A 56570-nucleotide genomic window follows, 5' to 3' on the forward strand; every position below is an offset into this window, starting at 1 on the left:
TCATAACAACGACGACCCGGTGACCTTGAACGGCCTTAACGTCAACGGTGGCGAGTTGACGGTCTATGAGAAAAACCTCAGCGATGGCAGCAGCCCGAATACCCCTGCGTTGACTCAGAGCGGCACGTTTACCGTGACCGCGCTGGACGGTCTGCAAACCCTGACCGTGGGCGGTATCAATGTGGTCAGCGGCGGTGTGGCCGCGGGTTTCCCGCAAAGCGTCACCACTGCTTTGGGCAACACCCTGACGATCACTGGCTATAACGCCGGCACCGGAGTCATCAGCTACAGCTACACCTTGCTGGACAACGAAGCCCATCCAACGGCGCTGGGCGCCAATAGCATTGCTGAACAATTCAATGTGGTGGCCACCGATGGCGACGGCAGTACCGCGTCCGGGGTGATAGACGTCAACATCGTCGATGACCTGCCCGGCGCCGTGGCGGATACGGCCAGCGGCACGGAAGGCGCCACCATCAATGTCAGTGTGCTGGGCAATGATGTGCTGGGCGCCGATGGTGCAGCCGTTGGTGGCGCGGTGGTCGGCGTGCGCGCCGGCAGTAATACCGCCACCTCGGCCATCGGCGGGCTGGGTAGCAGCATCGCCGGCACCTACGGCACCCTGACCCTGGATGCCGCCGGCAACGCGGTGTACCACAGTAATCCGAACTCGGTGAGCCCGCCCGGGGCCAGTGATGTCTTCACCTACACCATCCGCGACAGAGATGGTGATGAGAGCACCACCACCCTGACCATCAATGTCGCTGACAGCGGCCTCAAGGCAGTGACCGATCAGGACGTCACTGTCTATGAAAAGGCCCTGGACCTGAATAAGGATGGTCAGGACCTGGCTGCTGGCACCGTGGCTGGTAGCGATCCGGGCTCCACCGCGGAAACCGCCAGCGGTACCTTGGTGGGCTCGGTCACCGGCGGCTCTGGAGGTATCACCTTCAGTCTGGTGGGCAGTGCCACGGGCAGCTACGGGCAGATTCTGCTCAACCCCAATGGCACCTACACCTACACCCTGACCTCGGCGCCGAAAACCACCCCCAACGCCAACGATGGCGCCAATACCTTGAGTGAGAGCTTCACCTACAAGGCCACCGATGCCCTGGGCAACAGCACCACCGGCAGCATCCTGGTGAGCATTGTCGATGATGTGCCCAAGGCAGTGGCCAGCGAGCGTTCGGTCACGGCGGTGGAGGTGGACTCCAACCTGCTGCTGGTGATCGATGTGTCGGGGAGCATGGCTGATCCTTCAGGTGTTTCCGGGCTGACGCGGCTGGGCCTGGCCAAGCAGGCCATCAGCGCCTTGCTCGACAAGTACGACGACATGGGGGATGTCAAAGTCCAGCTTGTCACTTTCAGCAGCTCCGCTACCGCCCAGACTCCGGTGTGGGTAGACGTGGCCACGGCCAAGGCAATTGTCGCCACGCTGGTGGCAGGAGGCGGGACCAACTACGACGCGGCGGTGGCGGCGGCGAAGCTGGCCTTTGTCACCAGTGGCCAGCTCAGTGGCGCGCAGAATGTCGGCTACTTCTTCTCCGACGGCGCACCGACCTCGGGTCAGGAAATCGGCACCGCGGACGAGACAGCCTGGAAAGCCTTCCTCGATGCCAATGGCATCAAGAACTATGCGATCGGCCTGGGCAGCGGGGTCAGCAATGGCAACCTCGATCCGCTGGCCTATGACGGCAGTACTCACGTCAACACCAATGCGGTGGTGGTCACCGACCTGAACCAGCTCAATTCGGTGCTGGCCGGTACGGTGCAAGGCTCTCCGGTCACCGGCAGTTTGCTGGGGGATGGCGGCAGCTTTGGTGCCGATGGCGGGTTCATCAAGTCGATCGTGGTGGATGGCGGAACCTACACCTACGACCCCAAAGGCAACAGCAACCAGGGCTCGCTGACCTTCAGCGGCACCACCAACAACGGTACCTTCAATACCGTCAACAACAGCATCAGCATTGCCACCAGCAATGGCGGCACCCTGGTGGTGAACCTCGATACCGGGGACTTCAGCTACAGCTCGCAAAAGGTCACAAACTCCGTAATCACCGAGACCTTCGGCTATACGGTGAGCGACAACGACGGTGACCTGGCGAGCTCGACTCTGGTGGTCAAGGTCAATCCCAATGCGCCACCGGTCGCCGGGGATGACCACATCATCACCAACGTGCTGTCCAGCAGTGTGGCGATTCCCGAGGATGTACTGCTGGCCAACGACAGTGACGTCAATGGTGATCCTCTGAATGCGGCGCCCACCACTTTTAACACCGGCTGGGCGGCCAAGGGCGCGGCGTTCACGGCGGCGAGTCAGCAGACCATCGGTTTTGCCGGGAATGGCAACAATGGCGCCAACCAGGCCATCACCGTCGATCGCGCCTCGTTCAATGCCAACGCCGCGACCATGACCGCGGTGGTGCTGGTCAGCGGTTACCTGGGAGCTGTCACCAACGCCAATGCCAACGATGAGGACGTGATCACCGTCAATCTCAAACAGGGGGAAACCCTGAATCTGAATCACAATCTGGCCGCCGGCCGCGTCTCCATGGAATATGCCTTTAACGGTGGAGCCTATACGTCGATCGCTGATGGCGGCACCTTCACGGCGGCGGCGGATGGGCCTTACCAGATCCATATCGTCAACATCACCAACACCAGCGGCGGCAACACCACGGCAGCGGAAAACTATCAGCTGACCATGACCGTGAATTACTCCGGAGCGCAGAACGTCACCCCGGATTACCACGGCACCTACACCGCCAGTGATGGTCACGGTGGCAGCGATGTGGCGGCGGTGAGCATCTCCTACCAGGATGGCAACACCCTGACCGGCACTTCCGGTGACGATGTGCTGGTGGCGGGCAGTGGTAACAACATCCTCAATGGCGGCGATGGCAACGATGTGCTCACCGCAGGCTCGGGCAACAACACCCTGAATGGTGGCAGCGGCAATGACCTGCTGTTCAGCGGGCCGGGCAATGATCTGCTGGATGGTGGTGCGGGTGTCGATACCGCCAGTTACGCCCATGCCACGGCGGCAGTGACGGTCAACCTCGGCCTGGTGGGGGCGCAGAACACCCTGGGCGCGGGCACCGACACCCTGACTGGCATCGAGAACCTGGTGGGGTCCAACTACAACGACACCTTGACCGGCGATGGCAACGCCAACGTCATTACCGGCGGGCTGGGGAACGATGTGCTCAATGGCGGTGGTGGCGATGACCTGCTGATCGGCGGGATGGGCAACAACACCCTGACCGGAGGCGGCGGCAGCGATACCTTCCAGTGGCTGCAGGGTAACAATGGGCACGATGTGGTGACCGACTTTACGCCGGGCACCGACAAGCTGGACCTGTCGCAGTTGTTACAGGGAGAGAATGCGACTTCCGCTTCCCTGGATGACTACCTGCACTTCAAGGTCACTGGCAGTGGCGCGACCTTGGTCACCAGCATTGATGTCAGCGCGGTGGCAGGGGCGACGCCGACCCAGACCATTGACCTGGCAGGGGTCGACCTGGCCAGCCATTACGGAGTCACGCCAGGGGCGGGTGGGGTGATTGCCGGAGGGGCGGACACGGCCACCATCATCAACGGCATGCTCAACGATCACTCGTTGAAGGTGGATACCGTCTGATGGTCGTCATGGTCCTTGAGGCCGCTGCCCAGGCAGCGGCTGCTGGGGTTGCTCAAGGGCGCCGCAAGGTTTTCTGGCGCAGGATGTAAATGCTGACCAGCACCGCGCTGGTCAGCATGAAGCCTCGCGCCCAGGGCAGTGGCACCAGGTAGCACGAGAGCCCAATGCTTAGCCACATCAGGCCGATCGCATACACCTTGCCCTTGAGCGGAATGCCATTGCCATCCAGGTAGTCGCGTATCCACGGACCCAGGCGCGGGTGTTGCACCAGCCATTGGTAGAAGCGTGGAGAGCTGCGGGCGAAACAGGCGGCCGCCAGCAGTAGGAAAGGGGTGGTGGGCAATACCGGAAGGAAGATGCCGAGTACCCCCAGCGCTACGCTCAGCCAGCCGATGGCCAGCAGAACGTAACGCAACACCAGGGGGCGTTGGCCTATGGGCTTGGCCATAGGCGCCGACTCAGTGGTGGCGAGGCTTGAGCAGCGCCGGTTTTTCGTCGGGTGCGTTGCACAGCAGGTACAGCGCGGTCAGTGCTTCGGGGATCTGCACGATCATGTCGTCCATCAGGTTGGCATCGCTGGCGATGTCGGAGAATTCCGGCTGCTCGTCGAACAGGCCGGAACCCACCATGATCGGCAGCAGCATCTCGCTGACTTCTTCCTCTGCGGTTTCGAACCAGGCTGCTTCACGCAGGAACACGCCTTCCATGAAACCGATGCACCAGCCGCGCAGGTCGGAGTCGTCCGGGTCGTCGCCGAGGTCGAGTTCGCAAGGCAGCTCGAACTCTTCATCGGAAGCCAGTTGGCGCGCGATGTGCGCCTTGAGGGCCAGTAGCGTGGATTCGATGGCTTCGCGTTCGGCGTCGTCGCTGTAATGCGGCTCTTCGGCGAACAGGGCGTCGATCCATTCACGGTCGGGAACACTTTCCGAGCAGATCGACAGCGCGGTCAAGTAGCCGTGAGCGGCCACGTAGTCCAGCGCCTCGTCGTGCAGATCATCTGCGTCGAGGAAGACTTGCAGGCGGGTTAGTTGCTCAGCGAAGGACATTGACGGCTACCTTGGGGAATAAACGATGCTGAATTCTAGGCTTTCTTGAGCGCTCAAGCCAGCCACGGGGCAGATTTGAGCGGTTCTAAAGGTTACCAGCGGTCCATTGTCGGCGCCCTCTGCCGGGAAGGGCTCGGGTATACTCGCGCGTTTTGTGATGCCCTGCAGGCCCGACGGCAAGTGCGGACAAGTCCGCTAACGCATTTGTCGGTGAACCACGCCGACTTTTCGGCCAGTCTGCATCCAGGGAAATCGGCGATTTTTGGAGTTTTTCATGCTCGAACAGGCTCAACGCGTCCTCAAGGACATCTTCGGCTACGACAGTTTCCGTGGTCGCCAAGGTGCGATCATTGAGCGCGTGGCCAGCGGCGGCGATGCCTTGGTATTGATGCCCACCGGCGGTGGCAAGTCGCTGTGCTTCCAGGTTCCGGCCCTGCTTCGCGAAGGCCTGGCGGTGGTGGTCTCGCCTTTGATCGCGTTGATGGACGATCAGGTGGCCACCCTTGAGGAACTCGGTGTTGCGGCCGCCGCCTTGAACTCGACCTTGAGCGCCGAGCAGCAGCGTGACCTGGCGGCGCGTATTCGTCGCGGCGAGGTGAAAATGCTCTACCTGGCCCCGGAGCGCCTGGTTCAGCCACGTATGCTGGCGTTTCTGCAGAACCTCGATATTGCTCTGTTCGCCATTGACGAAGCTCACTGCGTGTCCCAGTGGGGGCATGACTTCCGTCCTGAATACCTGCAGTTGGGGCAGTTGGCGGAAATGTTCCCGAACGTGCCGCGCATTGCCCTGACCGCCACCGCCGACAAGCGTACCCGGGAAGAGATCGTCAATCGCCTGCACTTGCAGGACGCCGAGCGTTTTCTTTCCAGCTTCGACCGACCGAACATCTTCTATCGCATCGTGCCCAAGGAACAGCCGCGCAAGCAGTTGCAGGCCTTCCTCAACGAGCGGCGCAGCGATGCCGGGATCGTCTATTGCCTGTCGCGCAAGAAGGTTGACGAAGTGGCGGCCTTCCTCTGTGAACAGGGCTTTACCGCGCTGCCGTATCACGCTGGCCTGCCCAACGAGTTGCGCGCCTATCACCAGAAACGCTTCCTCAATGAGGAAGGCCTGATCATGGTGGCAACCATTGCCTTCGGCATGGGCATCGACAAACCCAACGTGAGGTTTGTGGCCCACATGGACCTGCCCAAGTCCCTGGAGGCGTACTACCAGGAGACCGGTCGTGCCGGTCGTGACGGCCTGCCGGCGGACGCCTGGATGGCCTACGGACTGCAAGATGTGCTGATGCTCAAGCAGATGCTGCAGAACTCCGAAGGCGACGAACGCCACAAGCGTCTTGAACAGCACAAGCTCGATGCGATGCTGGCCCTGTGCGAGGAAACCCGCTGCCGGCGCCAGACGTTGCTGGCCTATTTCGATGAGGACATGCCCCAGCCTTGTGGCCATTGCGACAACTGCGTCGATGGCGTGCAAACCTGGGACGCCACCGAGCCGGCGCGCCAGGCACTGTCGGCCATCTATCGCACTGGTCAGCGTTATGGTGTCGGTCACCTGGTGGACGTGTTGCTGGGCAAGGACACCGAAAAGGTCCGCAGCTTCGGTCATCAGCACTTGTCGGTGTTCGGGGTCGGCAAGGCTCGTAGCGAAGGCGAATGGCGTTCTCTGTTCCGCCAACTGGTGGCTCGCGGGCTGGCGGACATCGACCTTGAAGGTTATGGCGGTCTGCGTTTGAGCGACACGTGCCGGCCCTTGCTCAAGGGCGAGGTAACCCTGGAGCTGCGACGCGATCTCAAGCCGCAAAGCACCCCCAAGAGCAGCACCAGCCAGGCCAGCCAACTGGTACGTGGCGAGGAGCGCGAGCAATGGGAGGCGCTGCGAGCCCTGCGGCGCAAGCTGGCGGAAGAGCATGGGGTGCCGCCCTATGTCATTTTCCCCGACTCAACCTTGCTGGAGATGCTTCGCAGCCAGCCCGGCTCCATGGCGGAAATGGCCGAGGTCAGTGGTGTCGGTGCGCGCAAGCTGGAGCGTTATGGCGCGGCGTTCCTCGAAGTGCTAGGCGGCGGTGTCGAGGCGCCGAAGGTGGTCGCCGATATCCGCCACGAGCTGATTACCCTGGCCCGTGCCGGGATGACCCCGGTGCAGATTGCCGGGCAACTGCAGTGCACGGAAAAGAACGTCTACACCTTGCTGGCCGAAGCCATTGGCAAGCAGCAACTGTCCCTGGAACAGGCGCTGGATCTTCCGGAGGACTTGCTGGGGGAAATCCAGGACGCCTTCCTCGACGGCGAGGGCGAACTGCCGCCCGTGGTCGAGATCAGCCAAGTGTTTGCCGGACGAGTCCCCGAAGGTGTTTTGTACTGCGTGCGTGCCGCGCTGCAGTCGGAGTTTGAAATGTGAAGGGGTGCGTCAATGTTGTAACGATTCAGTCCCTTAGAGGCCTTGCCTCCTGGCAAGGGTCATGCTTAGCTGACTAATAATTAGTTTTTCTTTATTTTCAGTCTGATCATGAGTGTTTTATGCCGTTAACCGATGAACACCGTTTTGGTATGCAGCTGGCGCATATGTCTCGCGGCTGGCGTGCCGAACTGGACCGCCGCCTGGCCGGGCTTGGCCTGTCCCAGGCCCGCTGGCTGGTGCTGCTGCATCTGGCCCGTTTTGAAGACGCGCCAACCCAGCGTGAGCTGGCGCAAAGCGTTGGCGTAGAAGGGCCAACCCTGGCTCGGTTGTTGGATAGCCTGGAAACCCAGGGCTTGGTCCAGCGCCAATCGGTGGTGGAAGATCGCCGGGCGAAGAAGATCGTCCTCTGTCCTTCCGCGCGGCCCTTGATTGAGCAGATCGAGACCATCGCCACTGCCTTGCGCCATGAATTGTTCATTGGCGTCGACGACGAAGACCTGCGGGTCTGCATGCGCGTTCATGGGCGCATCCTGGCTAATCTGGAAAAATCCTGATGCCTTCAGCCGGGGTTGCCTGACCCCGGTTCGTCCTATTTTCGTGTCCCCTGAATCCTACTGATTGCGCCGTCCGGTGCGGCATTTGTGCGCCTGTCAGAAGGTTTGGCCAAGGTTCAGCGACAGGGCCTTCTGGTTGTCGTCGTTGAAGCCGTAACTGAAGTTCAATGGGCCCAGCGGGGTGTCGAAGCCCAGGAAGATGCTCGCGGCATTGATATAGCCGCTGTCGAAGGCGTTGTCGTTGTTCCACACCCGCCCGCGTTCCAGTGAGCCGCCCAGGTAGAGCGGGAAATCCAGTGGCAGGTAGGAGCGTGGTGTGAGTCGGCGAAAGTACACGGCGCGGGCCAGGGTGATGTTCTGCCCGGACAGGGCATCCTGACGGAAGCCGGACAACTGTCGTGCGCCTCCCAGGAGGAAGCTGGAGGTCACGACATCGGCATTGTCCAGGGTTCGGCCATAGCGCCCTCCCAGTACGAAGGTATTGGGGCCGCTGCTCAAGGCCTTGTCGAGCTTGAATTCCCACTGTCGGTAGCGATTGTCCGAACCCAGGCTCGGTTCAAACTGGCGCAGGGTCAGGCCGATGTCTTCACCGGAGTGGGGGAAGTAGACGTTGTCCAGGGAGTCGAAGGAGTACTGCAGCTGGTAATAACCCTCATTGAAGTTCTCGCTGGGCAGGTCGTGATCGCCGATCCGCACATCGGCCTTGCCCCAGGCCTCGCCCACACCGAAACGCACTTCGCCGCTGTTGCCGATCTGCCGCCCCAGATTCAGGCCCAGGCCGTAGCGTTCCAGGCGGTATTCGGCGATCGGATCGTTATCCAGCACTGCCTCGACATTCTGTGCTTGGGCAGCGATAAACGGCGCAATGAAATAGCGTGAACCGGCATCCAAGGGTTGATAGAACTCGCTGTAGATTTCCTGCCGGTCGCCGATCTGCACCCGGGTCAGCCATTCTGCGCCGAGGCTGTTGATACCGTTCATGCGATAGCTGGCGCCGATGTTGAAGGCGCTGTCGCCGCGCATGTCATCGGACAGGTTCAGGCCCAGGCGCAAGTAGTCAGTGCCGCTGCGCTTGCCCCGCGCGCTGATCACCAGGGTGTTGTCCTGGCCTTTGTGCACCACGCGGTATTGCACCTGTTCGAAGAAGTCCAGGCCGTACAGGGTGCCCATGTCGGTTTCCAGGCGGCCCAGGTCCAGGGGTTCGCCGATGTGTTGGCGGATGTAGTAGCGAATGACCTCATCGCTGACCTTGGAGTCGTTCTCCACCTTGATTGCGCTGATGATCGGCGTGCGCTGGCTGGGCAGGCGCGCGGCGGCCAGTTGCGCATCCTGTGGTTGGGTCGCACGCAAGCGCGCTAGGCGGGCGTCGAGGATACGGGTGGCGCGATAACCGGCGTCGATCACCTCCTGGGCTCGACCGAAGTCGGTGACGCCGAAGCTCGACAACGACGGCTGGATCAGTACGTCGTCCTTGTGCAGCGTCGCCAATTGTTCCTCGGAATTGCGCCGGGTCATCAGGGTGATGGACTGGTTGAGCACGTCGACCACGGTGTTGAGTTGCTTGCGCGAGCGCAGCGGCGTGCCGATGTCCACCACAATGGCGATGTCGACTCCCATGCCTCGGGCGACGTCCAGGGGAATGTTGTCGGTCATGCCGCCGTCCACCAGTAGCCGACCATCGAGCTCCACCGGCGCAAACACTGCCGGAATCGACATGCTGGCGCGGATCACCTGGGGCAGGTGGCCCTTGCGGAACACCACCTTTTCGCCGCTGGCGATGTCGGTGGCCACGGCCCGGAAGGGAATGGGCAGCTTGTCGAAATCCCGGGTATCGCTGGCGTGCGCCAGCTTGCTTTCCAGCAGTAACGCCAGGTTCTGGCCCTGGATCACCCCCAGTGGCAGGCCCAGGCTACCGTCGTCACGGAAGCTGAGTTTCTGCTTGACCAGGAAATCCCGATCGTCCTGCTTGCGCCGGAAGGGCACGTCTTCCCGGGGCGGAGCGTCGGACAGCGCTTGCCTCCAGTCGATGTTCAGGGCCAGTTTTTCCAGCTCGTCGATCTTGTAGCCCGAGGCATAGAGCCCGCCGATCACCGCGCCCATGCTGGTGCCGGCAATCGCGTCGATGCGGATGCCTTGCTCTTCCAGGGCCTTGAGCACGCCGATATGCGCCATGCCACGGGCAGCACCTCCGGACAGCACCAGACCGATTTTCGGTCGCGGCGCTTCACTGGATTGAGCGAGCAGGGGTAGCAGGCAGAGGAACAGGCAGGACAGCAGGCGGCGCATCGTGGTTCTCGGGGACGGACGATAAAGCCGGCTATTATAGCGACGCCCTTGAACTCAGGAGTCGGCCGTACCATGACTGAACGTAAACCCGAAGTGGTCATCACCTATTGCACCCAATGCCAGTGGCTGTTGCGAGCCGCCTGGCTGGCCCAGGAGTTGCTGAGCACGTTCAGCGATGACTTGGGCAAAGTGTCTCTGGAGCCTGCTACCGGTGGCACGTTCCGCATTTCCTGCGATGGCGTGCAGATCTGGGAGCGCAAGGCCGATGGCGGTTTTCCCGAGGCCAAGGTACTCAAGCAACGGGTGCGCGACCAGATCGATCCGGAGCGCAACCTGGGCCACAACGATCGTACTCAGTGAGAGCCGGCTTCAGCCGTGGCAGCCTTGCTGCCTGAGCCCATCGACAGGCGACTTGAAACCACGATGGCAACGATGATCAAGGCTCCGCCCATCAGCATGCGCAGCGTCGGATTCTCGCCGAACAGCAGCCAGGCCACGGTGATCCCGTAGACCGGTTCCAGGGTGAAGACCACCGCCGCGGTGCGTGCCTTGATCACCGCCAGGCTGGCGACAAACAGGCTGTGGGCCAGGCCGGTGCAGAAAATCCCCAGCAGACTGATCCACAGCCAATCCATGGCCCGCACCTGGCCAAGCTCGGGGGCTGCCACCGGTAACAGGCACAGGGTGACCACCACGTTCTGGCAGAGGGCTGCCTGCACCGCAGGAATACGCCCGGAGCTGGTGCGGTTGTTCAAGGACAGCAGGGCAAACAGCAGGCCCGAACCCATGGCCCAGAGCAGGCCGGTGGTGGCCTGGCTGGCGAGGTCGAATTCCGGGGTTACCAGCACCAGGCCGATGCTCACCAGGATCACCAGCAGAATCTCGTTGACGCGGATCCGCTCGCGGAAAAGCAGGCCTTCGAGAATCACCGTAAAGGCCGGAAAGCTGGCAAAGCCCAGGGTCGCGATAGCCACCCCGGCGACCTTCACTGCCACGAAGAAGCTAACCCAGTGTCCGGCCAGCAGCAGGCCGCTGAGCAGCAGGCGTTGCCAATCGGTGGCGGCCAGTTTCTGCCAGGGGGTGTTGCTGGCCAGACGGGCGAAGACGCCCAGGGCGAGCACGGCAAAGGCTGCGCGGCCGAAGACGATGACCGCGGGCGAAGCGGCGGCGAGCTTACCGAATACACCGGTCAGGCCGAACATCAGGGCGCCGATATGCAGGGCGCCAAGGGCGGTACGCGGAGTCATCTCTATCCTTAGCCACAAGACGGGCAGTAATGGCCTTAGGCTTTGTACAAAAAGCCTTGATACTCGGTGATGCTGCGTTGAAAACGGTCTCGTGCGCGAGTCCGATCGGAATGCTCATTTACACCCCGTAAAGTCGAACGCGACCCCGGCCGTTCCTCGACCGTTTTCGCCGTGCCTGACCTTCGTCTCAACACTTTTCGTACAGAGCCTAGGCGGCAATGGGCTCAGTCTAGGGGCGGGCGACCTGTTGGTCTGTCGCGATCCTGGCGTTTTTTGTCGAGGGACTAGCGTCTGCTCCTTGGCGCAGTTGGCGCGGCGAGTGGCCGTACTGCCGCAGTATTGCTGCGGCAAAGGCACTCTGGGAGCTATAACCCACGCGGCTGGCGATTTCGCCCATGGGCAAGGCTGATCCGCGCAACAGTTCCAGGGCCATGTGCAGGCGCCGGCGTCGCACGTACTCCATGGGGCTGGCCCCGCACTCGGCGATGAACCGTGCATGCAGACGGGCAGCGGACAACCCGGCTATCTGGGCCAGGTCGGCCACCTGTAAGGGGTGGGCGGCGTGACGATCGATATGGGCATTCAGGGCGGCATAGGGCAGACGACGCTCGCCAGGCTGGCTGTCGGCGCAATGGTTGAGGCTGGCCAGTAGCAGGACTGCGCCTTGTTGGGCAATCAAGGGGTCGTCCACCGGGCTGTCCGCTAGCCAGTTGACCAGGCGGCTCTGGCTCGGCCCCAGGACCTGATGTCGAGGCGCATCGAGCAAACGCCGGCTGGCCTCGGCATGTTCGCCCAAAGACTGTTGCACCCAGCGTTCACCGGGTATGTCCAACACCAGGCAATGGCTTCCGCTGGGGCTGCCGCAGACATGTCGGGCGCCGGCCGGCACCACCACGAAGCTCTGCTGCTGCACTTGGCTGCCCTGGCCTTCGACTTCGAACTGGAGCTGGCCACGCAGGCCGAACACCAGTTGCGCATGCTCGTGGCTGTGGGCGATCAGGTCATGGGTGTAGTGGCGCAGGGTGAGGATAGATCCCATCACGGTCTCCTTGGCAGGCGGCCAGTGTACACCGGCGGTCGGAGGGCTCGCGTTGTCATCGCACTGCCGCATTTTTGTCATGGGCTATTAATCGCTGCGGCGCAAGCTCGCAAAAAATCCCGGAGAGCGTCCATGACCCATGCCGAACTCGCCAAGCCCAGCCGCAAGCAACGGGTACGGACTTTATGGATTTCCGATGTGCATCTGGGCACCCGGGATTGCCAGGCGCAACACCTGGCGCAGTTTCTCAAGGGGTATCAGGCCGACCGTATCTATCTGGTTGGCGACATCATCGATGGCTGGAAACTGCGGGGCGGCATGTACTGGCCCCAAGCCCATACCAACGTGATCCGCCGCTTGCTGACCATGAGCAAGCGCGGCACCGAGGTGATCTACGTCACCGGCAATCACGATGAGTTCCTGCGCCGTTACTCCAAGCTGATTCTGGGCAACATCCAACTGGTGGACGAAGCCGTGCACGTCACGGCTGACGGCCGCCATCTGCTGGTGATCCACGGTGACCAGTTCGACGTCATTACGCGATATCACCGCTGGCTGGCCTTTCTCGGCGACTCGGCCTATGAGTTCACCCTGACCCTCAATCGTTGGCTCAATCATTGGCGGGCGCGCTATGGCTACGGTTACTGGTCGCTGTCGGCCTACCTCAAGCACAAGGTCAAGACTGCGGTGAGTTTCATCAGTGACTTCGAGGAGGCCATTGCCCACGAGTGCGTCAAGCGTGAGTTGCACGGGGTGGTCTGTGGCCACATTCACCATGCCGAGATCCGTAAGGTGGGCGAGGTGGATTATCTCAATTGCGGCGATTGGGTGGAGTCCTGCACAGCCCTGATCGAGCACTGGGACGGCAGCATCGAACTCTATCGCCTGGCCGAGGCCCAGGCCCGGGAAGCCCAGCTCAAGGCCGAGCGCTTGAAGATGGCGGAGCCGGCCTGAGCGATGGCTTGTCGATCAGGCTTCAGGTGGGGCTGGCCTGTTCCATCGCCTTGTACAGCGACGCTCGGGGCTGGAGTCTATGCCGGCGTCCCGTCACCACAGTGGCTGTAGGGGGCGGCTTGCTGTCCGGCCGGGCCTAGAAAGGGACCTTGCCGAGAATCATGTCGCGGTACATGACGAAGTCCCCCAGCAGGCTGTAAAGCGGATGCTGGAAGGTGGCCGGGCGGTTTTTCTCGAAGAAGAAATGCCCGACCCAAGCAAAGCCATAGCCGGCAACCGGCAAGGCCAGCAGTAGCAGCCAGGCGCCTTTGCCGATGGCAAAGGCCAGGAGGAAGATCACCAGGCTGGTGCCGATGAAGTGCAAGCGACGGCAGGTGCTGTCGCTGTGTTCGCTCAGGTAATAGGGGTAGAACTCGGCGAAGCTGTTGAACTGTCGGATGTTTTCCATGGCCGCGATCTCTGTGCTTGTTGTTCGTGAGCGGATGTTCTGCGGGGAGCTTATTTGAGTCTAGAGTCCTTGGCAGCGCTGGCCAGTGACAATAGGCGCCACTTTAGTATCCTTGTGAAATTGGCCGTAGCATGCGGCTCATCATGTAAGAAATCCTCATGAGCGAACGAACGACTTCTGCAAGCTGGGTCTTGGGAATAGTCAAGGCCCTGGAGATGGACGGCCTGGATTGCCGCGCTTTGTTCCTGCAGTTAGGGCTCGACTATGGCGCCCTCGACGACCCCGACGCGCGTTTCACCCAAGACTCGATGACACGGCTCTGGCAGCGTGCGGTCGAGTTGTCCGGCAACCCTGCGATCGGCCTGAACATGGGCAAGTTGGTTCGTCCGGCGTCCTTCCATGTGGCCGGTTATGCACTGATGTCGAGTCGCACCCTGGTAGAGGGCTTTCAGCGCCTGGTGCGTTATCAACGGATCATTGCTGAAAGTGCTGACCTGAGTTTCCGTCTTTTACCTGAGGGTTATGCGCTGATTCTGACGGTGCATGGCGATCATCTGCCCCCTACCCGGCAAAGCTCCGAAGCCTCGCTGGCTTGCGCCCTGGCCTTGTGTGGCTGGTTGACGGGGCGCGCCCTGCAGCCGCGCAAAGTGCTGTTGCAAGGGCCGCAACCGCAGGATGTGCAGCCTTACAAGGACATGTTTCATGCGCCGCTGGTGTTCGCTGCGCCTTTTGATGCGCTGATTTTCGAGCGGGCCGACATGGAAGCGCCACTGCCGACTGCCAACGAGGCCATGGCCTTGTTGCACGATCGTTTCGCCGGCGAATACCTGGCGCGTTTCTCCGAGAGCCGGGTGACCCACAAGGCGCGGCAGGTGCTGTGCCGTCTGCTGCCGCAGGGCGAGCCCAAGCGCGAGATGGTGGCGCAGACCCTGCACTTGTCCCAGCGTACGTTGCAACGCCGCTTGCAGGAGGAGGGCACCAGCTTCCAGACCCTGCTCGATGACACCCGCCGCGAACTGGCCGAACAGTACCTGGCACAGCCGCGCATGACCTTGCTGGAAATTGCCTACCTGTTGGGGTTTGCCGATCCGAGCAATTTTTTCCGGGCGTTCCGTCGCTGGTTCGATGTCACGCCCGGAGAGTACCGGGCGCGGTTGCTGGCGCTGCCGGGCTCGATCAATGACGCCAGAACGCCGGAATGCACAGCACGAACACCGTGATGATTTCCAACCGGCCCAGGAGCATGCCCAGGGACAGGATCCACTTGGCAGCGTCGGGCAGGGTGGAGAAGTTGCCTGCCGGGCCAATGGTTTCTCCCAGGCCCGGGCCCACCCCGGACACGGTGCTGGCGGCGCCGGTCAGGGCGGTCATCCAGTCCAGGCCCAGCAGCGACAGGGCGAGGGCGATCATGCAGATGGTGATCGCGAAGAAGAACGAGAAGGTCAGGATCGAGCGGACGATTTCTTCGTCCAGGCGATGGCCGTTGTACTTCTGCTTGATCACTGCCCGGGGGTGGATCAGCTGATTGAGGTTGGCCTTGAGCAGAATGTACGCGACCTGGAAGCGGAAGATCTTGATCCCGCCCGCCGTGGACCCCGAACACCCGCCGACGAACCCCAGGTAAAAGAACAGCATCAGTGAGAAGTTGCCCCACAGGCTGTAGTCACCCAAGGCAAACCCGGTGGTGGTGACCACCGAGGTCACGTTCAGAGCTACGTGACGCAGGGCCTCCAGCCAGTGCAGGTTGGTGGTCCACCAGTACCAGGTGCCGAGCACCAGCCAGGTCACCAGGAGCATGCCCAGCAAGCCCTGGACCTGCTGATCCTTGATCAACGCTTTGCGGTTGCCCCGCAGGGTTGCCACATAGAGGGCGAAGGGCAGGCTGCCGAGGATCATCACCACCACCGCCACCCAGTGCACCGCCGGTTGCTGCCAGTTGGCCAGGGATTGGTCAGAGGTAGAGAAGCCCCCAGTGGAGATCGCCGACATGGCGTGGTTGATGGCATCGAAGATGTTCATCCCGGCCCACCAGAAGGCCAGGCTGCCGAAGATGGTGATGCCCACGTAGGTGGCGACAATCAGGCGCGCCACCATGTGCGAGCGCGGCATGACCTTTTCCGAGCGGTCCGAAGATTCGGTCTGGAACAGGCGCATGCCACCGATGCGCAGCAACGGCAGGATCGCCACCGCCATGCCGATAAAGCCGATCCCCCCCAGCCAGTGCAGCATCGAGCGCCAGATCAGGATGCCCGGGGACATGCTGTCCAGGCCGCTGAGCACGGTGGCGCCGGTGGCGGTGATGCCGGACATGCTTTCAAAGAACGAGTCGGTGTAACTGATGTGCTGGGTCAGCAGGAACGGCAGGGCGGCGAAGATACACACCACCACCCAGCTGGAGACCGTCAGCAGGTACATGTCCCGGGGGCGCAGGTGAATATGTTCGGGACGGCCAGGAATCACCAGAGCCAGGCCGGCGATGAAGGTGATCATGCTGGCCCAGAGGAAGGACGGCAGGTCGCCGGTGCGTTCGAAGATCACCAGTGTCGCCATCGGCACCACCATGGCGATGGCCAGGGTGATGAGGAAGATGCCGATAATGAAACCAATGATCCTTAAGGTCGGCAACGCCATGTGTTCCGCTCGGGCTGGTATGAGAAGGGCGCCCATTCTACCTGCGGTGCAGGGCATGTAAACCGGCACCCGGCCGGCAGATACCGCTAGAATAGGCGGACATTTTTTTCAGGAGGTGGCCGATGGAGGCTCTCGACGCTTTGCTCAACCGTGTTTCCGTGCCGCGCCTGGTGGAGCCAGCCCCCACAGCGCAGCAACGCGAAGCACTGTTTGCTGCCGCCTTGCGGGCGCCGGATCACGGGCAACTGCGCCCTTGGCGCTTTCTCACCGTTGAAGGCGAAGCCCGTGACCAGTTGGGCGAACTGCTGGTCGAAGCGGTACAACTGCAAGGCGGCGAAGTGACTCAGGCCGCGTTGGACAAGGCTCGGGCCATGCCGCTGCGTGCACCGCTGGTGGTCGTGGTCGTGGCACGGCTGCAGGAGCATTTCAAGGTGCCCAAGTCCGAGCAATTGCTGGCGGCGGGCTGCGCAGCCCACGGTATTTTGCTGGCAGCCTATGCCCAGGGTATCGGCGCGGTATGGCGCACGGGCGAGTTGTCCTATTCGCCCCATGTGGCCAAGGGGCTCGGCCTGGCAGACGGCGAAGAGATCATCGCCTTCCTTTACCTGGGCACGCCGCTGAACGAACCGCGGGTCGCACCGAAAGTCGACACCGCCGAGTTCGTCAGCGCCTGGACCGCCAGGGCCTGATTATCCCCTTCGAAAGCTGAGTACCTTGCGGGCAAGCCCGCTGCTGTCGAACCTCGCAGCGGCGGCTTGCCCGCGTTGCATTCAGGCCTGCACCACGGCTCCCGGGACCAGGGGCAGCTCCAGCGTGGCGACGAATCCGCCCAGGGGATGGTTGCCCAGTATCAGGCTGCCGCCGTGGCGTTCCGCTGCGCGGCGGGCGATGGCCAGCCCCAGGCCATGGCCTGGAGCACTCTGCCCTGGGGCGCGGAAGAACGGCTCTCCCAGTTGTCGCAAGTGCTCGGCATCCACGCCAGGACCATGGTCGCGCACGCTGATCTGGATCTTCTCGCCCTGGCGCAGGGCCGTGACTTCGATCGGTTGCCCGGCAGGATTGAAGCGCTGGGCGTTGCGCAGCAGGTTGTCCACCGCCCGTTCAAGCATGGTCGGCCAGCCCCGCAGGCTCAGTTGCGCTTGGGCAGTGATCTGGACCTGCTGCTCGGGACAGGCCAGTTGCGCGTCTTTTTGCAGGGCCTGCAGCAAGGCGTTGAGGTCGACCTCTTCGGCGCTGGCGTTGTCCGCATCGACCCGAGCCAGCACCAGGATCTCGCTGATCAGCGCCTCCAGACGATCACATTCCCGTGTCAGGCGTGGCCAGAGTCTCTCCCGTTCTTCGGGGGCGGCGCGCTCCGCCAGTGCCAGGGCAATACGCAGGCGCGCCAGGGGCGAACGCAGTTCGTGGGAGACATCCCTGAGCAGTTGGCGCTGGCTGCCGATCAGGCTCTGCAGGCGTGAACCCATGCGGTTGAAGTCTCGGGCCAGCACGCCGAACTCGTCACGGCGATTGGCCAGGCGCGCCAGGCTGTTCTGCTGATAGGTGGCCTGGCCAAGGTCGTGAACCGCGCCGCGCAGGCGGCTCAAGGGGCGAGTGATGGACAGGGTCACCAGCAGGCTGAACAGGGTCAGCACCACCAGGGCAATGGCCAGGGCGCTGAGGGGCCAGGTCAGGCTGTCGCGATGCCAGGCATCCAGTTCCGGATGGGGGATGCGGTAGATGAACAGGTAGGTGTCGCCGGTGGTCGGGCTGGTGTATTCCGCTGTCAGGCGGCGCCAGGGTAGGTGGCGGTCATCGTTGTTCTGCCGGGCTTCGAAGGCAGCCGCGCGGCGCGGGAAAGTCCCGCGTACCACCGGGTCGCCGCTCTCGTTGAGTACCTGAACATCGATGTGGTACTGGCGCTTGCGCTGCTGGAGGATGTCCTGGGCGGCGTCTTCGCCTTGGGTCTCGTAGGTTTGCGTCCACTGTGCGGTGAGGCTGTTGAGCCCCGGATGGCGGCTGAGAATCCAGGCGTCCTGGTTGAGCATGTGCCCAAGCAGGATCGACAGTCCTGCAACCAGGGTGATGGCCAGCCAGAAACTGGCCAGGATGCGCCAGAACAATGAACGCACAGGAACTCCTCGAACGCGAAAGCCCAGTGGGGGAGGCCACTGGGCTATTAGGGTGAACGCTAACGCATTATTGCGCTTTTTGCGGTTGTTGCGCTTTCCAGGCCTTGAACTGGGCCCATTCGGCGCGACGTTCCTCTTGTTTCTTGACGATGGCGTCGAACTCTTTCTGTTGTTCGGGCTTGAGCAGTGCGCGGATGTCGGTCTGGGTTTTCTGCTGTTTGGCGGCCAGTTCATCCTTCATGGCTTTCTGGTCGGCCGGCGAGAGTTTCTCCAGGTACTTTTCCACCACGGCCTTGCGGTCGTGCATTTGCTCACCCATCAGTTTGCCGATCTGCTGACGCTGTTCACGGCTCAGGTCCAGTTCGCTGAAGGGGCCTTTGCCGCGCATGTGTTCGCTGTGCCGAGGGCCGTCCATCGGACCCATCGGGCAGTTGCCTTCAGGCATGGCCATGGCCACGGTTGGCAGGGCGGCGGCGAACATCAGGGCGATCAGGGTCTTGCGCATGGTGTGTCTCCTTGTCTCATTCCCGGTAAGTTCCGGATGAGTTCAGGTTACCCAGATCAAGGTCAGCGGCAGTCAGCGGAGGGTAAAGCTTGGGTAAAGAAGGTATTTCCGGGCCCTGACAAATGCGTCAGGGCACATTGCAATCACAGACTGTAGTAATAGCCGCGGCTGCGCAGGGCGACGATTCGTGGGCGGCCGTCGGGGTGGGGGCCGATCTTCTTGCGCAGGTTGCTGACGTGCATGTCCAGGCTGCGGTCGTACAGGGTCAGCTTGCGGCCCAGAGCGATCTGCGCCAGCTCCTGCTTGTCCAGGGGCTCGCCAGGCTGCTTGAGCAGGGCTTCCAGCAGGCGGCTTTCGGAAACCGTCAGGGTGATGTCCTGTTCGTCGATGTTGACCACGCCGCGCACTGGGCTGAAGCACAGATCGCCCAGCTCCATCTGGCTGGAGGTGGCCACCGGGTGGCTGCGGCGCAGCACGGCGCGCAAGCGGGCAGTGAGTTCGCGAGGGTCGCAAGGCTTGGCCAGGTAGTCGTCGGCGCCCAGTTCCAGGCCGAGGATTCGGTCCAGGGGCTCGCCCCGGGCCGAGAGCATCAGTACCGGCAGGTCGGGGTGGTCGTTGCGCAGTTGCTTGAGCAGCTCCAGGCCGCTGCCGTCGGGCAGCATCACGTCCAGGACTACGGCAGCCGGGGCCATTTCCGACAAGGCCCGGCGTGCGCTCAGGCCATCGTGGCAGGCCCGCACTTGAAAGCCTTCCTGGCCGAGCCAGCTGCTCAGGAGCTCGCACAGCTCCTGGTCGTCATCAATCAGTAACAGGTCGCTCATGAATCACTCAATTTAGCCATTGTCGACGCTTGCGATGTCCGCCACTGGCAAAGATACCGCAGAGCAGGGCGATGAGGGCCACGCCGCCGCCGGTGACGAACCATTGCTGCTGGTCGGTCAGCAGGCGTGGCGCCGGGTTGGCCTGGGCCTCTTTGAGTTGCAGCTTGAGGCGCTGGTTCTCCTGGCGCAAGCGGGTCAGCTGCGGGCTTTCCCGTTCGGCATCGGCACTCTGCAGTTGTTTGCTCAGCTCTTCACGCAGGCGTTCGCTTTCTTTCAAGCGTTGCTGCAACTCGGTGATCTGACTGCCGGCGCTCAGGGACAGCGGCGTCGAATGGCCGGTTTCCTGGGTTTCCTCGGCAAGGGCCGGAGCCCCGATCGACAACATGACCAACAGCAGGCACAGCGGACCTTGGCGCATCGAAACTCCTGATTCCAATCGAGTGTTGGGCAGGTTGTCGGCCGTCAAACGAGAATAATGAGCGATTGAGAACGCGATGAACCGTGAAGGTTCATCGCGTCAGGGAGGATTTACGGCATCGATTGCCTGAACGGCTTGACCTGCACATGGGCATAGACGCCGGAGGTCACGAAGGGGTCGGCGTCGGCCCAGGCTTGGGCGGCGCTCAGGGAGTCGAACTCGGCGACGATCAGGCTGCCGGTGAAGCCGGCGGCGCCAGGGTCATTGCTGTCGATCGCCGGGTGTGGGCCGGCCAGCACCACACGCCCTTGGTCCTTGAGCACTTGCAGCCGTTCCAGGTGCGCCGGCCGGTTGGCCAGGCGTTTTTCCAGGGAGTTGGCGACGTCTGTGGCAATGATTGCGTAAAGCATGTCAGTCCTCGGTTTTCGGGGTGGTGGGATCAGCGTCATGCAGGTGGCGCGACAGGTAGACGCCCTGGCCCACCAGGAACAATACAGTCATGCCCAGGCTGCCGAAGACCTTGAAGTCGACCCAGATGCTCTGGAAGGTGAAGGCGACGAACAGGTTGGCGGCGCCGCAGAACAGGAAGAAGGCGATCCAGGCGATGTTCAGGCGGGTCCACACCGGGTCCGGCAGGGTCAGGGCATGGCCCATGATGCGCTTGATCAACAGGCGATCGCCGATGAAGTGGCTGCCGGCAAAGGCCAGGGCGAATAGCCAGTTGACCACCGGCGCCTTCCATTTAAGGAAGGTTTCGCTATGGAAGGCCAGGGTCAGGCTGCCAAAGACCAGGCAGGCGATCAGGGTCAGCCATTGGCTTTTTTCCAGTTTGCGCTGGGAAATGAACAGTGCGCCGTAAACCACCAGGGAGCTGATGATCAGTACTGCGGTGGCGCTGTAGATACCGCCCACGCTGACTTCGTGACCGGCAAGGTCGACGATCCGGGGATCGATTTTGTAGACGATGAAAAACAGGAACAGCGGGATGAAGTCGATGAATTGTTTCACAGTGGCAGCCAGAAGCAGGATGTGGCGGCATAATAACAAACATCCTTGGTAGCGAAAGCGCCAGCTGACTTGAGGTTTTATCGTCCTGTGAATGTTGATTTGCACTGCCATAGCACGGCCTCCGACGGCGCCCTGGCGCCTGCGGTTCTGGTTGCGCGTGCGTACGAGAGAGGCGTGCGAATCCTGTCCTTGACCGACCACGACACCCTCGAAGGCCTGGCGGAGGCCCGTCAGGCAGCGGCGCAACTGGGCATGCAGTTGGTCAACGGCGTCGAGCTGTCCTGCACCTGGGGCGGTGCCACTATTCATGTGCTGGGCTACGGATTCGATACCCAGGCCCCGGCTCTGGTGGCGGCCATCGACAAACTGCACGAGGGGCGCTGGCTGCGCTCCGAGGAGATCAGCCGCAAGCTGGCCCTCAAGGGCATGCCCGGGGCGCTGGAAGGCGCCAGGGCGATCCAACAGGAGTTGGGGGACAGTGGCAATGCCCCGGCGCGGCCGCACTTTGCCGACTATCTGGTACGTGCCGGTTTTGTGAAGGATCGTGCCGAAGCTTTTCGCAAATGGCTGGGGGCGGGAAAGCTGGGAGACGTCAAACAGCATTGGCCGACACTGGAAGACACCGTCGGCACCCTTCGCGAGGCGGGGGCCTGGGTCAGTCTGGCCCATCCCTGGCATTACGATTTCACCCGCAGCAAGCGCCGTCGCTTGATTGCCGACTATATTCAAGCCGGCGGCCATGCAATCGAAGTAGTCAATGGCCACCAACCTGCAGAGCAAGTGGGCAGTTTGGCTATCCTTGCTCGTGAATTCGGACTGCTGGTCAGCGCTGGCAGTGACTTTCATGGCCCAGGAGGCTGGTCCGAGATCGGCGAGTATCGTCCGGTTCCGGAGGACCTGCCGCCACTTTGGTGTCGGTTCAAACATGAGCCAATTATTGCCGCCTGAACAGGTAGAGACAGTGAGTCAATTTTTCCAGATCCACCCGGAAAACCCACAGCCACGTCTGATCAAACAGGCCGTCGAGATCATTCGCGGCGGTGGCGTGGTGATTTATCCCACGGATTCGTCCTACGCCGTTGCCTGCCAGATGGGTGACAAGGGCGCGATCGAACGAGTGCGGCGCTTGCGTCAGCTGGACGACAAGCACAACTTTGCGCTGATCTGCAGTGACCTGTCGCAGTTGGGGCTGTTCGCCAAGATCGATACTGGCACTTTCCGCCTGCTCAAGGCTCATGTGCCGGGGCCTTACACCTTCATTCTCAACGCCACCCGGGAAGTCCCGCGCCTGCTGCTGCATCCCAAGCGCCGCACCATCGGCCTGCGGGTGCCGAGCAATCCTATTGCCCTGGCGCTGCTGGCCGAGCTGGGTGAGCCACTGATGAGCGTCAGCCTGATCATGCCCGGCGATACCGAGGCTCTGAGCGACCCCTATGAGATGCGCCAGCTGCTGGAGCATCAGGTGGACCTGATCATCGACGGCGGCTTTGGCAGCACCGAGTCCTCCACGGTGATCAGCCTGGCCGATGGTGAGCCGGAAGTGATTCGCGTCGGTTGCGGCGACCCTGCGCCGTTCATGGCCGAGGCCTAGATGTCCGTACTGGAAACCGTCGACGAGCAGGCCGGCGCCCAACAGGAGCTGCCATTCGCCATGGTCTACGGCCAGGCGGTCATGGAAATGCCCCTGGACCTGTACATCCCCCCGGATGCACTGGAGGTCTTCCTTGAGGCCTTCGAAGGCCCGTTGGACCTGCTGCTGTACCTGATCCGCAAACAGAACATCAACATCCTCGACATCCCGGTGGCGGAAATCACCCGCCAGTACATGGGCTATGTGGAGCTGATGCAGTCGGTGCGCCTGGAGCTGGCCGCCGAGTACCTGGTGATGGCGGCGATGCTGGCCGAGATCAAATCGCGGATGCTGCTGCCGCGCTCTGCTGAGATCGAGGAAGAAGAGGATGATCCCCGGGCCGAGCTGATTCGCCGCCTGCAGGAGTACGAACGCTTCAAGGCGGCCGCCGAAGGCATCGACGGCCTGAGCCGGGTCGGCCGCGACGTGGTGGTGCCCAAGCTCGATGCCCCGGAGGCCCGGGCGCGCAAGCTGCTGCCGGATGTGGCCCTGGAAGAGTTGCTGATGTCCATGGCCGAGGTGCTGCGCCGTGGCGACATGTTCGAAAGCCATCAGGTCAGCCGCGAGGCCTTGTCCACTCGCGAACGCATGAGTGATGTGCTGGAGCGGCTCAAAGGCGGTGGCTTCGTGCCCTTTGTCGAGCTGTTCACCGCAGAAGAGGGGCGCCTGGGAGTGGTGGTGACCTTTATGGCGATCCTCGAACTGGTCAAGGAATCCCTGGTCGAGCTGGTGCAGAATGAGCCCTTTGCGGCCATCCACGTACGGGCGCGAGCCGAATAACGAGCTTAAATCATGAACCTGAATGAACCCCGCGAGCTGGCGCCCCTGCTCGAAGCCTTTCTGTTGGCCTCGGGAAAACCCCAGTCCCTGGAACGCCTGTTCGAGCTCTTCGAAGAAGCCGAGCGACCGGACCCGGCCGTCTTCAAGAAGGCCCTGACCCTGCTGGGCAAATCCTGCGAAGGTCGGGCTTTCGAGCTCAAGGAAGTGGCTTCCGGCTATCGCCTGCAGATCCGTGAAAAGTTCGCGCCCTGGGTCGGCCGCCTGTGGGAGGAGCGCCCGCAGCGCTACTCCCGTGCCCTGCTGGAAACCATGGCCCTGATCGCTTACCGCCAGCCCATCACCCGCGGCGAGATCGAGGATGTGCGCGGCGTGGCGGTCAACAGCAACATCGTCAAGACCCTGCTCGAACGCGAGTGGATTCGGGTGGTGGGTTACCGCGATGTGCCGGGCAAACCGGCGATGTTCGCCACCACCAAGGCGTTTCTCGACCATTTCAACCTGAAGAACCTCGATGACCTGCCGCCCCTGGCCGAATTGCGGGAGATCGAGGCCGAGCCGGTGCTGGAGTTCGACGATGCGCCGGTGCCCGAGCACCTGCAGCAGTTGGCCGATGCCAGCGCCGAGCCTGAGGAACCCAAGGAAGAAACCAGCTTCCATAGCCTGTTGCTGGAGCTGGACTCCATGGAGGAGGGAATCAAGACCGACTTCGACGACCTGCATCGTGATGGCGCGGTTGAGCCAGAGAACCCGGAGCCGGTGTTCGATCAGCCTGAGGGGCAAACCGAGGCTGCCGTCCCTGATGACAACTCTGATGACACCGATGAACTGGCGGTCGAGCCCGAAGAGGAGCCGCTGCTTGACGCCGAGGACGATGTGCTCGGCGTTGCCGAGGCCCGAGCCAAGTTGCTGGCTGCCGTTGCGGCCCTGGAACCTTCGGCGCCGGACTTGAGTGAAGAAGAGGCCGAAGCCCTGGCCCTGGCCGAAGCGATCGAAAACGAACGCCGTCTGCTGGACGACTGACCGTAGCTGGCTGGCCAATGAAGGTGTCGGCCGCTTAGGTGCAAGGCGTGTGGGCCTCTTCGCCGGCAAGCCGGCTTGCGCAGAAGGGGCGCCGGCGGGCGGAAAAAAGCCCGGGCGGCGACTTATCAACTAGTCTGTGATGCGCAATCGCCGCCATGAGCGTATGATTCGCGACCCTTTGGCGATCCCTTCGCCACAGAACCTGTTTTCACGTCTTCAGGCCGCTCTAGCCTGAAGCGCTACACCGGGAGGTGCCCAGATGAGCGATACCGATCAGAACGACCAGGAAATCCGTCCAGCCGGCGAGAAACTGCAGAAAGTCCTCGCCCGCATCGGCGTCGGCTCGCGCCGCGACGTCGAGGCCTGGATCAGCCAGGGCCGGATCAAGGTCAACGGCAAAGAGGCCACCCTCGGCCTGCGCGTCGACCTGCATGACGCCATTTCCATCGATGGCAAGGTGATCAAGCGCGAAGAGGCCGCCGAATCGGTGCGCCGCGTGATCATGTACAACAAGCCCGACGGCGAAATCTGCACCCGTGACGACCCGGAAGGCCGACCGACCGTGTTCGACAAGCTGCCGCGTCCGCGGGAAGGCCGCTGGATCAACATCGGCCGCCTGGACATCAACACCACTGGCTTGCTGATGTTCACCACCGACGGTGAGCTGGCCAACCGCTTGATGCACCCGTCCTACGAAATGGACCGCGAGTACGCGGTGCGTGTGCGTGGTGAAGTCGACGACGAGATGATCGAGCGCCTGAAGGCGGGCGTCATGCTCGAAGACGGCCCGGCCAAGTTCACCGATATCCAGCAGGCGCCCGGCGGCGAAGGATTCAACCACTGGTACCACTGCGTGGTGATGGAAGGCCGCAACCGTGAAGTGCGTCGCTTGTGGGAGTCCCAAGGCCTGGTGGTGAGCCGACTGAAGCGCGTGCGTTTCGGCCCGGTGTTCCTCAACTCCGACCTGCCCATGGGCCGCTGGCGCGAAATGAGCCAGTACGAAGTCGACGTGCTCAGCGCCGAAGTCGGCCTGACCCCGGTGGCGCTGCCACAGCTCAACGCCAAGTCCAAGGACAAGCTGGAGCGCATGCAGCGTAAATCCTCGCGTCCGGTGGGCAAAAGCGAGCGTGTACGCACGCTGCGTCCGGCCAATGGCGCACCGGCCAATCCGCGGGTGTCCCGCGAGCCGCAGATCGAGGGCGAGCGTCCAGGGCGCAAGCCGGCGCCCCGTCAGGATGGCGAGCGCGCGCCACGTGCACCGCGTCCGGCAAGCGGTCGTGGTACGCCAGTAGCCGAGCGTCCGGCGGACACCAAGCGTCCAGCCAAGCCAGCACCGAAGTCCAAGCGCCCAAGCCTGGTGCTGGACAAGGACGCACCGTCCGGCAAGCGCCGTGGCGCCCCGGCCGGTAGCGGCCAGCGTCCTGGCTTCGGTCGTCGCAAGCCGGAATAAGCCTCGGCCCGCAGACAAAAAAACGCCAACCTTCGGGTTGGCGTTTTTTTTGCCCGGTGCTTCGTCGGAGCTTGTCGGCGAATAGGCTCTCAAGCCTTGGGCAAGGCTCATGATCGCCTTCGCCGCGGCAAGCCGGTTCCTGCATCAAGGAGGGTTAAAAGGCGAACTGGCCGTCGAACACTGGTTTGTTGTCCACCGTCAGCACGCCGGCGCTGAAGATCAGGTCCAGGTGGTGGCTGCCCTTGGCTCCGCCTCCCAGCCCCAGATGCAGGCCGCAATGACGCTCTTCAAAGCCGGAGTTGCGTCCGTACAAGGACTTGATGCCTTCGTTGGTGCCGATCCCCAGCTCCTCGATGCGTCGGTTCGACGGGTTGGCGTCCAGGTACTTGTTGAAGTCATTGGCCAGCCCGGGCACCTGGGTGGCGACCTGGCGGATGCTGGAGTTCTCGATCCACAGCTCCAGCGGAGTCTGCAGCACCCCGTATTTGCGAGCAAAGGGGATGGTGCTGAGGAAGGTGCCGAGGAATTTCACATGGCCATTGATTGCATCGCTGTGGGTGGCGATCTCACCCGGTGCCAGGTCGTAATTGCCCACGCCGTTGATGTCGGTCCACTTCTTCACGCTGTTCAGGGGCGCCTCGAAATACGAGCCCTGGGGATCGCTGAAACTCAGGGTGCTGGCGTGGGACAGGCGCCGGATCAAGGTGGCGTTGAGGTCGGCGATACGTTGTGGCTCGACGCTGAAGGTGTCGTAGAAATAGTCGCCGTAATCCTTGAACAGCAGGGACTTCTTCCAGTGTTCGGCCATCAGGCCATGCAGGGGGCGGAGGAATTCCGGGCCATCGGGGCGTGGCTGGGGCAGGGTCGAGGAGTCGTAGAAGAAGATGTACAGGTCACAGTCGATGATCGCCTGGGCGAGGCGTTCGGCCGGCTCCAGGTCCAGGCGCAGGGCGCTGACAGTCAGGGGTGTGGCCTGGCGCGATTGTTCGATGATGGCGTTGGCCATGGCCTGGTAGTCGGCGGTATGGCCGATCACCACATTCGATGCCTGGGCACCGCTCAAGGCCGGATGGCGTTCGAGGTAGTACAGGAAATGGCGGATGGCGCGGGTCTGGTCCATAAAACCTCCCTGGAGGACAAAGGTGACCGGGGCAGGCGCGAGGCCTGCTCCGGTCCGGGCGCCTTACATCGGCCACATCGCCGTGCCGAACGGCACCACCGCCTCGGCCTGCATCATTTCCACGGCCGCATCGTGGGTTGCCGCTTCGAACCAATCGTCCAGTTGCAGTTCGGTTTCCAGGTCTTGTTCCAGTGTTTGCATGGTGACTCTCCTAGATGACATAGGGCACAGCAGTCCATTGGCGGAACGGATCAACAGCGGCGAACGGGATGGTTGCGAGGGCTGCTCATCCACTCCTCGTACTTGTCGGATGAGGCATCCGGCAAGTGGCTGGAAACCTAGTTCAGGGGATTTTGAAGTGCAAAAAAATAATTAGATTATTTTCTGCTGAACTTTATTTTCTATTTTAAGGACGGAAATTTATCACCTGAAAACAAAAAGCTAAGGCTTTTTCCGATGTGGGATGGCGTGCGCGTCAATTTGCAGTCGCCGCGCTGGTTGATCTGGTTTGGCAAATTCACGTTACGCACTGTAAAGAAAATATTACGAAATCCTCCGTGTTTCGCCCTGAATCGGCGAAGGCCCGGACGCTGTAAGGAAAAGCTGCCGCCGGGCATCGGTTAATCCGCTTGCCAGAGCTCTGGCCCGCTTGTTCCAGGGCGCCAAGGCAGGTGAGATGCACACCTGCCTGCGTACAGGTGCATAACAAGAAGGAGGCGCAATGAACGCCGTAACCGACTTTCACCGACACCCTTCGAAGGGCGATGGTCATCGCACCTTCATCGACGACCCCACTCGGTCCGTCCAACGTTGCGCCGCCGATGCCGAGCATCGAGCTGGCCCCTCAGGATCCCGGTTACCGGCACGCTGATACAGCGGTGTCTGGCGGCTGGGGGTCAGGGGTGTACAATGCGCGGCGTTTTAACTGTGACCCAACTGCGTACCCGCGCACTTTGCGTCTGCGCCGCGTGTTTCAGCCTGCTCCCAGGGCGCTGAAGACACTGCTGCCGGGCCAATAAACTCAAGGTTATCCACCTTGTTCACTCCGCCGCGTCACGAGCGTGGTGGGTTCGATTTCGTCACAGATAAAAACAAACAGGTGACGCATGACCGTTAGAAAAACGCTGAACTTCGGGTGCCTGCGCTGGGGTTTGCTCCGCGCCGCTTAAGCCTTCACCGGGCGGCAACGTCTTGCAAACATCATCAAACCTTGCGTGAGAACCTTTTCATGAGTGGACAAAACTCGCATTCGGGCGAGCTGAAACGCGGCCTGAAAAATCGCCATATTCAACTGATCGCCCTGGGTGGCGCGATCGGTACCGGTTTGTTCCTGGGGTCGGCCGGGGTGCTCAAATCCGCCGGTCCGTCGATGATCCTCGGTTACGCCATCTGCGGTTTCATCGCCTTCATGATCATGCGCCAGCTGGGCGAGATGATCGTTGAAGAGCCGGTGGCCGGTTCTTTCAGTCACTTCGCCCATAAGTACTGGGGCGGCTTTGCCGGTTTCCTTTCCGGCTGGAACTGCTGGATTCTCTACATCCTGGTGGGCATGTCGGAACTGACTGCGGTCGGCAAGTATGTGCATTACTGGTGGCCGGAGGTGCCGACCTGGGCCTCGGCGGCGGTGTTCTTCGTGATGATCAACGTCATCAACCTGGCCAACGTCAAGGTGTTCGGCGAGGCCGAGTTCTGGTTCGCCATCATCAAGGTGGTGGCCATCGTCGGCATGATCGCCCTGGGCAGCTACCTGCTGGTCAGCGGGAACGGCGGCCCGCAGGCATCGGTGAGCAACCTCTGGTCCCATGGCGGCTTCTTCCCCAACGGCGTCAGCGGACTGGTGATGGCCATGGCGATCATCATGTTCTCCTTCGGCGGCCTGGAAATGCTCGGCTTCACTGCAGCCGAGGCCGACAAGCCGAAAACCGTGATCCCCAAGGCCATCAACCAGGTGATCTACCGCATCCTGATTTTCTACATCGGCGCCCTGGTGGTGCTGCTGTCGCTGACCCCGTGGGACACCCTGCTGGTGACCCTGAATGCCTCTGGCGATGCCTACAGCGGCAGTCCGTTCGTCCAGGTGTTCTCGATGCTGGGCAGCAACACGGCAGCGCACATCCTCAACTTCGTGGTCCTGACCGCGGCGTTGTCGGTGTACAACAGCGGCACCTACTGCAACAGCCGCATGCTGTTGGGCATGGCCGAGCAGGGCGATGCGCCGAAAGTCCTGGCCAAGATCGACAAGCGCGGCGTGCCGGTGCTGTCGATCCTCGCCTCGGCGGTGGTGACCTTCGTTGCCGTGGTGCTCAACTACCTGATTCCCCAGCACGCCCTTGAGCTGCTGATGTCCCTGGTGGTGGCGACCCTGGTGATCAACTGGGCCATGATCAGCTACTCGCACTTCAAGTTCCGCCAGCACATGAACCGTACCGGCCAGACCTCGCTGTTCAAGGCGCTGTGGTACCCCTACGGCAACTATGTCTGCCTGGCGTTCGTGGTGTTCATCCTCGGCATCATGCTGATGATTCCAGGCATTCAGATCTCGGTGTACGCGATCCCGGTGTGGGTGGTGTTCATGTGGGTCTGCTACCTGATCAAGAACAAGCGCAGTGCTCAGCACTCGCTGCAAGCAGCCAGTACTGCGCTGAAGTAAGCGCGGCCTTGGCAATGACTAACCCGGCTCCGGCCGGGTTTTTCATGCCTGTGATCTTTGTGGGAGCGAGACCGCTTTCGTCGGCCAGTCGGCTCCTGCGTGGGAGCTGCCTGTCGCAGGCGCTGGCTTGCCAGCGAACAGGTCCGCAAGAGCGTGGGGAATGGGGGTATCCTGTGCGCCCTGAAGACGGATTCCTGTTCCATGCTGGTGATTTCCAACAACGTGCATCTGCCGGATGCCGAGATCGAGCTGACCGCCATTCGCGCCCAGGGCGCCGGTGGTCAGAACGTCAACAAGGTGTCCAGTGCAGTGCATTTGCGCTTCGACATTCCGGCCTCGTCCCTGCCACCTTTCTACAAGGAGCGCCTGCTGGCGCTGCGCGACAGTCGCATCACCAGTGACGGCGTGATCATTCTCAAGGCCCAGCAGTACCGCACCCAGGAGCAGAATCGCGCCGATGCCCTGGAGCGTCTCATCGAGCTGATCCTCAGCGCCGTCAAGGTGGAAAAGAAGCGCCGCCCCACCAAGCCGACCCTGGGCTCGAAGAAGCGCCGCCTGGAGACCAAGGCCAAGCGCGGCAGCATCAAGGCTGGCCGCGGCAAAGTGGACTTCTAGCGGTTCGAGCGTTCCTTACGCTGCTTGGGGGCCTGGTGATACAGGTACAGGCTCAGCAGCAGGCCGCAGCACGCGGCGATGGCGGCAAACAGGAAGATCGAGGCAAAGCCGAAACCGCCGGCAATCGCCCCGGCCAGTGGTCCGGTGATGCCCAAAGACAGGTCGATGAACAGCGAGTAGGCGCCCACCGCCGCGCCACGGCTGGAGGCCGGCACCAGATTGACCGCCTCCACGCCCAGTGCCGGGAACACCAGGGAGAAGCCAAAGCCGCTCAAGGCCGCGCCGGCCAGGGCCCAGTGGGCATCGGGGGCCAGCCACAGCAAGAGCAGGCCGAGGGTTTCCACCGACAGGCAGGCTATGGCCACGCGAAAGCCGCCGAGGCGGTTGATCAGGTTGCCGAACAGCAGGCGTGCACCAATGAAACTGGCGCCGAACAGGCTCAGGCAAAGCACCGCGTTGGACCAGTGCTGGGTCGTGTAGTACAGGGTGATGAAGGTGGCGATGGTGCCAAAGCCGATGGAGCCCAGGGCCAGGCCGCAACCGTGAGGGAAGACTTTGCCCAGCACATGGATGAACGGCAGGCGTTCCCCGGCGACTATCGGCGCGGCGAGTTTTGGCCAGGTCAGTAGCAGGCCGAGCACCGCCAGCAGAATGATGCTTACCCCCATGCTCCACAGGCCCAGGCAATTGACCAGCCAAACCCCCAGGGGCGCGCCGATGGCCAGGGCGCCATAACTGGCGATGCCGTTCCAGGAAATCACCTTGGCGGTGTTCTGTGCGCCGACCCGGCCGATGCCCCAACCAATCGACCCCGAACCCACCAGGCTTTCCGCGCTGCCCAGGACCAGGCGGCCGATCAGCAGGCTGATCAAGCTCAGGGTCGGCTGACCCTGCAGCCAGGTGGAAAGCAGCATGAACACGCCGCTCAGGCCGCAGCCGGCCAGGCCGTACATGACAGCGCGCTTGCAGCCCAGGTTGTCGATGATGCGTCCGGCGTAGGGGCGGCTGAGGAGGGTGGCCAGGTATTGCACGCTGATCACCAGGCCGGCGATCACTGCGCCAAACCCCAGGTCGCTATGGACGTAGCCTGGCAGTACCGCCAGGGGAATGCCGATATTCAGGTAGCCAATAAAGGTGAACAGGACGATGGAGACGACTTGCAGCGTGACCGTCAAGGGGCGCTGGGTATCTGGCATGGGGATGGGTCCACTGCGACAGCTCAATAGATAGGCTGCTTATGATACCGATGTGGACGGGGATGCAGGGGCAGAAATCGACGCGTTGTTCAGGACGTCCCTGGTTGAGGGATTGAGTCAGGCGTCTTTGGCGCTCAGCAGCTGAGTGGTGACCAGAGCGGCCAGGGCATTTTCCTGGGTGCCGAAACGGGCCAGCAGGGCAGCCTGTTTTTCCGGGCTGAGGCGATTCCAGATCTCGATCATTTTTTCCGCAGTACCCAGCAGTACGCTGGCTTGGGTTTCGCTGAAGGAGTCGGTCATGGTTCGGCAGGGGCTCGGGGGGAAAGATTCAGGCGGTGTGGAAAGCGCTTGAGTAGCGCTTTCCACACGGTCTGGTTACAGCTCTTTTCAGTCTTCGCTGTCGGCCTTGCGGCTGTCGGCGGCTTCTTGCACTACAGGCTTTTCGGCACTGGCTTGTGGCGTGGTTGTCTGCTCAGTTTCGTGCAGGCTTGGGAAGGGGAGATTCGGGATCTCATGCATGTCGTTGCTCCTCGCAAAGTCTGTTTTTTAAATCGCTGGGTAGGTCCGCGCTTTTAAAAAGCCTGGGCAGGATACAGCACTGGAAATGACAAAAAGATTTTTATCGCGATTTCGGGATGAAAGGACAAAGCGGCGGCAGGAACCGGCTTGCCGGCGAAGGCACCCTCAGGGCCTCCCGCGCCGGCAAGCACGCGCTCTGCTTTTAGACGACCCGAGCGATCGCCTCAGCCAGCAGGCTCAGGCGCGAAGCGTCGATCCCGGCCACGTTGGCCCGGCCGGAACTGACCATGTACACGCTGTGGTGTTCACGCAGTTCCTTGACCTGAGACGGGCTCAGGCCGGTGTAGGAGAACATGCCGCGTTGCACACCGATGTGGGCGAAGCGCTCGGCCAGTCCATAGGGCTGCAAGGCTTCCAGCAGGCCGGCGCGCAATTGGGCGATGCGCTGGCGCATGGCTTCCACTTCGTCGGCCCAGAGGCTTTTCAGCTCCGGGTCACCGAGGATGGTGGCGACTACTGCGGCCCCATGATCCGGTGGTGTGGACCACAGGTTACGGGCGATATGGGCCAGTTGACTGCGCACGTCGAGGAGTTTTTCGGCGTCCCGGGTGCAGACGATCAAGGCCCCGGTGCGATCGCGGTACAGGCCGAAGTTCTTCGAGCAGGAACTGGTGATCAGTACTTCCGGCACTTCGGCGGCGAACAACCGCACCGCCCAGGCATCCTGTTCCAGGCCGTCGCCAAAGCCCTGGTAGGCGAAGTCGATCAGCGGCAGCAGGTTGCGCTTGCGCACCACCTCCAGCACCCGTTGCCAGTCGGCCTGGCTCAGGTCGAAGCCGGTGGGGTTGTGGCAGCAGGCGTGCAGCAGCACCACGTCGCCTTCGGGCACCCGGTTCAGGGTGTCCAGCATGGCCTCGACGTCCAGGCGGTTGTCGCTGCCCACGTAGGGGTAGTGACTGACCTTGACCCCGGCTGCGGCGAAGATGGTTTCGTGGATCGGCCAGGTCGGGTTGCTCAACCAAACGCCGCGGCCCGGCAGGCACTGGGCGATGAAGTCGGCGCTCAGGCGCAGGGCGCCGGTACCGCCCGGGGTCTGGGTAGCACCGGCGCGCTGCGCGGCGATGAGTGGCGAATCACTGCCCAGTACCAGCTCATTGATCACCTTGCCGAAGGCCGCGTCGCCGTGGCCTCCGATGTAGGTCTTGGTGGTCTGGCGATCCACCAGGCGCTGCTCCGCCAGCTTCACCGATTGCGGGATCGGCGTCAGGCCCTGAGCATCCTTGTAGACCCCCACGCCGAGGTCGAATTTGCGCGGATTGGGATCGTTGGCGTAGGCCTCCATCAGGCCGAGAATCGGATCGCCGGGTACGCGACCGATGGCATCAAAATGCATTACTTGCGTCCTTCTGCGGTCTTGGCCACTTCGTCGGTGCGGGCGGCCATGATGAAGTCGTTGCGGTGCAGGCCCTTGATCGAGTGGCTCCACCAGGTCACGGTGACTTTGCCCCATTCGGTGAGCAGGCCCGGGTGGTGGCCTTCGGCCTCGGAGATCTCGCCCATGGCATTGGTGAAGGCCAGGGCGAATTTGAAATTCTTGAACAGGAAGACTTTTTCCAGCTGCATCACGCCGTCACGAACTTCGATGTTCCAGTCGGGGATCTGCTTGATCAGTACCGGCAGTTCTTCGTCGCTGACCTGAGGGGCATCGGCGCGGCAGGCTTCGCAATGGGCTTGGTTCAGAGCGGTCATGGTGTATTCCTGAGTTCGATTCTTGTTGGAAGTTACTATCTTTCGCAGCCGCCCGCGAGGGCGGGCTGCTCAGGCCGCCTTGGGTTTTGGCGGGAACTTGGGGGCGTGCAGGCCCAGCTGCATGCCTTGGTGGACCAGGGCCATGATGTCTTCATGGGCCAGGTCGAACAGGCGCTTGAGGTTGGGCAGGGCGAAGTAGATGGGTTGCAGGATGTCGATGCGATAAGGCGTGCGCATGGCTTCCAGCGGATCGAAGGCTTGGTGTTCCGGCTCTTCGGACAGGCTGTAGACGGTTTCCTTGGGCGAGGAGAGGATGCCGCCGCCGTAGATGCGTCGCCCGTCCGGGGTGTCCACCAGGCCGAACTCGATAGTCATCCAGTACAGACGCGCCAGGTAAACGCGCTCTTCCTTGGTGGCTTGCAGGCCGAGCTTGCCGTAGGTGTGGGTGAATTCGGCGAACCAGGGATTGGTCAGCAGCGGGCAGTGGCCGAAAATCTCGTGGAAGATGTCCGGTTCCTGCAGGTAGTCCAACTCTTCAGGAGTACGAATGAAGGTCGCCACCGGAAAGCGCTTGCTGGCCAGCAGTTCGAAAAAGGTCTGGAAAGGAATCAGTGCCGGCACCCGGGCCACTTGCCAGCCCGTGGTTTCGCCGAGGACCTTGTTGATTTCACTCAACTGCGGGATGCGGTCGTGGGGCAGTCCGAGCTTGTCGATGCCGTCCAGGTACTCCTGGCACGCGCGCCCCTCGATCACTTTCAACTGGCGCGTGATCAGGGTGTTCCACACCGCGTGTTCTTCGGGTGGATAGTCGATAAAACCTTGCGCGTCGGGCTCGCGGGCCACGTACTGCGTCTGCTTCATGCTGCTCTCCTGCCAGGGGATGCGTTCTTGTTATGGGTGACCCCAGTGATACCCCAGGGTGCGACGCTTTGCAGCAGCTGACAGGCGCTGATGGAGGGGGGTAGGACGCCAATTTGTAAACTAATCGTTACGGTTTTGCCCGGGGCGCCCAAGTATTGTGGCTTTTCAGGTTTGAAAAAGCCCTTTGCTGTCACATAATCTTGACGATTATCTGCGCCACCCAGCAGAAAGTTTGCAAATGCCGACGTCAAAAGCGTCGGTTTTCGGCGTTTATGCCCTCCATTATCCGCTTCGGGCCTTTCTTCATGCGTATCAAAGTTCACTGCCAGAACCGCATCGGCATCCTGCGGGACATCCTCAATCTGCTGGTGGAATACGGGATCAACGTGGCCCGGGGCGAGGTGGGGGGCGAACATGGCAACGCCATCTATCTGCACTGTCCGAACCTGATCAACCTGCAGTTCCAGGCATTGCGCCCCAAGTTCGAATCCATCGCCGGAGTGTTTGGCGTCAAAAGGGTCGGGCTGATGCCCAGCGAGCGTCGGCACATGGAGCTCAATGCGCTGCTGGGTGCCCTGGAGTTCCCGGTGCTGTCCATCGACATGGGCGGCTCCATCGTGGCCGCCAACCGAGCGGCAGCGCAGTTGCTGGGCGTGCGGGTGGATGAGGTGCCGGGGATTCCGCTGTCACGCTACGCCGAGGACTTTGATTTGCCGGAGTTGGTGCGGGCCAACCAGTCGCGGATCAACGGGCTGCGGGTCAAGGTCAAGGGCGACGTGTTTCTGGCGGACATCGCCCCGCTGCAATCCGAGCACGATGACAGCGAGGCCATGGCCGGTGCGGTATTGACTCTGCACCGGGCGGATCGGGTTGGTGAGCGTATCTACAATGTGCGCAAGCAGGAGTTGCGGGGCTTTGACAGTATTTTCCAGAGTTCGAAAGTCATGGCAGCGGTGGTGCGGGAAGCCCGGCGCATGGCGCCCCTGGATGCGCCCCTGTTGATTGAAGGCGAGACCGGCACCGGCAAGGAGTTGCTGGCCCGCGCCTGCCACCTGGCCAGCCCTCGGGGCCAGTCGCCGCTGATGGCTCTGAACTGCGCCGGGCTGCCGGAATCCATGGCCGAGACCGAGCTGTTCGGCTATGGCCCCGGGGCCTTTGAAGGGGCTCGCGCCGAGGGCAAGCTCGGGCTGCTGGAACTGACGGCCGGCGGCACGCTGTTTCTCGATGGTGTGGGGGAAATGAGCCCGCGCCTGCAGGTCAAGTTGCTGCGCTTCCTCCAGGATGGTTGCTTCCGCCGTGTCGGCAGTGACGAGGAGGTGTACCTGGATGTGCGGGTGATCTGTGCGACTCAGGTGGATCTGTCCGAACTCTGTGCCCGCGGCGAGTTTCGCCAGGACCTGTACCACCGACTCAACGTGCTGTCCCTGCATATTCCGCCGCTGCGCGAATGCCTCGACGGTTTGACGCCCCTGGTGGAGCACTTCCTCGATCAGGCCAGTCGCCAGATCGGTTGTGCGCTGCCACGGCTGGCTCCGGCGGCCATGGAGCGCCTCAGTCACTATCACTGGCCGGGCAATGTCCGGCAGTTGGAGAACGTGCTGTTCCAGGCGGTCTCGCTGTGTGATGGCGGCACGGTCAAGGCCGAGCATATCCGTCTGCCGGACTATGGCGCGCGCCAGCCCCTGGGGGACTTTTCCCTGGAAGGCGGCCTGGAGCAGATTGTCGGTCGCTTTGAAAAGGCGGTGCTGGAAAGTCTCTATGCCGAGCATCCCAGCAGTCGGCAACTGGGCAAGCGCCTGGGGGTTTCCCATACCACCATCGCCAACAAGTTGCGCCAGTACGAGGTTGGCAAGGAGTCGCCGGAATGAAAAAAGCCCCGCTTATGAAGCGGGGCTTTTCGTTTGGCTCGGGGCTGGCTGTCTTCAGATATGGAAGTAGCCGACACAGGAGTCAAAAGGCAGGCGCTTGAGTTCGATCTTGTTCATGTCGAACACTTCGCGCAGGGCCTTGGTTTCGCCCGGGAAGTTGCGGTAGGCGACTTCGTCGAGAACCACGATAGCGCCCTTGGGCATGTACGGCAGGAAGGTTTCCAGGGCGACCTTGGTGGGCTCGTACAGGTCGGTGTCGAGGATCAGCATGGCCACTACCAGGTCCGGACGCGACTTGACGAATTCCGGCGCGGTCTTGCAGATGTCGCCCTTGACCAGCTCGCAGCGCGGGATGCGGTTCACCGGACGCAGCAGGTCGTTGGCATCGATCATGTCCTGGATCAGCGACTGGTCGGTGTCGGAGAACATGCTTTCGTTGATGTCGGCCGGGTCCTCGTCCTTGTTGATGCTGGTGAAGCCTTCGAAGGTGTCGAAGCCGACGATGGAGCGGTTGATGGCATAAGGTTCGAGGATCATCGACAGGTGCATGTAGAGCATCAGCGAGTTGCCCTTGTACACGCCGCATTCGATGATCGCCCCGGGTACATCCATGACCTTCTTGAACAGCTCCATGCGCGACAGCGCGGCGGTGACGTTGATGCGGTTGGCGAAGACGAAGGGGGCGTCGGCAACGTACTCGGCGTCGACCCGCTTGAGTACGCCGGCGCGGGTTTCGTTGTATTGGGCTTCGGCGGGGGTAAGGCGGCGTTTGGTCATGGCTTGAATCCTTGGAAATTCGAGAAATCGTGGGCGTGGAAGTAGTCTTTGAAGCCGGAGCCGACGTCGGGGCAGGCGCTGTCGACGTTGGGGGCTCCGCGGTTGTGTTTCAGGTCTTCGAGGTGCATCAGGCGGAAGTCCACGCTGAAGCGGGTGCGGTCGGTACGGTTGGGGACAGTGCCGTGCAGGTGCGAGCCGGAGAACACCAGCATCTCGCCTGAGTTGCCGGCGATGCGCAGTTCAGAGCTGTCGTCGATCTCCCCCAGGGGCACCGGGTGGACCCGTACTTCTTCGGTCAGGTTGTCCTTGGCCTTGTGTCGCTGGTTGCTGATCCAGTCCTTCAGGCTCCAGTCCTTCGAGGTGTTGGCCACCGGCTTCTCGAAGTAGCTGGGGTTGATCATCATGGTCTGGTCCGGGGTGATGGTGTAGACCGGCATCCAGGTGTTGATCTGGCAATCCACGCTGCCGTACCAGCTGTCGCGATGAGGCTTGTAGGCGTAGCTGACGCCAGCGTGCAGGTAGTCGTAGTTGGGCACGACCCGCAGGCGCGGTACGTCGAAAATGTAGTCCCGAGGATCGATGCCGATCTCGTGAATGAAGCCAAGGATCAGATCCTTGACGCGCTGGCTGTTGGTGAACTGGCCCTTGAGTCGGGTAACCCGGCTGACGAACTCTTCCACCGGCATCATCGTGTGCAGGGCCTGGTGGTTGGTTTCGCCATCGAATGCCGCGGTGATGCTTTCCTTGGCGTACCCGCAGAGTTCTTTTGCGGTGGCCAGGTCAGTGTCCAGGAAGATATCCCCGGAATAGATGGCTTCCTTGAAGTCAGCTGTCTTGCGCAGCTGATTGAGGTACAGGTTCAAAGTGGTTCTCCTTGGCAGTCACTGGCTTAGGTGTCGGCCACCCCTGCGCAAACTGAAGTTGCGATAGCCAGTCACTGTGCCTAGCAAGATCCGTTCACAAAGTGTCCAGCCCGAGTGCGGAGCGGACCCGGGTCATGGGACCGAGACTTGCCGTTAGCGGCATAAGTCCGCCGTTTTTTCGTCTCTCATTCCGCCCAGAAAAACCCGTTGCTCGCGGCAAAGCCCCGGCCTGCATGGGGAGCGCTGCTGGAAGTTAAAGTTGGTGTAGAAATTGCTTACGCCATGCTCAGTACAGTGTGGGGCGGCAAACGTCCGGCAGATGAGGAACGATTGTGGACAAGTACCTTTATGTGGCAATGACCGGCGCCAGCCAGAATGCTCTGGCGCAAAAGGCTCATGCCAACAATCTGGCGAACATCTCCACCAACGGTTTTCAGCGCGACCTGGAGCAGGCGCGCGCGATGCCGGTGTTTGGTGACAGTTTTCCGGCGCGGGCCTTTGCCATGGGGGAGCGGCCGGCAACGGATTTTACTCCCGGCTCCATGGTGGAAACCGGTCGTGACCTGGACGTGGCCGTCAGCGGCAAGGGCTGGATCGCCGTGCAGAGCCCCGATGGCAGCGAAAGCTATGTGCGCACCGGCAGCTTGAATGTCGACGCTCTGGGCGTGTTGCGGGCAGGCAATGGCATGCCGGTCATGGGCAATGGCGGTCCTATCGCCGTGCCGCCAGAGCAGAAGATCGAAGTCGGCCAGGACGGCACCATCAGCATTCGTGCCATGGGTGAAGGTCCGCGGGTCATGGCCGAGGTCGATCGCATCAAGCTGGTCAATCCGGATATCAAGAACCTGACCAAGGGCCTGGATGGGTCGATCAAGACCAAGGACGGCCAGCCGGCCCCTGCCGATGCCAATGTGCAGTTGGTCTCGGGTTTCCTGGAGTCGAGCAACGTCAATGCCGTGGAAGAAATGACCGCGGTGCTGGCCTTGTCCCGCCAGTTCGAATTGCACGTCAAGATGATGAACAGCGCCAAAGAAGACGACCAGGCCATGGCTCGGGTCTTGCAGATCAGCTAATTACCAGTATCTAGCGCCGTAAAACAGGCGCGAGAGGAGAATCGAATGCTTCCGGCTCTATGGGTTGCCAAAACCGGTCTGTCCGCCCAGGACACCAACCTGAGTGTTATTTCCAACAACCTGGCGAACGTCTCGACCACGGGTTTCAAACGTGATCGCGCCGAGTTCCAGGACCTGCTGTATCAGATCAAGCGCCAGCCCGGTGCCCAGTCGACCCAGGACAGCGAACTGCCAACCGGCCTGCAGGTCGGTACCGGCGTGCGCATTGTCGGGACCCAGAAGAACTTCACTGCCGGCAGCCTGCAGACCACCGAGCAGCCTCTGGACCTGGCCATCAATGGCCGTGGTTTCTTCCAGATCCTGCAGCCCGACGGCACCACGGCCTATACCCGTGACGGTACGTTCCACCTCAATTCCGATGGTCAGATCGTCACTGCCAGCGGTTTTGCCCTGGAGCCTGCGGTGGTTGTGCCCAACGACGCACAGACCTTCACCGTGGGTCAGGACGGCACCGTATCCATCACCATCGCCGGCAACCCGGCTTCCCAGGTGATCGGTAACCTGCAAACCGCCGACTTCATCAACCCGGCTGGCCTGCAGTCCCAGGGCAACAACCTGTTCCTGGAAACCGCCGCCAGTGGCGCGCCGCAAATTGGTACCCCGGGCCTTAACGGCTTCGGCACCACGCTGCAGAACACCCTGGAAGCGTCCAACGTCAGCACCGTTGAGGAAATGGTCAACATGATCACCACCCAGCGGGCCTACGAGATGAACTCCAAGGTGATCTCCACTGCGGACCAGATGCTCTCGTTCATTACGCAGAAGCTGTAATCAAGTCTTGAGGTCGCCACGGGTCTGAAGTGGCGCACCGGCAACATCGTGAGGAAGGGTCATGAATCGGTTTATGTGTGTTCTAGCGCTGAGTGGGAGTGCCGTGCTCGCGGGCTGTGTTGCTCCGCCGCCCAAGCCCAATGACCCTTATTACGCCCCGGTGTTGCCGCGCACGCCGCTGCCTTCCGCGTCCAACAACGGCTCGATCTACCAGGCCGGTTTTGAGCAGAACCTGTACAGCGACCGCAAGGCGTTCCGGGTGGGTGACATCATTACCATCACCCTGAACGAGCGGACCAGCGCCAGCAAGGGCGCCAACTCGGCCCTGAACAAGACCAGCTCCAACAGCATCGGCCTGACCTCGCTGTTTGGTGCCGTACCCAACACCAACAACCCGTTGGGCGATGGCGACCTGACCCTCAATGCCGGCTACAGCGGCAACCGTGCCACCAAGGGCGACAGCAAGGCGGCGCAGAGCAACAGCCTGACCGGTTCGATCACCGTCACCGTGGCCGATGTATTGCCCAACGGCATCATCGCGGTGCGCGGCGAGAAGTGGATGACGCTCAACACCGGTGACGAACTGGTGCGGATCGCCGGTCTGGTACGGGCAGACGATATCGCTACCGACAACACCGTCTCCTCGACCCGGGTCGCAGATGCCCGCATTACCTATTCGGGTACCGGCTCGTTTGCCGATGCTAACCAGCCTGGCTGGTTCGATCGTTTCTTCCTCAGTCCGCTGTTCCCTTTCTAGGTGATGAGAAGCCTCATGTTCAACTTCAAGCACCTGATGGCGGCGGCGTTGTTGCTGTCCACTTCCCTTGGCGTCCAGGCCGAGCGGTTGAAGGACATTGCCAGTATTTCCGGCGTGCGTTCCAACCAATTGATCGGTTACGGCCTGGTGGTCGGGCTTAACGGCACCGGCGACCAGACGACCCAGACCCCGTTCACTCTGCAGACGTTCAACAACATGCTGTCGCAGTTTGGCATCAAGGTGCCGGCCGGCTCCGGCAACGTGCAGTTGAAGAACGTCGCGGCGGTGTCGGTCAGCGCCGATCTGCCGGCATTCGCCAAGCCGGGTCAGCAGGTGGACATCACCGTGTCCTCCATCGGTAACTCCAAGAGCCTGCGTGGCGGCACCTTGCTGCTGACCCCGCTCAAGGGGATCGACGGCAACGTCTACGCCATTGCCCAGGGCAACCTGGTGGTGGGCGGTTTCGACGCCGAAGGGCGTGACGGCTCGAAGATCACCGTCAACGTGCCATCTGCCGGGCGGATTCCCGGTGGTGCTTCGGTGGAGCGCGCCGTGCCCAGCGGTTTCAACCAGGGCAACAGCCTGACCCTGAACCTCAATCGTTCGGACTTCACCACCGCCAAGCGCATTGTCGACAAGATCAACGACATGCTCGGCCCGGGCGTGGCCCAGGCCATTGATGGCGGTTCGATCCGGGTTACCGCGCCTCTGGACCCAAGCCAGCGCGTGGACTACCTGTCGATCCTGGAGAATCTGGAAGTCGACCCGGGGCAGGCGGTGGCGAAGGTCATCATCAACTCCCGTACCGGCACCATCGTCATTGGCCAGAACGTCAAGGTCTCGCCGGCGGCGGTGACCCACGGCAGCCTGACCGTGACCATTACCGAAGACCCGATCGTCAGCCAGCCCGGCCCTCTGTCCAATGGCCAGACCGCTGTGGTGCCGCGTTCGCGGGTCAACGCCCAGCAGGAAGCCAAGCCGATGTTCAAGTTCGGCCCGGGCACCACCCTGGATGAGATCGTCCGTGCGGTGAACCAGGTCGGGGCTGCGCCGGGTGACTTGATGGCGATCCTGGAAGCCTTGAAACAGGCCGGCGCCTTGCAGGCCGACCTGATCGTGATTTGAGGTGAGCGCCATGGATATTCGTAAGAGTGGACTGATTGGCAGCGGCGATTCCGGGTCTTACTCCGACCTCAATCGCCTGCAGCAACTCAAGGTCGGCGACAAGAACGGCGAAGCCAATGTGCGCAAAGTGGCGCAGGAGTTCGAGTCGCTGTTCCTCAATGAAATGCTCAAGTCCATGCGCAAGGCCACTGACGTCATTGCCCAGGACAACCCGCTCAATACCCCGGCCGCCAAGCAGTACCAGGACATGTACGACCAGCAGCTGGCGGTATCCCTGTCTCGTGAGGGTGGCGGTATCGGCCTGGCCAATGTGCTGATGCGCCAGATGATGAAGAACAAACCGGCCAACCCGGGCGCGACCCATACGGCCTTGACAGCCGCGGCGCCGGTGGCGACTCCGACCCCGATTGCCGCCGGTACCACCGCCCAGGATGGTCCGTTGAGCCGGGTCAATGGTCAGCGTCCAATGTGGGCCTCGCGTGCCCAGGACCCGTTGCGCAGCACGGTGTCGCATAACGATATGGCGTTGCTCAATCAACGGCGCCTGTCGTTGCCGAGCAAGCTTACCGATCGCCTGTTGACCGGTATCGTGCCTTCGGCCGGTGCGACTGCTGACGCTTCTACCCAGAACGTTGCGCCCACCCGCAATAGCGCAGCCGCCGATGCGGTGCTGCGTGGCGAGTGGCGGGTCAACCAGGGCTACGCCGCGTCACAGGGCAAGATGCGCGTGTATGGCCGGGCCATGGCTCAGCCACCGCTGGCGCCGGCCAAGCGCGCCTTCAGTTCCGCAGATGATTTTGTCGCCACCATGTTGCCGATGGCGCAGCAGGCGGCCCAGCGCATCGGTATCGATCCGCGTTATCTGGTAGCCCAGGCCGCGCTGGAAACCGGCTGGGGTAAATCGGTCATGCGTCAGCAGGATGGCAGCAGCAGTCACAACCTGTTCGGCATCAAGGCCAACAAAAGTTGGCAGGGCGCTCAGGCCCGAGCGATCACCAGCGAGTTCCGCGATGGGCAGATGGTCAAGGAGACGGCGGCGTTCCGTTCCTATGATTCCTACCAGGACAGCTTCCACGATCTGGTGACCTTGTTGCAGAGCAATAATCGCTATCAAGAAGTGCTGAAGGTTGCCGATAAACCAGAACAGTTTGTTCGCGAGTTGCAAAAAGCCGGGTATGCAACGGACCCGGATTACGCTAGCAAGATTTCGCAGATAGCCAAGCAGATGAAGAACTACGAGAGCTACGCTGCGGCGGGCGTTTCCACGAATTTATAAGGTCTGAATCATGAGTTTGCTCAATATTGGGATGTCGGGGCTGGCCGCCAGCCAAACGTCGTTGGTGACTACGGGTAACAACATTGCCAACGCCGACACCGCCGGGTACTCGCGGCAGCAGACCGTGCAGGGCACCAAGGCCTCCGCTCAATTCGGCAACGTCTTCATCGGCACCGGTACCACCCTGGCGGACGTACGCCGGGTGTACAACAGTTTCCTCGATGCCCAGTTGCGCACCGCCACGTCCTTGAACAGTGACGTCGCGGCCTACCAGAGTCAGATCAGCCCGGTCGACCAGTTGCTGTCGGACAACGGCACCGGCATGAACGGCGCCCTGACCAAATTCTTCGCCTCGCTGCAGAACCTCAACGCCAAGCCTACCGATGAAGCCTCTCGGCAGTTGCTGCTCAGCGACACCCAGGCCTTGAGTAACCGTTTCAACTCGGTGTCCAGCCAGCTCAACGAACAGAACAGCAACATCAACGGCAACATGGCGAGCATGGCCGACCAGGTCAACAAGCTGGCCAATACCGTCGCCCAGCTCAACCAGAAGATTTCCGAACTGTCGACCAATGGCAACGGCATGCCCAACGACCTGTTGGATGCCCGTAACGAAACCGTGCGCCAGCTTTCGACCTTTATCGGCGTCCAGGTGTCGGAGCGTGGTTCCAGCCTCGACTTGTACCTGGGCAGTGGCCAGCCGCTGGTGATGGGCAACTCCGCCAACACCCTGGAAGTGGTGCAGGGCAAGAACGACCCGACGCGCTCCATGCTGCAGCTCAATCGCGGCACCAGCACCGTGGACATCACCAACGTCACCACCGGTGGCGAGATTGGTGGCCTGTTGCGCTATCGCAGTGAAGTGCTGGACCCGGCAATGAATGAACTGGGGCGCGTGGCCCTGGTGGTTGCCGACCAGATGAACAGCCAGATGGCCCAGGGTATCGACAAGAACGGTGAGTTTGGCGGCAACCTGTTCAACGACATCAACAGCCTGCGGATGATCAGTCAGCGCAGTATGGCCAGCGCCGCCAACAGCGCGGGCTCGGGCAACTTCGATGTGACCATCAAGGACACCGGCAAGCTGAGCACCGGCGACTACACCGTGACCTTCAGCAGTGCCACGGATTACACCGTCAAGCGTTCCGACGGCAAGGACATGGGCACCTTCAGCACCACGACCAGCCCGGCACCCGTGATCGACGGTTTCTCGCTGAATCTCAATGGCACGGTGGCCGCCGGTGACAGCTTCAAGATCACCCCGACCCGCAATGCCGCAGCCACCATCCAGACGGAAATGACTGACGCCAAGCGCCTGGCTCTGGCTGCGCCGCTGAAGGCCGAGATCGGTGCCGGGGTCAAGAGCTCCCTGAGCATCTCTGCGCAGCCGTCCCTGGCGGTGCCGATCAACAACTACGATGCAGCCAGCAAGCTGGAAATGCAGACCGCCCTGAAGAACTCCGGCCCGGTCAAGGTGGTGTTCAATGCGGCGTCCGGCGGCAGCCAGACCTACGATTACTTTGACGCCAAGGGCGTCAAGATGGGCAGCGGCTCCATCGTGCCAGGGCAGAGCAATGTCCTGAACCTGCAGATCAAGATGCTCGATGCCAGCGGTAACCCGATCACTGACGGCGGCGTGCCACCTGTGACCAAGACCTTCACGGTGCAGATGACCGTTGCCGGTTCGCCCAATGCCGGCGACAACATGAACATTTCGGTGAATGGCGCCGGCTCTTCCGATAACCGTAACGGCCTGGCGCTGTCGGGGCTGCAGACCAAGCAGACCGTGGACACCGGTTCGGCGAGCAAGGGCATCACCCTGGTGGATGCCTACGGCAAGCTGATCGAGAATGTCGGCGCCAAGGCCAGCCAGGCCAAGCTCGACAGTGCTGCCAACGGTTCCATCCTGGCCAACGCCAAGGGTGCCCGTGACTCGCTGTCCGGCGTCAACCTGGACGATGAGACCGGCAACCTGGTCAAGTTCCAGCAGTACTACACCGCGTCTTCGCAGATCATCAAGGCTGCGCAGGAAACCTTCAGCACGCTGATCAACAGCCTTTAAGGAGTCGTAGCCCATGCGCATTTCCACCGCCCAGTATTACGAGACTTCGGCTGCCAACTATCAGAAGAACTTCTCCAACGCGATCAAGAGTGGCGAAGAGGCCAGCAGCCTGGTCCGGGTCAAGACTGCCGCCGACGATCCGGTGGGCGCTGCCCGTCTGCTGCAATTGGGTCAGCAGGCTTCCCTGCTTGATCAGTACAAGGCCAACAGCAACTCGATCAAGGCTTCCCTGGGCCAGGCCGAGTCGGTGATGACCAGCATCAACAACGTTCTGGACCGGGCCAAGCAACTGGCCGTCGGCGCCGGCAGCGCCGGATACACCAATGCCGACCGGCAGGCCAATGCTGCCGAGCTGGGGCAGATCGAAGAGCAACTGCTGAGCCTGATGAACTCTCAGGACGAAAACGGCAAGTACCTCTTTGGCGGCTCCAAGGACGACGTTCCGCCGTTTAGCCGCAACTCTGATGGCACCTACAGTTACAACGGTGACCAGAGCAGCCTGAAGCTGCCGGTGGGCGACACCATGATGATGGCTGCCAACAGCACCGGTTGGGATGTGTTCCAGCAGGCGCTCAACACCAGTCGTAGCCAGGTCACCATGACTTCGCCGGTGGTGGATGATGGACGGGTTTCCCTGTCCAATGGCCAGATGACCAACAGCGGCACCTACAACAGCCAGTTCCGCGGTGGCGAGCCTTATACCGTGTCGTTCGTCAGCGGCACCCAGTTGCAGATCCTCGATGGCAGCGGCAACGATGTGACGGCTGAGGCCAGCAAGGGCGGGGTGATCGGTACTTCGCCGAATCAGACGGTGAGTTTCCGTGGTGTCGATCTGAACCTGAACGTCAATCTCAAGTCCGGCGATGTCGCTGGCGCGGTGCTGCCGGGGCACAGTTTTACATTGGCGTCGAAGCCGGACACCTTCAACGTTGCGCGTTCTCCGGGCAACCCGAGCATGACTCAGGTCTCGGCCGCCAGCGTGACTGATCCGGTAGCCTACAACTCGACGTTCCCGAGTGGCTCTGCCGTGCTCAAGTTCACCAGCGCCACCAATTTCGATCTGTATGCCGCGCCGCTGACGGCAGACAGCAAACCGGTGTCTTCGGGTGTGGTAGGGCCGGGCAATATCGCCACTGCGGCAGGCGTGAGCTTCACCCTGACGGGCGCTCCTTCGCCGGCCGCCAACGATCAGTTCAGCGTGGCGGTGAACACCCACGAAACCCAGAACATCCTGGACACCGTGAGTCAGTTGAAAAACGCGTTGAACACACCCACTGACGGTGACGTCCTGGCAACCCAGAAGCAGTTGGCCGACCTTGCGTCGGGCATGGCCAACCTGGCCAGTGGTGTCGATCAGCTGTCCATCGGCATCAGCTCCATCGGTGGTCGTGGTTCGGCTTTGGCCACCCAGAACGAAATCAACGAAAGTCTGGCGGCAGCCAACGTCACCACCCGTTCTGCCATCAGTGACTCCGACCCGGCCGAAGTCATGACCCGCCTGACCCTGCAGCAGACCATGTTGCAGGCCTCGCAGTTGGCCTTCAGCAAGATCACTCAGCTCGGCCTGTTCAACAAGGTCTGAGAACATGGCGTTCGAGCTGCGGCTCGAACGCCATGACCGTCGAGCCGTCAGCCGTCTTTTTTAAGCGGTTCTGCAGCCCTGGTCTTTCTGGCCAGGGCTCGCCGCTCGAGAGTTTGCAACCGTGAACCAAGCCCCTCTAGTCAGCATCGTTATCCCCGCCTTCAACCCGCGCTTCTTCAGCCAGGCCCTCGACAGTGCCTTGGCCCAAACCTACCAGCCCCTGGAAATCGTCATTTGCGACGACAGTGCCGACGATCAGATCCAGCGTATCGTTGAAGCTGTGGCCGAGCCTGCGCACCCTGTGCGTTACCTGCGCAACCCGCAACGCCTTGGGCTGCAGAAGAACGTTCTGCGCTGTGTTGAAGAGGCGCGTGGCGAGCTGATCAAGGTGTTGTGTGATGACGATCGGCTGTTTGCACCCAGCATCGCCCTGCAGGCGCCGGTGCTGATCGACAATCCGGATGTCAATCTGGTGTGTGCGCTGCGGGTATTCAGTGACGCTGGGAATTTCATCCTGCCGCCGCGGGTCGACAACTGCCGCTTTACCTACAACGATGCCGTGCTCAAGGGCGAGGATATGCTGGCGATCTTCGAGAGCACGCCACGCAACTTCATCGGCAACTTCAGCTCGGCGCTGATGCGTCGTGCCGATGTGCTGGAGCTGCTGCCGGCATTGATCCAGGAGGGCGCGGGTTTTGTCGCGCTGCTGGATTTCGCCCTGTTCATCTGCCTGATGCGCCGTGGCAATCTTGCGGCGCTGGTGACGGTGCTCAGTTGCGAACGCCTGTACCCGGGGCGCCTGAGCGCTACCCCGGAAATGCTCAAGCAGGCACGCAGTGAGTGGGAGTGGCTGGTGCAGATGCTGGCCGCTCGCAGTGGCGAGTCGGCGCCGGCGGCAGGCTGGGTGCGGTATGTCGATATGGCTCGGGAGGCCGGGCAGCCGCGCAACTGGCAGGAGCTGTGCGTGACCCGGGTGCTGGGCAACCGCAGTACCGTGGTCGATGGCCGGGTGGGTGGCGAGAGCATCAGTTACGAGGATTTCTATCGGGAGTGGCTGTCGGTACGCAAGTTCTCGGCGGTGGAGCAGCGGCTGATGCCTCAGCGCATCGACAGCTGGCCGCGGCGGGTGCAACTGGTGCCGGTGGTCCTTGACTTCGAGGGCGATGGCGAAGCGCTTGCCCGGACTCTGGAGAGCATTGATGGCCAGCTGTTCGCGCCTGCCGCGGTGCTGGTGTTGTCGGTGGGCGAGGAGCAGGTGCGTGACCGGGTTCTGCACCAGCCTCTGCGAGGCGACTGGGTGCAGCAGCTCAATGAGCTGGTGCCGCAGCTGGAAGGTTGCGACTGGTTCTATCTGCTGCAGGCCGGTGATCGCCTGCAGGAGTCGGCGCTGTTGATCCTTGCCGAACGCATCGCCAATACCCCGGCCATGCTCTGTGCCTACAGTGATGAAGGCGCGCTGGTAGAGGGTGAGTCGTCGGAGCCGGTGTTCAAGCCTGACTTCAACCTCGACCTGATGCGCTCCTATCCCTATGTTGGTCGTGCCCTGGCTTTTTCCCGCGAGCGCTTCATGGCCGAAGGCGGGTTCGATCCGCGCCATGGCGAACTGGCGCCCCATGATCTTCTATGGCGGATGGTGGAGGCGGCGGGGCCCCGGACCATCGAGCACATTGCCGATATCCAGCTGGAGTCCGAGTTCAGCTTCGCCCAGTGGCTGTCCCGGTCCCAGGTGATCGAGGCCAGTGAAGGGCTGGTGGCCGCGCATCTGCAGCGGATCGGTGTGGAACACCGGATTGTTCACGATGACCTGCCCCTGCTCAATCGCATCTATTACCTGCACGGCAGCCGGCCGCTGGTGTCGATCATCCTGCCGTGCGGTGACTCCCTGGCGACCCTGCAGCGCTGCGTTGAAAGCCTGATCGAGCAGACGGCCTACAACCACTACGAAATTGTGCTGGTGGATGCCGGCAGTCGCGACCCGGCCATGGTCGACTGGCTGGCGGCCATGGCCCAGCTGGGTGGTGCGATGCTGCGGGTTCTGCCTTATGTCGGTCCGCACAGCCAGGCTGCGCTGATCAACAGTGCGGCGAGCCAGGCGCGTGGCGACTACCTGTTGCTGCTCAATCCGGGGGCGCTGATCTGTAGCGGCGACTGGCTGGATGAGTTGCTCAATCAGGCCCAGCGTCCGGAGGTGGGCGTGGTGGGGGCGCGGATTCTGGCCACCGATGGCTCCATTCTCCATGCCGGCCAGGTGCTGGGCATGGCCGGGCCTGCGAGTTCGCCCTTTGTCGGCGAAGCCATGGACGCCCGGGGCTACATGCAACGGCTGCAAGTGGTACAGAACTGGAGTGCGGTCAGTGGCGATTGCCTGATGGTACGCAAGGAGGTCTTCGACAGCCTGGGCGGCCTGGATGAGCAGGCCTTCGCCGACGAATTGGGGGCGACCGACCTGTGCCTGCGGGTCGACCGCAACGGCTATCTGGTGGTCTGGACGCCTCACGCCACCCTGATGCTGCGGCCAGCGTCGCCTGCCGGTGATGACAGCGAGCGGCAGCTGGCCCGCGAGGCCGAGCAGGAGCGCTTCTATCAGCAGTGGATGGCGAAGATCGCTCGCGATCCGGCCTATAACCCGGCCCTGAGCCTGGGCTACTCCAGCTTCAGTCTGGAGCCTTCCTTGCGCAACAACTGGAATCCGTTCTGCAGTCGCGCCTTGCCCTTGATCCTCGGCTTGCCGGTCAACAGTTCCGCGGTCGGGCATTACCGGGTGACCGGTCCCCTGACGGCGTTGGAAGAAGCGGGGCGGGTGATTGCCCGGGTGGCCTACGAGTCGCCGTCCACGGCGGACATCGAGCGCCTGTCGCCGGATACCATCATCCTGCAGTGCCGCTACAGCGAAGGGGCGGCCAGTGACATTCTGCGGATGAAAAAATACTCCAGCGCCCTGCGGGTCTTCGAGCTCGACGACTACATTGTCAGTGCGCCGAAGAAGAACACCCACGCTCGGAACAAGCCGGTGAACACCGAGCAGATGCTGCGCGAAGGCATCGGCTTGTGTGATCGCGTGGTGGTGACCACCCAGCCCCTGGCCGATGCCCTGTCGAGCATGCACAGCGACATTCGCGTGGTGCCCAACATGCTGGCGCTGGCCCCCTGGGCCAGTTTGACCAGTCGTCGTGGTACCTCCAGCAAGCCGCGGGTGGGTTGGGGCGGTGGCACCAGCCATACCGGCGACCTGGAGATCATCGCCGAGGTGGTGCGCGAGCTGGCGAACGAGGTCGAGTGGGTATTCTTTGGCATGTGCCCTGACGACCTGCGTCCTTACGTACACGAATTTCACTCGCTCACCAGCCTGCAGAGCTATCCGTTCAAGCTGGCCAGCCTGAACCTGGATCTGGCGCTGGCGCCGCTGGAGTTTCATATCTTCAACGACTGCAAGAGCAACCTGCGGCTCCTGGAATACGGTGCCTGCGGTTACCCGGTGATCTGCACCGACACCGAGGCCTATCGCGGTTTCCTGCCTTGCACCAAGGTCCGCAGCAACAGCACCGAGGAATGGTTGCAGGCGATCCGCATGCACCTGTCCGACCCGGCAGCCAGCTACCGCATGGGGGATGAGCTGCGGGAAGCGGTGCATCGCGACTTCATGCTGCGCGACGACAACCTGCGGCACTGGCTGTGGGGATGGTTGGCGGACTGATCGTCCTCCCCCGGGCCGGCGACTGCCATCGTCGTTGGCCGGGATGTTGGGCAATCCTCCGTTCGGGTGGTTGCTCTCGCTGTCTTCTGCGGCGCCTGCGGGCGCCGCGCACGCAATTGGCGCACTTCCTGCAAGTCCTCGGCAAATCGCCATAAATCCTTCACTGCGGCGCAGTGCAAGGGCCCCTTTGGTTGCGATGAATGATCTGCATCTGGCGCCGTGCCAGTCCTGAAAGGGCTGGGCTGGCCCACGAAGAGCAAGAGGACAGCGATGAAGGCAGTAATTCTGGCAGGTGGACTGGGTACGCGAATCAGCGAAGAGTCCCACCTCAAGCCCAAGCCCATGATCGAGATCGGTGGCAAGCCAATTCTTTGGCACATCATGAAGCAGTATTCCGCCCACGGGATTCATGACTTCGTGATTTGCCTGGGCTACAAGGGCTACGCGATCAAGGACTTCTTCGCCAACTACTTCCTGCACACTTCGGATGTGACCTTCGACATGCGCAACAACCGCATGGACGTGCATCAGAATTACAGCGAGCCGTGGAGCGTGACGCTGATCGACACTGGAGAGGAAACCATGACCGGCGGACGCTTGCGCCGGGCCGGACGTTATCTGCAGGAAGACGAGGCTTTCTGCTTCACCTATGGCGATGGCGTATCCGATCTGGATATCGGTGCATTGGTGGATTTCCACAGGTCCCACGGCAAGCTGGCCACGGTCACGGCCGTGCAGCCCCCGGGCCGCTATGGCGCCCTGGATCGCGATGGCGACCAGGTCCTGGGCTTCACCGAGAAACCCCGTGGCGATGGTGGCTGGATCAACGGTGGGTTCTTTGTGTTGTCGCCCAAGGTGCTGTCCTACATCGATGGCGACAGCACCACCTGGGAGGCCGAGCCGCTGATCCAGCTGGCCAAGGATCAGCAACTGAGCGCCTACGAGCATTCGGGATTCTGGCAGTCCATGGATACCCTGCGGGACAAGAATCATCTGGAGCAGCTCTGGCAAAGCGGGGAGGCCCCGTGGAAGCAATGGGACTGAGCCAGGAATTCTGGCGTGGCAAGCGGGTCCTGCTGACCGGCCATACCGGTTTCAAGGGCAGTTGGCTGAGCCTGTGGCTGCAAAGCCTGGGGGCCCAGGTCAGCGGATTCGCCCTGGACCCGGGGACCGAGCCGAGCCTGTTCGAACTGGCCCGGGTGGCCGAAGGTGTCGACGATCATCGTGGCGACCTGCGGGACCTGGGTAGCCTGCTGGAGCTGATCGCCCAGGTGCAGCCGGAAATCGTCCTGCACCTGGCGGCCCAGCCCCTGGTGCGCGAGGCTTACCGTGATCCGCTGGGAACCTACTCAAGCAACGTCATGGGCACCCTCAACCTGTTGGAAGCGATCCGTCAGGTCGGTGGGGTCCGTGCCTGCGTCCTGGTGACCACTGACAAGGTCTACGCCAATCAGGAATGGCTGTGGCCCTATCGGGAAAACGAAGCCTTGGGCGGCCATGATCCCTACAGCAGCAGCAAGGCTTGTTGCGAGTTGCTGGCCCAGTCCTATGCCTCATCCTTCTTTGCTGCCGAGCGTTATGCCGAGCACGGCCTGGCCCTGGCCACGGCCCGGGCCGGCAATGTGCTGGGCGGTGGTGATTTCGCCCCCGAGCGGTTGATTCCCGATGTGCTCAAGGCCTGGTCGGCCGACGAGCCGGTGACCTTGCGTTATCCCCAGGCGGTACGCCCCTGGCAACACGCCCTGGAGCCCCTGGCCGGTTACCTGCAACTGGCAGCCGGCCTGTACGTGAACGGCCCGCAATACGCCGGTGCCTGGAACTTCGGGCCCGGTGAACAGGACATGTGCAGCGTCGGTGAAGTGGTGGAGCTGCTGGCCCGGCAATGGCCCGAGGCCCCGGGCCTGCGAATCGAACCCAGTGAGCTGCACGAAGCCGGCCTGCTGCGTCTGGACAGCAGTCGTGCGCGCCAGCTGTTGGGCTGGAAACCTCGCTGGACGCTGCAACAGTGCCTGGCGCAGACCCTGGACTGGCACCTGGCCTGGAAGAGCGGCGCGGACATGCGTGCCGTGACCCTTGGGCAGTTGAACCTGTACCGGGGGGCGCTGTGAGCGAGTTCCAGGTCCTGGCTCTGCCAATGGCCGGGTTGTTCGAGGTGCGCCACAAACGCTTCGAAGATCAGCGCGGGCATTTCTCCCGGCTGTTCTGCGAAGGCAGCCTTAGCGCCTTTGGCCAGCCCTTCCATATTCGCCAGATCAACCACTCCTGCACCCGCGAACAGGGCAGCGTGCGTGGCTTGCACTATCAGACCGCCGCCCGGCCCGAAGCCAAGCTCATCAGTTGCTTGCGCGGCGAAGTCTGGGATGTGGCGGTGGACCTGCGCCCCGAGTCACCGACTTTTTTGCATTGGCATGCCGAGCACCTGCGTGGCGGCGATGGGCGCAGCCTGTTGCTGCCGGCGGGTTTCGCCCATGGCTTCCAGGCCCTGAGCGACGATGCCGAGTTGCTCTACCTGCACAGCGCCGACTATGCCCCCGAGCACGAGGCCGGGTTGTCGGTGCTGGACCCGCGACTGGCGATCAACTGGCCGTTGCCTGTCAATAATCTGTCGACCCGGGATGCCAGCCACCCCTTGCTCGATGCTGCCTTCGCTGGAGTAAGACTATGAATTGCCGCGGTTGTGGCGCATGCCTGAGCCTGCCTCTGATCGACTTGGGCACCTCGCCGCCATCCAACGCCTACCTGCGGGCCGAGCAATTGGATCAGGCCGAGCAGTGGGTGCCGCTCAAGGTCCAGGTGTGCCAGCAATGCTGGCTGGTGCAGACCGAGGACTACACCCGCGCCGACCACCTGTTCGACGCCGACTATGCCTACTTCAGTTCGTTCTCCAGCACCTGGCTGCAGCATGCCCGGGACTACGTGGCGCAGATGGTCGAGCGTTTCGGCCTGGACGCCCGCAGCCGGGTGGTGGAAGTGGCGGCCAACGACGGCTACCTGCTGCAGTACGTGGCCCAGCGTGACATTCCCTGCCTGGGGGTCGAGCCGACCCGCAGCACCGCCCAGGCGGCGCGGGCCAAGGGGTTGCAGATCCGCGAGCTGTTCTTCGGCCGTGGCACTGCCGCGCAGTTGCTGGAGGAGGGCTGGGCCGCCGATCTGATGGCGGCCAACAATGTGCTGGCCCATGTGCCGGACATCAACGATTTCCTCTGCGGTTTCGCGACTTTGCTCAAGCCGACGGGGGTGGCGACGTTCGAGTTTCCCCAGCTGCTGACCCTGATGGCCGGGCAGCAGTTCGACACCCTGTACCACGAACATTATTCCTACCTGTCGCTGACCGCCGTCCTGAGCCTGTGCCAACGCAACGGCCTGGAAGTTTTCGACGTCCAGACCCTGGCCACCCATGGCGGTTCGCTACGGGTCTTCGTGCAGCGCATCGACGGCTCGCGCCGGCCGGTGCAAGACAGCGTGGCGCAGCAGTTGCTGTTGGAACAGCGCGCCGGGGTGAACACGCCCGAGTACTACCAGACCCTGGCGCCAGCCGCGCAGCGGATCAAGCACGAGCTGCTGCGCTTCCTGCTCCAGGCCAAGGCCGAAGGCAAGCGCGTGGTGGGTTATGGCGCGGCAGCCAAGGGCAATACCTTGCTCAACTACGCCGGGGTCAAGGCCGACTTGCTGGCCTGGGTCGCCGACGCCAGCCCGCACAAGCAGGGCAAGTTCCTGCCGGGCAGTCGCATCCCGGTGGTGGCCCCCGAGCGCATCGACCAGGAGCAGCCGGACTATGTGCTGGTGTTGCCGTGGAACCTGTTGGGCGAAGTCAGCGAGCAACTGGCCCAGGTGCGGCAATGGGGCGGGCGTTTCGTGATTGCCGTGCCTGAGTTGAAGCTGCTGTGAAGGGCATGACGGTGCTGGTCACCGGCGCCACCGGCTTTGTCGGCCGGCATCTGGTCGCGGCCTTGCTGGCCCGGGGTTGCCGGGTCCGGGCGCTGGCCCGGGATCTGGACAAGGCGCGGCAGATGCCCTGGTTCGACGCGGTAGAGTTTCGCGCGCTGGATGTGCATGACCCGCAGCTGGATATCGCGGCCCTGGTGGACGGGGTCGATGCCTTGGCCCATCTGGCCTGGCCGGGGCTGCCCAACTATCAGGCGCTGTTTCATCTGGAGCACAACCTGATGGCCGACTATCGCTTTATCAAGGCGGTGGTCGAGGCGGGTGTGAGCCAGGTGCTGGTCACCGGCACCTGCTTCGAGTACGGCATGCAGAGCGGACCTTTGACAGAGCAGGCCGAGGCTCGTCCAGGCAATCCCTACGGCCTGGCCAAGCACAGCCTGCACCTGTTCCTCCAGGCCCTGCAGCAGCAGTTGCCCTTCAGCTTGCAGTGGGCGCGGCTGTTCTACCTGCATGGCTCCGGACAGAATCCCAAGAGCCTGCTGGCGGCACTGGATCGGGCCATCGACGCCGGTGACGAAGTGTTCGACATGTCCGGCGGCGAGCAGCTGCGGGACTACCTGGCCATCGAAGAAGCGGCCGGCTACCTCGCGGCGCTGCTGCGCCAGCGGACGTTTTCCGGGGTGGTCAATTGCTCCAGCGGCCGGCCAATAGCCGTGCGTTCCCTGGTGGAGCAGCGCATCGCCCAGCGCGGTTCGGCGATTCGCCTGAACCTGGGGCATTACCCGTACCCGGACTACGAACCCATGGCGTTCTGGGGCTTGAACCAGCGCCTGCTGCAAATAACAGGAGCCGAACATGGCGCATGAGTTGTATCGGGTCGCCGACTTGCCGGTGTTGCAGAACCGTACCTTCGCCGATGCCCAGAGTGCCCGCGCCTCGGCGTCTGCGGACATCGTGCTGGTGCAGGATCTCAAGAGCGGGCTGATCTTCAATCAGGCCTTCGATGCCGACAAGCTCAGCTACGACAGCGACTACCAGAACGAACAGGCCCATTCGGCGCAGTTCCAGCAGCACCTGATGGATGTAGAGGGCATCATCGCCCGGCACTTCAAGGGGCGCGAGCTGATCGAGGTCGGTTGCGGCAAGGGCTATTTCCTCGAACTGCTGCGCAGTGAGGGCTATGCCATCACCGGCATCGACCCGGCCTACGAGGGGACCAACCCCGAGGTGATCAAGGCGCCTTTCACCCGAGGCCTGGGGCTGGCTGCCGAGGCCATCGTGCTGCGTCATGTGCTGGAGCATATTGCTGATCCGCTGGCCTTTCTGGCAGAGATTGCCGATGCCAACCAGGGCGGGCAGATCTATATCGAAGTGCCGTGTTTCGACTGGATTCTCGAGCATCGCGCCTGGTTCGACGTGTTCTATGAGCACGTCAACTACTTCCGCCTCGAGGACCTGCAGCGCATGTTCGGCACCGTGCACGAGGCCGGGCATCTGTTCGGCGGCCAGTACCTGTACGTGGTGGCGGACCTGGGCAGCTTGACGTCGTCGTTGCCGGCGCCGATCCAGCCCTTGCAGATGCCGGCGGATTTCACCGCCAGCATCGAGTGCGCCAAACGCATCATCGGCTCGGCGCCGCACACCGCTGCCGGGATCTGGGGCGCGTCGTCCAAGGGCGTGATCTATTCGCTGTTCCTGCAACGCGCGGGTGTGGCGGTGGATCAGGTCGTCGATATCAACCCGGCCAAACAGGGCCGGTACCTGCCGCTCAGTGGCATGCGTGTGTCATCGCCACAAGAAGCCATGGAGGCACTGCCGGCAGGCGCCAACCTGTTCGTGATGAATTCCAACTACCTCGAAGAAATCAAGCGCATGACCGACGGCCGTTATGTCTATCACGCCGTCGACAGCGCTTCGTTCAGCTAATTTGCCATTGAGAACCGAACATGACCGAGCACAACGTCATTCAAGCCTTTGAACAAGAATGCCAGGCGCAGATCAGCGCCCAGGGCCAGGATGAGAAACTCAAGGGCCTGGCCCGTGACTTTTTCAACGAGTCCGCGACCCACAAGTACAGC

53 protein-coding genes (1 of these 53 running past the window's edge) are annotated in these 56570 nt (G+C 62.2%); 30 read left to right on the plus strand and 23 right to left on the minus strand.

Going from position 1 to position 56570, the window contains the following annotated elements; all coding sequences use genetic code 11:
* The coding region (locus Q8O96_RS00005; RefSeq protein ID WP_305948194.1) for an S-layer family protein at nucleotides 1-3640 on the plus strand (3640 nt) is incomplete at its 5' end.
* Nucleotides 3641-3692: 52 nt separating this feature from the next.
* Here Q8O96_RS00005 and Q8O96_RS00010 read toward each other — a convergent pair.
* Complete coding sequence (locus tag Q8O96_RS00010; RefSeq protein ID WP_102864085.1) at nucleotides 3693-4088, minus strand: YbaN family protein; 396 nt, start codon at nucleotides 4086-4088, stop codon at nucleotides 3693-3695.
* A gap of 10 nt (nucleotides 4089-4098) precedes the next feature.
* Nucleotides 4099-4686, minus strand: a complete 588-nt coding sequence (locus tag Q8O96_RS00015) for a YecA family protein (RefSeq protein ID WP_102864084.1) — start codon at nucleotides 4684-4686, stop codon at nucleotides 4099-4101.
* A gap of 274 nt (nucleotides 4687-4960) precedes the next feature.
* Here Q8O96_RS00015 and recQ point away from each other — a divergent pair, with 274 nt between their 5' ends.
* The gene (gene recQ, locus Q8O96_RS00020) at nucleotides 4961-7087 is read left to right on the plus strand and encodes a DNA helicase RecQ (RefSeq protein ID WP_102878823.1); all 2127 of its coding nucleotides are present in this window, start codon (nucleotides 4961-4963) and stop codon (nucleotides 7085-7087) included.
* A 119-nt stretch (nucleotides 7088-7206) separates the two neighbouring features.
* Nucleotides 7207-7641, plus strand: coding sequence for a MarR family transcriptional regulator (locus tag Q8O96_RS00025; protein WP_102864082.1), 435 nt, complete (start codon nucleotides 7207-7209; stop codon nucleotides 7639-7641).
* Between the two features lie 96 nt (nucleotides 7642-7737).
* Here the strand turns inward: Q8O96_RS00025 and Q8O96_RS00030 are convergent, their stop codons facing one another.
* The gene (locus Q8O96_RS00030) at nucleotides 7738-9927 is read right to left on the minus strand and encodes a patatin-like phospholipase family protein (protein WP_305948195.1); all 2190 of its coding nucleotides are present in this window, start codon (nucleotides 9925-9927) and stop codon (nucleotides 7738-7740) included.
* 72 nt (nucleotides 9928-9999) lie between these two features.
* On the opposite strand from Q8O96_RS00030, the gene Q8O96_RS00035 reads away from it, so the two are divergent.
* The gene (locus Q8O96_RS00035) at nucleotides 10000-10287 is read left to right on the plus strand and encodes a SelT/SelW/SelH family protein (protein WP_102864080.1); all 288 of its coding nucleotides are present in this window, start codon (nucleotides 10000-10002) and stop codon (nucleotides 10285-10287) included.
* Here the strand turns inward: Q8O96_RS00035 and Q8O96_RS00040 are convergent.
* Together Q8O96_RS00040 and Q8O96_RS00045 are read right to left on the minus strand one after the other, a co-directional pair.
* Nucleotides 10281-11174: a DMT family transporter gene (locus tag Q8O96_RS00040; RefSeq protein WP_102864079.1), complete on the minus strand. Its 894-nt coding sequence runs from the start codon at nucleotides 11172-11174 to the stop codon at nucleotides 10281-10283. The genes Q8O96_RS00035 and Q8O96_RS00040 overlap by 7 nt on opposite strands.
* 229 nt (nucleotides 11175-11403) lie before the next feature.
* Nucleotides 11404-12213 (minus strand): AraC family transcriptional regulator, encoded by an 810-nt coding sequence (locus Q8O96_RS00045; RefSeq protein ID WP_102864078.1) that lies wholly within the window; start codon nucleotides 12211-12213, stop codon nucleotides 11404-11406.
* A 132-nt stretch (nucleotides 12214-12345) separates the two neighbouring features.
* On the opposite strand from Q8O96_RS00045, the gene Q8O96_RS00050 reads away from it, so the two are divergent.
* The gene (locus Q8O96_RS00050; RefSeq protein WP_102864077.1) at nucleotides 12346-13167 is read left to right on the plus strand and encodes a UDP-2,3-diacylglucosamine diphosphatase; all 822 of its coding nucleotides are present in this window, start codon (nucleotides 12346-12348) and stop codon (nucleotides 13165-13167) included.
* A gap of 136 nt (nucleotides 13168-13303) precedes the next feature.
* Here Q8O96_RS00050 and Q8O96_RS00055 read toward each other — a convergent pair whose 3' ends face one another.
* The gene (locus Q8O96_RS00055; protein ID WP_025132224.1) at nucleotides 13304-13615 is read right to left on the minus strand and encodes a DUF962 domain-containing protein; all 312 of its coding nucleotides are present in this window, start codon (nucleotides 13613-13615) and stop codon (nucleotides 13304-13306) included.
* A gap of 158 nt (nucleotides 13616-13773) precedes the next feature.
* Between Q8O96_RS00055 and Q8O96_RS00060 the strand changes: the two genes are divergently transcribed.
* Complete coding sequence (locus Q8O96_RS00060; RefSeq protein WP_305948196.1) at nucleotides 13774-14835, plus strand: AraC family transcriptional regulator; 1062 nt, start codon at nucleotides 13774-13776, stop codon at nucleotides 14833-14835.
* On the opposite strand, the gene Q8O96_RS00065 is transcribed toward Q8O96_RS00060, so the two are convergent.
* Nucleotides 14792-16246: a TrkH family potassium uptake protein gene (locus Q8O96_RS00065; RefSeq protein WP_102864075.1), complete on the minus strand. Its 1455-nt coding sequence runs from the start codon at nucleotides 16244-16246 to the stop codon at nucleotides 14792-14794. The genes Q8O96_RS00060 and Q8O96_RS00065 overlap by 44 nt on opposite strands.
* Nucleotides 16247-16368: 122 nt before the next feature.
* Between Q8O96_RS00065 and Q8O96_RS00070 the strand changes: the two genes are divergently transcribed.
* Nucleotides 16369-16935, plus strand: a complete 567-nt coding sequence (locus tag Q8O96_RS00070; RefSeq protein WP_102864074.1) for a nitroreductase family protein — start codon at nucleotides 16369-16371, stop codon at nucleotides 16933-16935.
* An 81-nt stretch (nucleotides 16936-17016) separates the two neighbouring features.
* Here the strand turns inward: Q8O96_RS00070 and Q8O96_RS00075 are convergent, their stop codons facing one another.
* The 6 genes from Q8O96_RS00075 to Q8O96_RS00100 all read right to left on the minus strand — a co-directional run bounded on the left by Q8O96_RS00075 (nucleotide 17017) and on the right by Q8O96_RS00100 (nucleotide 21109).
* A complete protein-coding gene (locus Q8O96_RS00075; protein ID WP_250329295.1) occupies nucleotides 17017-18357 on the minus strand; it encodes a HAMP domain-containing sensor histidine kinase in 1341 nt (446 codons plus the stop codon).
* A gap of 67 nt (nucleotides 18358-18424) precedes the next feature.
* Nucleotides 18425-18862 carry an LTXXQ domain protein gene (locus tag Q8O96_RS00080; RefSeq protein ID WP_305948197.1) on the minus strand — a complete coding sequence of 146 codons (438 nt, stop codon included), beginning with the start codon at nucleotides 18860-18862 and terminating at the stop codon, nucleotides 18425-18427.
* Nucleotides 18863-19005: 143 nt separating this feature from the next.
* On the minus strand, nucleotides 19006-19683 hold the full coding sequence (locus Q8O96_RS00085; RefSeq protein WP_102864071.1) for a response regulator transcription factor: 678 nt from the start codon (nucleotides 19681-19683) through the stop codon (nucleotides 19006-19008).
* 7 nt (nucleotides 19684-19690) lie between these two features.
* Complete coding sequence (locus Q8O96_RS00090) at nucleotides 19691-20101, minus strand: translation initiation factor 2 (protein ID WP_102864070.1); 411 nt, start codon at nucleotides 20099-20101, stop codon at nucleotides 19691-19693.
* A 110-nt stretch (nucleotides 20102-20211) separates the two neighbouring features.
* Nucleotides 20212-20511 carry a YciI family protein gene (locus tag Q8O96_RS00095; RefSeq protein ID WP_102864069.1) on the minus strand — a complete coding sequence of 100 codons (300 nt, stop codon included), beginning with the start codon at nucleotides 20509-20511 and terminating at the stop codon, nucleotides 20212-20214.
* A gap of 1 nt (nucleotide 20512) precedes the next feature.
* Entirely contained in the window at nucleotides 20513-21109 is a 597-nt protein-coding gene (locus Q8O96_RS00100; RefSeq protein ID WP_102864068.1) for a septation protein A, read from the minus strand.
* A gap of 87 nt (nucleotides 21110-21196) precedes the next feature.
* On the opposite strand from Q8O96_RS00100, the gene Q8O96_RS00105 reads away from it, so the two are divergent.
* From Q8O96_RS00105 to rluB, 5 genes are all read left to right on the plus strand, one after another.
* Nucleotides 21197-22057, plus strand: coding sequence for a PHP domain-containing protein (locus Q8O96_RS00105; protein ID WP_102864067.1), 861 nt, complete (start codon nucleotides 21197-21199; stop codon nucleotides 22055-22057).
* A gap of 13 nt (nucleotides 22058-22070) precedes the next feature.
* A complete protein-coding gene (locus tag Q8O96_RS00110; RefSeq protein ID WP_102864113.1) occupies nucleotides 22071-22700 on the plus strand; it encodes an L-threonylcarbamoyladenylate synthase in 630 nt (209 codons plus the stop codon).
* Between the two features lie 120 nt (nucleotides 22701-22820).
* Nucleotides 22821-23519, plus strand: coding sequence for a ScpA family protein (locus tag Q8O96_RS00115; protein ID WP_170001339.1), 699 nt, complete (start codon nucleotides 22821-22823; stop codon nucleotides 23517-23519).
* Nucleotides 23520-23531: 12 nt separating this feature from the next.
* Entirely contained in the window at nucleotides 23532-24539 is a 1008-nt protein-coding gene (gene scpB / locus Q8O96_RS00120) for an SMC-Scp complex subunit ScpB (protein ID WP_207167254.1), read from the plus strand.
* Between the two features lie 259 nt (nucleotides 24540-24798).
* Nucleotides 24799-25989, plus strand: a complete 1191-nt coding sequence (gene rluB / locus Q8O96_RS00125) for a 23S rRNA pseudouridine(2605) synthase RluB (protein WP_305948198.1) — start codon at nucleotides 24799-24801, stop codon at nucleotides 25987-25989.
* A 154-nt stretch (nucleotides 25990-26143) separates the two neighbouring features.
* Here the strand turns inward: rluB and Q8O96_RS00130 are convergent, their stop codons facing one another.
* Together Q8O96_RS00130 and Q8O96_RS00135 are read right to left on the minus strand one after the other, a co-directional pair.
* On the minus strand, nucleotides 26144-27109 hold the full coding sequence (locus Q8O96_RS00130; protein WP_110652179.1) for a leucyl aminopeptidase: 966 nt from the start codon (nucleotides 27107-27109) through the stop codon (nucleotides 26144-26146).
* A gap of 63 nt (nucleotides 27110-27172) precedes the next feature.
* Nucleotides 27173-27310 (minus strand): hypothetical protein, encoded by a 138-nt coding sequence (locus Q8O96_RS00135; protein ID WP_162884115.1) that lies wholly within the window; start codon nucleotides 27308-27310, stop codon nucleotides 27173-27175.
* Between the two features lie 1027 nt (nucleotides 27311-28337).
* Here Q8O96_RS00135 and Q8O96_RS00140 point away from each other — a divergent pair.
* Both Q8O96_RS00140 and arfB read left to right on the plus strand, forming a co-directional pair.
* Entirely contained in the window at nucleotides 28338-29759 is a 1422-nt protein-coding gene (locus Q8O96_RS00140; protein WP_102864062.1) for an amino acid permease, read from the plus strand.
* 201 nt (nucleotides 29760-29960) lie between these two features.
* Nucleotides 29961-30374, plus strand: a complete 414-nt coding sequence (arfB, locus tag Q8O96_RS00145; RefSeq protein ID WP_305948199.1) for an alternative ribosome rescue aminoacyl-tRNA hydrolase ArfB — start codon at nucleotides 29961-29963, stop codon at nucleotides 30372-30374.
* Here arfB and Q8O96_RS00150 read toward each other — a convergent pair.
* The 6 genes from Q8O96_RS00150 to phhA form a co-directional block, all read right to left on the minus strand.
* Nucleotides 30371-31570 carry an MFS transporter gene (locus Q8O96_RS00150; protein WP_305948200.1) on the minus strand — a complete coding sequence of 400 codons (1200 nt, stop codon included), beginning with the start codon at nucleotides 31568-31570 and terminating at the stop codon, nucleotides 30371-30373. The genes arfB and Q8O96_RS00150 overlap by 4 nt on opposite strands.
* Before the next feature lie 117 nt (nucleotides 31571-31687).
* Nucleotides 31688-31870 (minus strand): hypothetical protein, encoded by a 183-nt coding sequence (locus tag Q8O96_RS00155; protein WP_102864060.1) that lies wholly within the window; start codon nucleotides 31868-31870, stop codon nucleotides 31688-31690.
* An 87-nt stretch (nucleotides 31871-31957) separates the two neighbouring features.
* Nucleotides 31958-32089 (minus strand): hypothetical protein, encoded by a 132-nt coding sequence (locus Q8O96_RS00160; protein WP_258009278.1) that lies wholly within the window; start codon nucleotides 32087-32089, stop codon nucleotides 31958-31960.
* 202 nt (nucleotides 32090-32291) lie between these two features.
* Nucleotides 32292-33482 (minus strand): amino acid aminotransferase, encoded by a 1191-nt coding sequence (locus Q8O96_RS00165; protein ID WP_102864059.1) that lies wholly within the window; start codon nucleotides 33480-33482, stop codon nucleotides 32292-32294.
* Entirely contained in the window at nucleotides 33482-33838 is a 357-nt protein-coding gene (locus Q8O96_RS00170; RefSeq protein WP_007930096.1) for a 4a-hydroxytetrahydrobiopterin dehydratase, read from the minus strand. Before Q8O96_RS00170 ends, Q8O96_RS00165 begins: the two co-directional genes overlap by 1 nt.
* Nucleotides 33839-33907: 69 nt before the next feature.
* The gene (gene phhA, locus Q8O96_RS00175; protein ID WP_102864057.1) at nucleotides 33908-34699 is read right to left on the minus strand and encodes a phenylalanine 4-monooxygenase; all 792 of its coding nucleotides are present in this window, start codon (nucleotides 34697-34699) and stop codon (nucleotides 33908-33910) included.
* 305 nt (nucleotides 34700-35004) lie between these two features.
* Here phhA and Q8O96_RS00180 point away from each other — a divergent pair, with 305 nt between their 5' ends.
* Complete coding sequence (locus tag Q8O96_RS00180) at nucleotides 35005-36567, plus strand: sigma-54-dependent transcriptional regulator (protein ID WP_102864112.1); 1563 nt, start codon at nucleotides 35005-35007, stop codon at nucleotides 36565-36567.
* A gap of 54 nt (nucleotides 36568-36621) precedes the next feature.
* On the opposite strand, the gene Q8O96_RS00185 is transcribed toward Q8O96_RS00180, so the two are convergent.
* Nucleotides 36622-37344: a TylF/MycF/NovP-related O-methyltransferase gene (locus Q8O96_RS00185; RefSeq protein WP_102864056.1), complete on the minus strand. Its 723-nt coding sequence runs from the start codon at nucleotides 37342-37344 to the stop codon at nucleotides 36622-36624.
* The gene (locus Q8O96_RS00190; protein ID WP_102878839.1) at nucleotides 37341-38207 is read right to left on the minus strand and encodes a hypothetical protein; all 867 of its coding nucleotides are present in this window, start codon (nucleotides 38205-38207) and stop codon (nucleotides 37341-37343) included. The genes Q8O96_RS00185 and Q8O96_RS00190 overlap by 4 nt, the downstream gene beginning before the upstream one ends.
* Nucleotides 38208-38539: 332 nt before the next feature.
* Here Q8O96_RS00190 and Q8O96_RS00195 point away from each other — a divergent pair, with 332 nt between their 5' ends.
* From Q8O96_RS00195 to Q8O96_RS00265, 15 genes are all read left to right on the plus strand, one after another.
* Complete coding sequence (locus tag Q8O96_RS00195; protein ID WP_102864054.1) at nucleotides 38540-39280, plus strand: flagellar basal body rod protein FlgF; 741 nt, start codon at nucleotides 38540-38542, stop codon at nucleotides 39278-39280.
* A gap of 45 nt (nucleotides 39281-39325) precedes the next feature.
* Nucleotides 39326-40111: a flagellar basal-body rod protein FlgG gene (flgG, locus tag Q8O96_RS00200; protein WP_102864053.1), complete on the plus strand. Its 786-nt coding sequence runs from the start codon at nucleotides 39326-39328 to the stop codon at nucleotides 40109-40111.
* A 61-nt stretch (nucleotides 40112-40172) separates the two neighbouring features.
* Complete coding sequence (flgH, locus tag Q8O96_RS00205; protein WP_123723933.1) at nucleotides 40173-40868, plus strand: flagellar basal body L-ring protein FlgH; 696 nt, start codon at nucleotides 40173-40175, stop codon at nucleotides 40866-40868.
* Nucleotides 40869-40883: 15 nt separating this feature from the next.
* Nucleotides 40884-41993, plus strand: coding sequence for a flagellar basal body P-ring protein FlgI (locus Q8O96_RS00210; protein WP_016963126.1), 1110 nt, complete (start codon nucleotides 40884-40886; stop codon nucleotides 41991-41993).
* 10 nt (nucleotides 41994-42003) lie between these two features.
* A complete protein-coding gene (gene flgJ, locus Q8O96_RS00215; RefSeq protein WP_102864051.1) occupies nucleotides 42004-43269 on the plus strand; it encodes a flagellar assembly peptidoglycan hydrolase FlgJ in 1266 nt (421 codons plus the stop codon).
* Between the two features lie 10 nt (nucleotides 43270-43279).
* The gene (gene flgK, locus Q8O96_RS00220; protein ID WP_102864050.1) at nucleotides 43280-45331 is read left to right on the plus strand and encodes a flagellar hook-associated protein FlgK; all 2052 of its coding nucleotides are present in this window, start codon (nucleotides 43280-43282) and stop codon (nucleotides 45329-45331) included.
* A gap of 13 nt (nucleotides 45332-45344) precedes the next feature.
* A complete protein-coding gene (locus tag Q8O96_RS00225; RefSeq protein ID WP_102864049.1) occupies nucleotides 45345-46913 on the plus strand; it encodes a flagellar hook-associated protein 3 in 1569 nt (522 codons plus the stop codon).
* Nucleotides 46914-47034: 121 nt separating this feature from the next.
* Nucleotides 47035-50607 carry a glycosyltransferase gene (locus Q8O96_RS00230; protein WP_305948201.1) on the plus strand — a complete coding sequence of 1191 codons (3573 nt, stop codon included), beginning with the start codon at nucleotides 47035-47037 and terminating at the stop codon, nucleotides 50605-50607.
* A 270-nt stretch (nucleotides 50608-50877) separates the two neighbouring features.
* Entirely contained in the window at nucleotides 50878-51651 is a 774-nt protein-coding gene (gene rfbF / locus Q8O96_RS00235) for a glucose-1-phosphate cytidylyltransferase (protein WP_102864047.1), read from the plus strand.
* Nucleotides 51633-52715, plus strand: a complete 1083-nt coding sequence (gene rfbG, locus Q8O96_RS00240) for a CDP-glucose 4,6-dehydratase (RefSeq protein WP_102864046.1) — start codon at nucleotides 51633-51635, stop codon at nucleotides 52713-52715. The genes rfbF and rfbG overlap by 19 nt, the downstream gene beginning before the upstream one ends.
* On the plus strand, nucleotides 52712-53272 hold the full coding sequence (locus Q8O96_RS00245; RefSeq protein WP_102864045.1) for a dTDP-4-dehydrorhamnose 3,5-epimerase family protein: 561 nt from the start codon (nucleotides 52712-52714) through the stop codon (nucleotides 53270-53272). Before rfbG ends, Q8O96_RS00245 begins: the two co-directional genes overlap by 4 nt.
* Nucleotides 53269-54495, plus strand: a complete 1227-nt coding sequence (locus Q8O96_RS00250) for a class I SAM-dependent methyltransferase (RefSeq protein ID WP_102864044.1) — start codon at nucleotides 53269-53271, stop codon at nucleotides 54493-54495. Before Q8O96_RS00245 ends, Q8O96_RS00250 begins: the two co-directional genes overlap by 4 nt.
* 5 nt (nucleotides 54496-54500) lie before the next feature.
* Entirely contained in the window at nucleotides 54501-55358 is an 858-nt protein-coding gene (locus Q8O96_RS00255) for an NAD(P)-dependent oxidoreductase (protein ID WP_305948202.1), read from the plus strand.
* Complete coding sequence (locus Q8O96_RS00260) at nucleotides 55348-56418, plus strand: class I SAM-dependent methyltransferase (protein ID WP_110595148.1); 1071 nt, start codon at nucleotides 55348-55350, stop codon at nucleotides 56416-56418. Before Q8O96_RS00255 ends, Q8O96_RS00260 begins: the two co-directional genes overlap by 11 nt.
* Nucleotides 56419-56438: 20 nt before the next feature.
* Nucleotides 56439-56570, plus strand: the beginning of a protein-coding gene (locus Q8O96_RS00265) for a cephalosporin hydroxylase family protein (protein ID WP_102864042.1). The gene runs 606 nt beyond the window's last position; 132 of the gene's 738 nt are visible here — the first part of the coding sequence; its start codon is at nucleotides 56439-56441; its stop codon lies beyond the right edge, outside the window.

It is taken from the genome of Pseudomonas sp. LPH60 (assembly GCF_030718165.1).
Classification (GTDB): domain Bacteria; phylum Pseudomonadota; class Gammaproteobacteria; order Pseudomonadales; family Pseudomonadaceae; genus Aquipseudomonas; species Aquipseudomonas danubii.

Excerpts from the sequence above, each read along its gene's own strand:
- recQ (WP_102878823.1), top strand. The coding sequence starts at position 4,961 with ATGCTCGAACAGGCTCAACGCGTCCTCAAGGACATCTTCGGCTACGAC.
- Q8O96_RS00155 (WP_102864060.1), bottom strand. The coding sequence starts at position 31,870 with ATGACCGACTCCTTCAGCGAAACCCAAGCCAGCGTACTGCTGGGTACT.
- Q8O96_RS00225 (WP_102864049.1), top strand. The coding sequence starts at position 45,345 with ATGCGCATTTCCACCGCCCAGTATTACGAGACTTCGGCTGCCAACTAT.
- Q8O96_RS00250 (WP_102864044.1), top strand. The coding sequence starts at position 53,269 with ATGAATTGCCGCGGTTGTGGCGCATGCCTGAGCCTGCCTCTGATCGAC.
- Q8O96_RS00015 (WP_102864084.1), bottom strand. The coding sequence starts at position 4,686 with ATGTCCTTCGCTGAGCAACTAACCCGCCTGCAAGTCTTCCTCGACGCA.
- Q8O96_RS00025 (WP_102864082.1), top strand. The coding sequence starts at position 7,207 with ATGCCGTTAACCGATGAACACCGTTTTGGTATGCAGCTGGCGCATATG.
- Q8O96_RS00210 (WP_016963126.1), top strand. The coding sequence starts at position 40,884 with ATGTTCAACTTCAAGCACCTGATGGCGGCGGCGTTGTTGCTGTCCACT.
- flgG (WP_102864053.1), top strand. The coding sequence starts at position 39,326 with ATGCTTCCGGCTCTATGGGTTGCCAAAACCGGTCTGTCCGCCCAGGAC.
- Q8O96_RS00130 (WP_110652179.1), bottom strand. The coding sequence starts at position 27,109 with ATGGACCAGACCCGCGCCATCCGCCATTTCCTGTACTACCTCGAACGC.
- Q8O96_RS00255 (WP_305948202.1), top strand. The coding sequence starts at position 54,501 with ATGACGGTGCTGGTCACCGGCGCCACCGGCTTTGTCGGCCGGCATCTG.
- Q8O96_RS00045 (WP_102864078.1), bottom strand. The coding sequence starts at position 12,213 with ATGGGATCTATCCTCACCCTGCGCCACTACACCCATGACCTGATCGCC.
- Q8O96_RS00260 (WP_110595148.1), top strand. The coding sequence starts at position 55,348 with ATGGCGCATGAGTTGTATCGGGTCGCCGACTTGCCGGTGTTGCAGAAC.
- phhA (WP_102864057.1), bottom strand. The coding sequence starts at position 34,699 with ATGAAGCAGACGCAGTACGTGGCCCGCGAGCCCGACGCGCAAGGTTTT.
- Q8O96_RS00060 (WP_305948196.1), top strand. The coding sequence starts at position 13,774 with ATGAGCGAACGAACGACTTCTGCAAGCTGGGTCTTGGGAATAGTCAAG.
- Q8O96_RS00030 (WP_305948195.1), bottom strand. The coding sequence starts at position 9,927 with ATGCGCCGCCTGCTGTCCTGCCTGTTCCTCTGCCTGCTACCCCTGCTC.
- Q8O96_RS00160 (WP_258009278.1), bottom strand. The coding sequence starts at position 32,089 with ATGCATGAGATCCCGAATCTCCCCTTCCCAAGCCTGCACGAAACTGAG.
- scpB (WP_207167254.1), top strand. The coding sequence starts at position 23,532 with ATGAACCTGAATGAACCCCGCGAGCTGGCGCCCCTGCTCGAAGCCTTT.
- Q8O96_RS00095 (WP_102864069.1), bottom strand. The coding sequence starts at position 20,511 with ATGCTTTACGCAATCATTGCCACAGACGTCGCCAACTCCCTGGAAAAA.
- rluB (WP_305948198.1), top strand. The coding sequence starts at position 24,799 with ATGAGCGATACCGATCAGAACGACCAGGAAATCCGTCCAGCCGGCGAG.
- Q8O96_RS00085 (WP_102864071.1), bottom strand. The coding sequence starts at position 19,683 with ATGAGCGACCTGTTACTGATTGATGACGACCAGGAGCTGTGCGAGCTC.
- flgH (WP_123723933.1), top strand. The coding sequence starts at position 40,173 with ATGAATCGGTTTATGTGTGTTCTAGCGCTGAGTGGGAGTGCCGTGCTC.
- Q8O96_RS00055 (WP_025132224.1), bottom strand. The coding sequence starts at position 13,615 with ATGGAAAACATCCGACAGTTCAACAGCTTCGCCGAGTTCTACCCCTAT.
- Q8O96_RS00010 (WP_102864085.1), bottom strand. The coding sequence starts at position 4,088 with ATGGCCAAGCCCATAGGCCAACGCCCCCTGGTGTTGCGTTACGTTCTG.
- Q8O96_RS00150 (WP_305948200.1), bottom strand. The coding sequence starts at position 31,570 with ATGCCAGATACCCAGCGCCCCTTGACGGTCACGCTGCAAGTCGTCTCC.
- flgK (WP_102864050.1), top strand. The coding sequence starts at position 43,280 with ATGAGTTTGCTCAATATTGGGATGTCGGGGCTGGCCGCCAGCCAAACG.
- Q8O96_RS00080 (WP_305948197.1), bottom strand. The coding sequence starts at position 18,862 with ATGCGCAAGACCCTGATCGCCCTGATGTTCGCCGCCGCCCTGCCAACC.
- Q8O96_RS00070 (WP_102864074.1), top strand. The coding sequence starts at position 16,369 with ATGGAGGCTCTCGACGCTTTGCTCAACCGTGTTTCCGTGCCGCGCCTG.
- Q8O96_RS00040 (WP_102864079.1), bottom strand. The coding sequence starts at position 11,174 with ATGACTCCGCGTACCGCCCTTGGCGCCCTGCATATCGGCGCCCTGATG.
- Q8O96_RS00090 (WP_102864070.1), bottom strand. The coding sequence starts at position 20,101 with ATGCGCCAAGGTCCGCTGTGCCTGCTGTTGGTCATGTTGTCGATCGGG.
- flgJ (WP_102864051.1), top strand. The coding sequence starts at position 42,004 with ATGGATATTCGTAAGAGTGGACTGATTGGCAGCGGCGATTCCGGGTCT.
- arfB (WP_305948199.1), top strand. The coding sequence starts at position 29,961 with ATGCTGGTGATTTCCAACAACGTGCATCTGCCGGATGCCGAGATCGAG.
- Q8O96_RS00135 (WP_162884115.1), bottom strand. The coding sequence starts at position 27,310 with ATGCAAACACTGGAACAAGACCTGGAAACCGAACTGCAACTGGACGAT.
- Q8O96_RS00065 (WP_102864075.1), bottom strand. The coding sequence starts at position 16,246 with ATGGCGTTGCCGACCTTAAGGATCATTGGTTTCATTATCGGCATCTTC.
- rfbF (WP_102864047.1), top strand. The coding sequence starts at position 50,878 with ATGAAGGCAGTAATTCTGGCAGGTGGACTGGGTACGCGAATCAGCGAA.
- Q8O96_RS00170 (WP_007930096.1), bottom strand. The coding sequence starts at position 33,838 with ATGACCGCTCTGAACCAAGCCCATTGCGAAGCCTGCCGCGCCGATGCC.
- Q8O96_RS00165 (WP_102864059.1), bottom strand. The coding sequence starts at position 33,482 with ATGCATTTTGATGCCATCGGTCGCGTACCCGGCGATCCGATTCTCGGC.
- Q8O96_RS00035 (WP_102864080.1), top strand. The coding sequence starts at position 10,000 with ATGACTGAACGTAAACCCGAAGTGGTCATCACCTATTGCACCCAATGC.
- Q8O96_RS00185 (WP_102864056.1), bottom strand. The coding sequence starts at position 37,344 with ATGACCAAACGCCGCCTTACCCCCGCCGAAGCCCAATACAACGAAACC.
- Q8O96_RS00050 (WP_102864077.1), top strand. The coding sequence starts at position 12,346 with ATGACCCATGCCGAACTCGCCAAGCCCAGCCGCAAGCAACGGGTACGG.
- Q8O96_RS00140 (WP_102864062.1), top strand. The coding sequence starts at position 28,338 with ATGAGTGGACAAAACTCGCATTCGGGCGAGCTGAAACGCGGCCTGAAA.
- Q8O96_RS00180 (WP_102864112.1), top strand. The coding sequence starts at position 35,005 with ATGCGTATCAAAGTTCACTGCCAGAACCGCATCGGCATCCTGCGGGAC.